This is a genomic window from Streptacidiphilus sp. MAP12-16 (assembly GCF_041262165.1).
Lineage (GTDB): Bacteria > Actinomycetota > Actinomycetes > Streptomycetales > Streptomycetaceae > Streptacidiphilus.
Genome location: NZ_JBGCBY010000031.1, coordinates 56,352 through 100,204 on the forward strand (window position 1 = coordinate 56,352; position 43,853 = coordinate 100,204).

General features: G+C 69.7%; 41 protein-coding genes and 1 pseudogene. 15 read left to right on the plus strand and 27 right to left on the minus strand.

The window, feature by feature from the left end; genetic code table 11:
* Window positions 1-2: 2 nt before the first annotated feature.
* Complete coding sequence (locus tag ABIA33_RS31330; RefSeq protein WP_370086065.1) at window positions 3-569, minus strand: TetR/AcrR family transcriptional regulator; 567 nt, start codon at window positions 567-569, stop codon at window positions 3-5.
* A gap of 90 nt (window positions 570-659) precedes the next feature.
* On the opposite strand from ABIA33_RS31330, the gene ABIA33_RS31335 reads away from it, so the two are divergent.
* Window positions 660-1,613 carry a zinc-binding alcohol dehydrogenase family protein gene (locus ABIA33_RS31335; RefSeq protein ID WP_370086066.1) on the plus strand — a complete coding sequence of 318 codons (954 nt, stop codon included), beginning with the start codon at window positions 660-662 and terminating at the stop codon, window positions 1,611-1,613.
* 22 nt (window positions 1,614-1,635) lie between these two features.
* On the opposite strand, the gene ABIA33_RS31340 is transcribed toward ABIA33_RS31335, so the two are convergent.
* The 8 genes from ABIA33_RS31340 to ABIA33_RS31375 all read right to left on the minus strand — a co-directional run bounded on the left by ABIA33_RS31340 (window position 1,636) and on the right by ABIA33_RS31375 (window position 9,446).
* Window positions 1,636-2,106 carry an SRPBCC family protein gene (locus ABIA33_RS31340; protein WP_370086067.1) on the minus strand — a complete coding sequence of 157 codons (471 nt, stop codon included), beginning with the start codon at window positions 2,104-2,106 and terminating at the stop codon, window positions 1,636-1,638.
* A gap of 3 nt (window positions 2,107-2,109) precedes the next feature.
* Complete coding sequence (locus ABIA33_RS31345; protein ID WP_370086068.1) at window positions 2,110-2,466, minus strand: ArsR/SmtB family transcription factor; 357 nt, start codon at window positions 2,464-2,466, stop codon at window positions 2,110-2,112.
* An 88-nt stretch (window positions 2,467-2,554) separates the two neighbouring features.
* Window positions 2,555-3,379 carry a polysaccharide deacetylase family protein gene (locus ABIA33_RS31350; RefSeq protein ID WP_370086069.1) on the minus strand — a complete coding sequence of 275 codons (825 nt, stop codon included), beginning with the start codon at window positions 3,377-3,379 and terminating at the stop codon, window positions 2,555-2,557.
* A gap of 37 nt (window positions 3,380-3,416) precedes the next feature.
* Complete coding sequence (locus ABIA33_RS31355; protein WP_370086070.1) at window positions 3,417-4,787, minus strand: lipopolysaccharide biosynthesis protein; 1,371 nt, start codon at window positions 4,785-4,787, stop codon at window positions 3,417-3,419.
* Between the two features lie 7 nt (window positions 4,788-4,794).
* Window positions 4,795-5,745, minus strand: coding sequence for a hypothetical protein (locus ABIA33_RS31360; protein WP_370086071.1), 951 nt, complete (start codon window positions 5,743-5,745; stop codon window positions 4,795-4,797).
* Window positions 5,738-7,066, minus strand: a complete 1,329-nt coding sequence (locus tag ABIA33_RS31365) for a glycosyltransferase family 2 protein (RefSeq protein WP_370086072.1) — start codon at window positions 7,064-7,066, stop codon at window positions 5,738-5,740. Before ABIA33_RS31365 ends, ABIA33_RS31360 begins: the two co-directional genes overlap by 8 nt.
* Entirely contained in the window at window positions 7,063-7,878 is an 816-nt protein-coding gene (locus tag ABIA33_RS31370) for a glycosyltransferase family 2 protein (RefSeq protein ID WP_370086073.1), read from the minus strand. Before ABIA33_RS31370 ends, ABIA33_RS31365 begins: the two co-directional genes overlap by 4 nt.
* 311 nt (window positions 7,879-8,189) lie before the next feature.
* Complete coding sequence (locus tag ABIA33_RS31375; protein WP_370086074.1) at window positions 8,190-9,446, minus strand: FAD-dependent oxidoreductase; 1,257 nt, start codon at window positions 9,444-9,446, stop codon at window positions 8,190-8,192.
* Between the two features lie 222 nt (window positions 9,447-9,668).
* Here ABIA33_RS31375 and ABIA33_RS31380 point away from each other — a divergent pair, with 222 nt between their 5' ends.
* The 3 genes from ABIA33_RS31380 (at window position 9,669) to ABIA33_RS31390 (ending at window position 12,428) form a co-directional block, all read left to right on the plus strand.
* Complete coding sequence (locus ABIA33_RS31380; protein ID WP_370086075.1) at window positions 9,669-10,940, plus strand: ATP-grasp domain-containing protein; 1,272 nt, start codon at window positions 9,669-9,671, stop codon at window positions 10,938-10,940.
* Window positions 10,941-11,049: 109 nt separating this feature from the next.
* The gene (locus ABIA33_RS31385; RefSeq protein ID WP_370086076.1) at window positions 11,050-11,442 is read left to right on the plus strand and encodes a PadR family transcriptional regulator; all 393 of its coding nucleotides are present in this window, start codon (window positions 11,050-11,052) and stop codon (window positions 11,440-11,442) included.
* Window positions 11,439-12,428, plus strand: a complete 990-nt coding sequence (locus tag ABIA33_RS31390) for a hypothetical protein (protein ID WP_370086077.1) — start codon at window positions 11,439-11,441, stop codon at window positions 12,426-12,428. The genes ABIA33_RS31385 and ABIA33_RS31390 overlap by 4 nt, the downstream gene beginning before the upstream one ends.
* A 215-nt stretch (window positions 12,429-12,643) precedes the next feature.
* Here the strand turns inward: ABIA33_RS31390 and ABIA33_RS31395 are convergent, their stop codons facing one another.
* The 5 genes from ABIA33_RS31395 to ABIA33_RS31415 form a co-directional block, all read right to left on the minus strand.
* Window positions 12,644-15,181, minus strand: coding sequence for a collagenase (locus tag ABIA33_RS31395; protein WP_370086078.1), 2,538 nt, complete (start codon window positions 15,179-15,181; stop codon window positions 12,644-12,646).
* 181 nt (window positions 15,182-15,362) lie between these two features.
* Window positions 15,363-16,322 (minus strand): LysR substrate-binding domain-containing protein, encoded by a 960-nt coding sequence (locus ABIA33_RS31400; RefSeq protein ID WP_370086079.1) that lies wholly within the window; start codon window positions 16,320-16,322, stop codon window positions 15,363-15,365.
* A 152-nt stretch (window positions 16,323-16,474) separates the two neighbouring features.
* The gene (locus ABIA33_RS31405; protein WP_370086080.1) at window positions 16,475-17,938 is read right to left on the minus strand and encodes an MFS transporter; all 1,464 of its coding nucleotides are present in this window, start codon (window positions 17,936-17,938) and stop codon (window positions 16,475-16,477) included.
* Complete coding sequence (locus ABIA33_RS31410; RefSeq protein ID WP_370086081.1) at window positions 17,935-18,405, minus strand: MarR family winged helix-turn-helix transcriptional regulator; 471 nt, start codon at window positions 18,403-18,405, stop codon at window positions 17,935-17,937. The genes ABIA33_RS31405 and ABIA33_RS31410 overlap by 4 nt, the downstream gene beginning before the upstream one ends.
* Window positions 18,406-18,496: 91 nt before the next feature.
* Window positions 18,497-18,619, minus strand: a complete 123-nt coding sequence (locus ABIA33_RS31415; RefSeq protein ID WP_370086082.1) for a hypothetical protein — start codon at window positions 18,617-18,619, stop codon at window positions 18,497-18,499.
* A gap of 455 nt (window positions 18,620-19,074) precedes the next feature.
* Between ABIA33_RS31415 and ABIA33_RS31420 the strand changes: the two genes are divergently transcribed.
* A complete protein-coding gene (locus ABIA33_RS31420; protein WP_370086083.1) occupies window positions 19,075-20,262 on the plus strand; it encodes a hypothetical protein in 1,188 nt (395 codons plus the stop codon).
* A 95-nt stretch (window positions 20,263-20,357) separates the two neighbouring features.
* Here the strand turns inward: ABIA33_RS31420 and adhP are convergent, their stop codons facing one another.
* From adhP to ABIA33_RS31435, 3 genes are all read right to left on the minus strand, one after another.
* On the minus strand, window positions 20,358-21,371 hold the full coding sequence (gene adhP, locus ABIA33_RS31425) for an alcohol dehydrogenase AdhP (protein ID WP_370086084.1): 1,014 nt from the start codon (window positions 21,369-21,371) through the stop codon (window positions 20,358-20,360).
* Between the two features lie 280 nt (window positions 21,372-21,651).
* Window positions 21,652-22,530, minus strand: a complete 879-nt coding sequence (locus ABIA33_RS31430; protein ID WP_370086085.1) for a universal stress protein — start codon at window positions 22,528-22,530, stop codon at window positions 21,652-21,654.
* A 121-nt stretch (window positions 22,531-22,651) separates the two neighbouring features.
* On the minus strand, window positions 22,652-23,269 hold the full coding sequence (locus ABIA33_RS31435; RefSeq protein WP_370086086.1) for a hypothetical protein: 618 nt from the start codon (window positions 23,267-23,269) through the stop codon (window positions 22,652-22,654).
* Between the two features lie 212 nt (window positions 23,270-23,481).
* On the opposite strand from ABIA33_RS31435, the gene ABIA33_RS31440 reads away from it, so the two are divergent.
* Window positions 23,482-23,607 (plus strand): universal stress protein, encoded by a 126-nt coding sequence (locus ABIA33_RS31440; RefSeq protein WP_370086087.1) that lies wholly within the window; start codon window positions 23,482-23,484, stop codon window positions 23,605-23,607.
* Window positions 23,608-23,813: 206 nt separating this feature from the next.
* On the opposite strand, the gene gap is transcribed toward ABIA33_RS31440, so the two are convergent.
* Entirely contained in the window at window positions 23,814-24,839 is a 1,026-nt protein-coding gene (gene gap / locus ABIA33_RS31445) for a type I glyceraldehyde-3-phosphate dehydrogenase (protein ID WP_370086088.1), read from the minus strand.
* Between the two features lie 277 nt (window positions 24,840-25,116).
* Here gap and pflB point away from each other — a divergent pair, with 277 nt between their 5' ends.
* Together pflB and pflA are read left to right on the plus strand one after the other, a co-directional pair.
* Window positions 25,117-27,390, plus strand: a complete 2,274-nt coding sequence (gene pflB, locus ABIA33_RS31450) for a formate C-acetyltransferase (RefSeq protein WP_370086089.1) — start codon at window positions 25,117-25,119, stop codon at window positions 27,388-27,390.
* A gap of 65 nt (window positions 27,391-27,455) precedes the next feature.
* On the plus strand, window positions 27,456-28,181 hold the full coding sequence (pflA, locus tag ABIA33_RS31455) for a pyruvate formate-lyase-activating protein (protein ID WP_370086108.1): 726 nt from the start codon (window positions 27,456-27,458) through the stop codon (window positions 28,179-28,181).
* A gap of 739 nt (window positions 28,182-28,920) precedes the next feature.
* Here pflA and ABIA33_RS31460 read toward each other — a convergent pair.
* Entirely contained in the window at window positions 28,921-29,502 is a 582-nt protein-coding gene (locus ABIA33_RS31460; RefSeq protein WP_370086090.1) for a MarR family winged helix-turn-helix transcriptional regulator, read from the minus strand.
* A 133-nt stretch (window positions 29,503-29,635) separates the two neighbouring features.
* On the minus strand, window positions 29,636-31,165 hold the full coding sequence (locus ABIA33_RS31465; RefSeq protein ID WP_370086091.1) for an MFS transporter: 1,530 nt from the start codon (window positions 31,163-31,165) through the stop codon (window positions 29,636-29,638).
* 841 nt (window positions 31,166-32,006) lie between these two features.
* On the opposite strand from ABIA33_RS31465, the gene ABIA33_RS31470 reads away from it, so the two are divergent.
* Window positions 32,007-32,201: a hypothetical protein gene (locus tag ABIA33_RS31470; protein WP_370086092.1), complete on the plus strand. Its 195-nt coding sequence runs from the start codon at window positions 32,007-32,009 to the stop codon at window positions 32,199-32,201.
* A 249-nt stretch (window positions 32,202-32,450) separates the two neighbouring features.
* Here ABIA33_RS31470 and ABIA33_RS31475 read toward each other — a convergent pair whose 3' ends face one another.
* Entirely contained in the window at window positions 32,451-32,666 is a 216-nt protein-coding gene (locus ABIA33_RS31475; protein WP_370086093.1) for a hypothetical protein, read from the minus strand.
* Window positions 32,667-32,869: 203 nt separating this feature from the next.
* Between ABIA33_RS31475 and ABIA33_RS31480 the strand changes: the two genes are divergently transcribed.
* Complete coding sequence (locus tag ABIA33_RS31480) at window positions 32,870-33,016, plus strand: hypothetical protein (RefSeq protein WP_370086094.1); 147 nt, start codon at window positions 32,870-32,872, stop codon at window positions 33,014-33,016.
* Between the two features lie 8 nt (window positions 33,017-33,024).
* Here ABIA33_RS31480 and ABIA33_RS31485 read toward each other — a convergent pair whose 3' ends face one another.
* The 5 genes from ABIA33_RS31485 to ABIA33_RS31505 form a co-directional block, all read right to left on the minus strand.
* The gene (locus tag ABIA33_RS31485) at window positions 33,025-34,224 is read right to left on the minus strand and encodes a glycosyltransferase (protein WP_370086095.1); all 1,200 of its coding nucleotides are present in this window, start codon (window positions 34,222-34,224) and stop codon (window positions 33,025-33,027) included.
* 194 nt (window positions 34,225-34,418) lie between these two features.
* Complete coding sequence (locus ABIA33_RS31490) at window positions 34,419-35,996, minus strand: IS1182 family transposase (RefSeq protein ID WP_370086096.1); 1,578 nt, start codon at window positions 35,994-35,996, stop codon at window positions 34,419-34,421.
* Between the two features lie 62 nt (window positions 35,997-36,058).
* Entirely contained in the window at window positions 36,059-37,108 is a 1,050-nt protein-coding gene (locus ABIA33_RS31495; RefSeq protein ID WP_370086097.1) for an aldo/keto reductase, read from the minus strand.
* 392 nt (window positions 37,109-37,500) lie between these two features.
* Window positions 37,501-38,316: an alpha/beta fold hydrolase gene (locus ABIA33_RS31500; protein WP_370086098.1), complete on the minus strand. Its 816-nt coding sequence runs from the start codon at window positions 38,314-38,316 to the stop codon at window positions 37,501-37,503.
* A 164-nt stretch (window positions 38,317-38,480) separates the two neighbouring features.
* Window positions 38,481-39,146 (minus strand): DUF4097 family beta strand repeat-containing protein, encoded by a 666-nt coding sequence (locus ABIA33_RS31505; protein ID WP_370086099.1) that lies wholly within the window; start codon window positions 39,144-39,146, stop codon window positions 38,481-38,483.
* A gap of 227 nt (window positions 39,147-39,373) precedes the next feature.
* Here ABIA33_RS31505 and ABIA33_RS31510 point away from each other — a divergent pair, with 227 nt between their 5' ends.
* Window positions 39,374-40,126: a helix-turn-helix domain-containing protein gene (locus tag ABIA33_RS31510; protein ID WP_370086100.1), complete on the plus strand. Its 753-nt coding sequence runs from the start codon at window positions 39,374-39,376 to the stop codon at window positions 40,124-40,126.
* Between the two features lie 838 nt (window positions 40,127-40,964).
* Window positions 40,965-41,432 (plus strand): DUF1003 domain-containing protein, encoded by a 468-nt coding sequence (locus tag ABIA33_RS31515; RefSeq protein ID WP_370086101.1) that lies wholly within the window; start codon window positions 40,965-40,967, stop codon window positions 41,430-41,432.
* A gap of 278 nt (window positions 41,433-41,710) precedes the next feature.
* Here ABIA33_RS31515 and ABIA33_RS31520 read toward each other — a convergent pair whose 3' ends face one another.
* Window positions 41,711-41,917: a hypothetical protein gene (locus ABIA33_RS31520; protein WP_370086109.1), complete on the minus strand. Its 207-nt coding sequence runs from the start codon at window positions 41,915-41,917 to the stop codon at window positions 41,711-41,713.
* On the opposite strand from ABIA33_RS31520, the pseudogene ABIA33_RS31525 reads away from it, so the two are divergent.
* The 3 genes and pseudogenes from ABIA33_RS31525 to ABIA33_RS31535 all read left to right on the plus strand — a co-directional run.
* Window positions 41,888-42,253, plus strand: a pseudogene (locus ABIA33_RS31525) (response regulator transcription factor); the annotation flags it as partial. The gene ABIA33_RS31520 and the pseudogene ABIA33_RS31525 overlap by 30 nt on opposite strands.
* A gap of 67 nt (window positions 42,254-42,320) precedes the next feature.
* Window positions 42,321-43,355 (plus strand): serine hydrolase domain-containing protein, encoded by a 1,035-nt coding sequence (locus tag ABIA33_RS31530; RefSeq protein ID WP_370086102.1) that lies wholly within the window; start codon window positions 42,321-42,323, stop codon window positions 43,353-43,355.
* Window positions 43,356-43,458: 103 nt separating this feature from the next.
* A partial coding sequence (locus ABIA33_RS31535) for an RICIN domain-containing protein (RefSeq protein WP_370086103.1) occupies window positions 43,459-43,853 on the plus strand: 395 nt, incomplete at its 3' end.

Sequence of the window (43,853 nt, forward strand, 5' to 3'; positions counted from 1 at the left end):
GGCTAGCCGTTCGTGCGGTCCAGCCGTTCGAGCAGTTGCCAGAGGACGCGTCGGCCGGTCGGGTCCCGCTTGCCGAAGGTCAGTTCCACCAGCGAGAGTTCGGCCGACATGGCGACCACCAGCCGCGCGGCGGGTTGCGCCTCCGGCCAGCCCATCGCCCGTAGGTCCGGCTCGGCCTGCGCCGCGAAAACCGCAGTACGTGCCGCCACTTCGCCGGAGACAGCGGGGTCGTTGCGCGCCTCCAGGAGCAACGCCTTGACCCCGTTGTACTGCAGACAGACGTCGAGATACGCGTCCATGCCGCGCCGAAGGCGGGCTCGGCCCGGCGGGGCGCTGCCCATCGCCGCGTTGACGGCCTCGGTCACCAGGTCGTGGAACCGCTGGTGCAGGGCGCTCAGGAAGGCGCCGCGGTCGGGAAAGTGCACATAGAACGTCCCCTTCGCCACGCCTGCCGCGGCCACGACGCGGTTCACGCTCATGCCCGTGAGCCCGTGGTGCTCGGCGATCTCCAGGCCGGCGTCCAAGAGCGTCTTGCGGGTTTCCAGGGCCGCAGCCGCGCGAGCAGTCATGGTCCAAGAGTAGGGCCGCCGGCACTGGTGACCGGACCGCCGTCGCTGCTAGAGTGACCGACCAGTCGGTCACTGAAATGGGAGGTTGCGATGCGCGCAGCGGTAGTGGAAGAACTGGGGCAGGCTCCGAGGGTCACCGAGCGAGCGGACCCGCAGCGGACCGCGGGCACCACGCTCGTCCGGATCACGGCAGCGTCGATCAATCCGGTCGACCTGCACATCTCCTCGGGCGGGCACCCGGCCGGCACACCGCCCGTGCCGCACATACCGGGAGTCGAGGGGGTCGGGACGGTCGTCGAGAGCGACTCCCTGGCCGTCGGCACGCGAGTGCGGGTCTCGGTGCCCGGAGGCTTCGTCGACGGCACCCTCGCCGAATACGTGTCGGCTCCCGACGCGACCTGCGTGCCGCTTCCGGACGCCCTGGGCGACGACCTGGCGGCGGCGATCGGCATCGTCGGAATCAGCGCCCTCGTCGCACTCCGCGAGGAGGCCGGGCTGCGCCCCGGCGACTCGGTGCTCGTCCTCGGCGCGACCGGCGGTCTCGGCCAGGCCCTGGTCCACCTCGCCCGCGCGTTGGGCGCCGGGCGCGTCATCGCCGCAGGCCGCAACCCGCAGCGGCTCGAAACCCTCGCGGAACACGCCGACACCCTGCTGCTCGACAGCGACCCGGCCGAGTTCGCCGCACGGCTGGCCAAGGCCGGAGGCCCCGTCGACGTCGTCGCGGACCTGCTCTGGGGACCGTACGCGTCCTGCGCGCTCCCCTCGCTGCTGCCCGACGGACGGTACGTCAACCTCGGCCAGACCGCGGGCGCCGAGGCCGGCATCGGTGCGGCGCTGCTGCGCCACGGCCACCTGAAGGTGACCGGGTTCAGCGGCGCCTCGCTCCCACCGGCCCGAGCGACGGCCGCCTACCGGGAGGTGGCCGAGTTCGCCGCCCAGGGCAGGCTGGAGCTCGCGATCGACTCCTACCCGCTCGCCGAAGTCGGGACCGCCTGGGCCGCCCAGGCGGCCTCACCCGGCGCCAAGATCACACTCCGACCCTGACCCCACGGACGCCCGGGTCCGCTCAGGAACTCTTGCCCCCCAACTCGACGGCGAGTCGGTCCAGTTCGTCGCGCGTTCCCTCCTCACGCCAGTCGGCCCGGTCGAAGCCGTCCAGGTAGGCACCGTGGTCGGTGATCGTCAAGCGCGTGCCGCTCCCCGCGGCGTCGAACTGGATGCTGACCAGGTTGACGGAGATGCGGTTCTGGTCCGCGTGCATGTGATTGGTGAGCACGATTCGCTCGTCGGGCACGATGTCCTGGAAGAAGGCCTCATAGGTGTAGCGAGGGCCGCCCTCCTTGAGGGTGAAGGTGTTGCGCTCCGAGCCCCCGACTCGGAAGTCGACCTCCATAGTCGCGGCGCCCGGGTCCTCGACGCCGGCGAACCAGCGGTTCTTGGCCACCGGATCACCCCAGGCGGCGAAGACGCGCGCCGGCGGGGCGTCGTAGAGGCGCTCGATGACGAACGTGGCGTGGGTGACGGATCGATCGGTCACTTCCTACTCCTTCTCTTCGGAATCTTCGGAATCTTGGGAATCTTCGGCGAGGAGGTCGCCGAGCCGGTCCAGACGCCTCTCCCAGGTCGTCCGCTGGCCACCGATCCAGGCCTCGGCCGCGCGCAGCACGCCCGGCTGGATGTGGCAGGTACGGACGCGTCCGACCTTCTCGGACCGCACCAGCCCACTGGCCTCCAGGACTTGGAGGTGCTGGACCACCGCGGGCAAGGACATCGGCAGCGGCTTGGCGAGCTCACTGACCGAGGCCGGCCCGCGGATCAGTCGTTCGACCATGGCCCGACGGGTGGGGTCGGCCAGGGCTTGGAAGACCCGATCGAGGCGGACTTCATGGTTAAGCATGTGCCTAAGTATATGGCCCTGGCCCGGCAATAGACAAGCAGTTGCTTAAGTATCAGGTCTCAGCTCGCGCTCGCCGGCCACCCGGGCCTCAGCCCGCGAACGTGGGGCCGTGGAGGAGGTGGCGGGCGCGTCGGTAGTAGCGCCAGGCGATGGTCCGGGGGGCGTCCGGGTAGGGGGCGACGGGTGCGCCCAGGCCGTCGAGCCAGGAGGCCAGTTCGGCCGTGGTGTCGGTGTGGCGGAGCATGATGCGGGCGATTCGGTAGGGCTCGTCGCCGGTGGAGCTGAGGGCGTTGCGCACCGCCATCGCCGAGGTGTAGCCGGCCTCCCGTACGAGCTTGCGCACGCGCGGGCTGTTGTAGCCATGGGGGTAGGCGAAGGCCGGCACCGACTGGCCGAGCAGGTCCTCCAGCAGCGCCTTGGGCGTCGACAGCTCCTCGCGGACCAAGGCCCTGGAGAGGGTGTCCAGCTGCGGGTGGGTGACCGTGTGGGCGCCGATCTCGAGTCCGTGGGCGGCCAGTTCGCCGACCTGGTCGAGCGTCATCATGTCCGCCGCGGGCAGCAGGCAGCCGCCCCCGCCGCCGATGGCACCGGTGGTGAGGTAGGCGGTGGCGGCGAGGCCGCGCTCGGCGAGGGCCGGGGCAGTGAAGGCGCAGAGGTCGGCGAAGCCGTCGTCGACCGTGATCACGATCGGGCGCTCGGGCAGTGGTCCACGATCCTCCAGCGCGTCGGCCAGCTGGGTCGCGGTGATCGCGGTGCGCCCGCTGTCCAGGATCGCGTCCAGCTGCGCGGTGAACTCCTTCGGCCGCACCGTGAAGGGCGCGATCCACGACGGCGGATCGTCCGTCACCGCGTGGTAGAGCAGTACCGGAATCCGAGCGGCCGCCGGTACGCGTGCGTCGTCGTCCCTGTTCACCGCTTCATTCTCCTTTTGTCCTGTGCGCCATGCCTGGTCATCGCTGCGCGCCGTCCCCGCTGGTCGCGAGTTCACGCTCGTCTCCCGGTCCTGCGTCGTCCGCCGTCCGGCCCGGCAGCCAGGTCGACCGGAACAGCAACAGCCCGGACGCGACCAGCAGTTGCGCTCCGAGCCAGGCCGCGCCCATCCCGGCCAGGCCGATCCTCGGGACCAGCAGCGCGCTGAGCCCGAACACCGCGACGCTCAGGCACCCGTACAGCAGCACGAACGACCACAGCCGGCGGCGCACCCGGTAGGTGGCCAGCGCGGTGGCGGTGACCAGATTGGGCAACGCCGACAGCGCGAGCAGCCGGAGCAGGGTGGTGGCGTGTTCGGGGTAGTCCTCACCGAACAGGCGCAGCACCACCGGCGCGAGGAGCAGCAGTGCGGCGACGGCCGCCAGCAGCAGAGCCCCGGTGTTGCGCAGCACCGTTCGCACGGCCTGCCCGAGTCGCCGGGGATCGCCCGCCGACTCGACCACCAGCGAAGAACCCATGTTGCTGCTGACCACGTAGAGCATGGTGGTGATGACCCAGCTGATCGAGAAGAAGGCGCTGTCCCTGGGTCCCATCGTGTTGAGGATCAGCACCTGCGGCAGGGTCGACATGGCCAGCCAGAGCAGCCCGCCCAGGTAGGTGAGCGCGGTGTAGCGGACGACCCCGGCGGTGGGCTCGGGACCACCGCCGGGGAGCTGGTTCCCGGTCAGGTCCGCTGCGAGGCGGCCGATCTCCCGTTCCCGCCTTGGCACCGCGAAGCCGTAGAGGAAGGTGTTGGTGAAGAGCAGGGAGAGGCCCAGCGCGAGGGTCCAGGAGATGAGGATCCCGTAGGGGGCCGCGGCCAGGCTGAGCAGCAGTACGGCGGCCAGCTTGGCGAGCGAGAACAGGGAGTTCTCGGCCAGCACCCAGCCCGGACGGCGCAGCCCGGTCAGCGCCCCGTCCTGGAGCACGAAGACGGCGTAGCTCACTGTCGCCAGGACGAACACGGCGCCGAGCAGCGGGGTGTGCAGGAAGTCCAGTCCCGGCGAGAGCCAGGGGACCAGCAGGACGAAGCCGATCGAGGTGACCAGGGACGTGCAGATGCCGGTCAGATAGGCGAGGCTGATGATGCGTCGGGTGTTTTTTCCCGCGGAGGGGGTGAACCGCACCAGCACGTCGGCGAGGTTGAGCTGCGACACCCCAGCGAGGAACATCATCATGGAGACCGCGGAGTAGTTGCGCCCCACGGTGGCCACGTCGTAGCGCAGGCCGGCGAGGGACCAGTAGGCCGCGCCGAGTCCCGAGGTGGCCACCGAGGCGAGGGTGAGCAGCGCGCCGTTGCGCAGCAGCGGGTCGCCGAGGACCCACCGCTGGCGCAGTTGACGGATGCTCACGACGCGTTCACCCTCCGGAGATCGCCCGTTGCCGCGCCCACTGCGAGGCGGGCAGGATCACCGCCGCGTGGCCGCGCAGCCGCGGCGGCGGGTGTTCGTCCTCGTCGAGAGCGGCGTACACGGGGACGATCCGTTCGGCGGCGAAGCCCGCGTCCCTGAGCCGCGAGGCGACAGAGGCCAGCTCGGCGCCGGTGCGCGGCGGCGCGGCGACGAGCAGCACCAGGCCGCCGACCCGCCGGACGGCCTCGGGCAGGCCGCTCTCCTCCGGCAGCAGCGGTCCTCCCGGCCGGGTGGTGCGGGTGACGACATGGCGGTATTCCAGCCGTCCGAGCGCGGCTGAGAACAGCGGAGCGAGGTAGGCACCGGAGGTTCGCAGGCCCAGGACGAGCAACGGCCGGTCCCGGTCCGGGCGTTGCAGCGAGAAGCGCTGGGCGAGGGCGACGACGTCGTCGGGCCGCAGGTCGAGGTCCCCGAAGACCGCCGGGGAGCGCAGCAGCGCGTTGGAGTACAGCCGGGCGGCCTGGCCCCGGAGCCCCAGTCGCAGGCCCTCGACGGCGCTGCGCACGCTGAGCAGGATGGCCGCGGCCTCCTGCTCGGTGCTGTCGATGACGGCCTCGGCGAGGACGACGGCGAGGTCGCGGAGCAGCACGTGCCAGCCGGCGAGGCCCATCCGGCCTCGTACCGCGGTCGCGGCGGTGACCAGGAGCCGGGGTCCGGCCGCGGTTCCCTGGAGCCGGTCGGCGACGATCTGCGAGGCGCCGGCCGCGTACAGGAACGCCTGCAGCGGCTGCCCGCCGTCGGCGGCGGCGACGAGTCGGCGCAGTACGACGTGGAGCTGGTCGGCCACGTGAATCGTCGCGTGGTCCTCCGGAGCTCGGTCGTTCGCGCGGCCGGGTACGTGGCTGAGTACCTGGCTGAGTAGGTGGCTGGATCCGTGGTTGCGCGCCTGTTCAGGCATGGGAGCGGACCTCCCGAGTGGGTGTGGGGCCGTTGATGCGGGCTTCCGCCCGGACCAGGCGGCGGCTGCGGAGGTAGCCGTACGGCCCGTAGAGCAGGCCGCGGCGCTGGAGCCGGGAGAGACGGGCGGACCAGGACGGGCGGGTCTCGGCGCCGGTGCTCGCCAGGGCGTGGCGCACACCGCGCGGCAGCCGGCGCAGCAGCGCCGGCAGCATCCGTGGCTCGTGCAGCAGGGCCGCGGCGAGATACGCACCGAGCCCGGCCCCGTAGCCGAACGCCTGCCCGTCCAGGTCCTCGGGGCGGTCGCGATGGTGGTGCCAGACCAACGCCTCCGGCTGGTACACCAGGTCGTGTCCGTGCACGACGACGCGGAAGAAGGAGAGCAGGTCGTCGCCGCCCCTCGCCGGAGTGCCGGTGCCGATGGCGGGGTCGAATCCGCCGAGCCCGCGCAGCACGTCCGTGCGGAAGGCCATGTTGGCGCCGGAGCCGAGGCGACCTGCGGTGAACGGGAACAGCGGCTGGTCGGCCGGCGGCCGGTCGAGGCGGTAGCGACGACCGTGGAACCCCTTGCTGAAACCGCCGTGGGTCTCCAACAGCACCTGGGTGCGGGTGTGCAGCCGGGCCGGCAGGATCAGTCCGGTGACGCAGCCGACCCTGGCGTCGACGAAGCCGGAGACGAGGGCGTCCAGCCAGCCGGGGTCGACGACGACGTCGTCGTCGGTGAAGGCGACGATCTCGCCCAGGGTCTCGGCCAGGCCCCGGTTGTGGGCCGCGGCCAGTCCGCGCAGCGGCTCGCGGATGTAGCGCACCCGGTCCCCGAAGCACTCTCTGACCAGGTCTCTGGTCGCCTCGGTCACCGGGGCGTTGTCCACCACCACGACGTCGAAGCGCGGGTAGCGCAGCCCCTCGAGGGACTCCAGGCAGCGGGCGAGCAACTGCGGCCGTTCGCGGGTGGCCACGACGACGGTGACCAGCGGGAATGTGCCGGGTAAGGCCGAGGTCGCGCGGGGTCCCGGCAGGCCGAGGTCCAACTCCCGGTGCGCGGCGGCGGCGAGGAGCGCGGTCAGCCTGCCCGCGCTGCTCGGATGCGGGTCGTCACCGCTGTCACTGGCGTCACTGGCGTCACCGACGTCGCCGTGCACCGCCTGGACCAGACCGGCCGGACGGCCGCCGCTGCGGACCAGGGCGAGCACCGGCCCCGACCGCAGCGGACCGTTTCCGCCGATCCGCCGCAGCACGGGCGGCGAGCCGTCACCGGGCAGGTCGAGATCGACGACCTCGAAGGGCGCCCGGGTCGGGTCGAGCAGCAGTTCCTCGCTCACCGCAGTGCCTCCACCGGCTGGAAGCGCGGGTCGGAGACCCCGCGACCGTGGTGCTCGCGCAGCAGGGTCCTGAGCACACGCTGCCCGTCGTAGAAGGTGCGCAGATTGGACTGCCCGGTACGGCGCGGGAGTTCCAGCGTGGGCACCTCGGCGACCCGCAGCCCGGCGAGAAGCGCCCGCACCGTCATCTCGGTCTCGATCTCGAATCCGGAGGACTGCAGGTCGAGGCGGTCGAGGACGTTGCGGTTGAACGCCACGAAGCCGTAGCAGAGATCGGTCAGCGTGCTCTGGTACATCACGTTGACCAGAGCCAGCAGGGCACGGTTGCCCATCCGGCGCAGCGCGGTGATGTCCAGTGAGCCGCCGCCGCCCATGAACCGCGACCCCTTGACGAAGTCGTAGCCGCTCTCCAGGAAGTGGACGTAGCGCGGGATCTCACGGGGCGACATGGAGCCGTCCGCGTCGATCATCACGATGTACTCGCCCTTGGCGGCGAGGAATCCGGTGCGCAGCGCGTTGCCCTTTCCCGCCCCCTGCTGCGGCACCACGCGCAGCGACGGCAGGCTGGCCCGTGCCAGCTCCAGCGTGGCGTCGGTGGACTCGCCGTCGACCAGGATCACCTCGTCGACGCAGTCGGGAATCCGGCTCAGGACCCAACTGATGTTGGCGGCCTCGTTCCGAGCCGGGACGATCAGGCTGACCGTGCGGCTGGAACTCGAAGTTGGAGCGGGAGTTGGCGAAGAAGCCGCACTGGAGACCGAGTTGGAGGCTGAACTGGATTCGGTCCTGGAATCGATCCTGGAGACGCTCATAAGAACACCTGTGCTCCCCCCACGGCGAAGTGCCGCGGCACTCGACTTTCATGGATGTGCACGACCGGCTGCGGGCCCCCGCCCTACCGGACCATCCCCGTCACCCTGCACAAGACGGTACCTTCCGACCGAGGCGGGCGTAAGGAGTTCCACACGAATCCAGACGCAATTCGGTAACGCTCCGGAAATAACCGCCGTCGCACCATCTTTACGCCGCATTTCGATCACCCACACAAACGGAAGCACTGATTGCCGTTTGTTGCCCGGGGGGCGCCTGGTGGTGCCTGGCGGCCCCCGAGCGGGTGGAGGGATCAGCGGGACCCGTCGGCCGCTCCGGCCGCCAGCCGGGACGCCGCGAAGCCGGTCCCCGCGACGAAGCGCATCAGCGGGCCGAAGGTGGGAGCGGCGGCAAGGCCGGTGAAGCTGAGGCCGGGCACGCTGGACCGGAACCACGGGTCCAGTTCCGGCGAGCCGCTGCCGGGGACCCGGCGCACCCGGTGCCGCAGGTCCGGCTCGAGCCAGTCGAGCCGGTCGACGTCGACCCGGTAGCCGGTCGCGGCGAGGACGTGGTCCACCACCAGGGTCCGGTTGAACGGGCCGGCCGCGGCCGAGCGGGTGGCCGCGGCCACCGGCGAGTCCAGGCTGAGGACGACCTCTCCCCCGCTCAGTTCCACGGCCTTGATCCGGCGTCCGGTCGCGATCGGCACCTGGCCGTCCACCCGGTCCTTGAGCCACCAGGCCCCCGAGGGCCCGAGCACCCGCCGCATAAGCCACAGCCGGGTGGCCGGAGGCAGCCGCCGCACCTGTCCGGGGAGCCGGCTCACCGTCACGTGCGACCAGCCCTCGCCCAGCGGGGAGTCCGGCTTCACGGCCCGCAGCGGGCGCGGCCGTGCGGCCGGCGGCGGGCTCCCCCAGAGCACACGCGGGCCGCGGACCAGCACGGTCACCAAGGCGCCCGACTCCGCCAGCAGCGCCGCGCTCTCCAGCGCCGACTGCCCGGCGCCCACCACGGCGACCCGGCGACCCGCGAAGGCGGCGAATCCCGCGTGCTGCGAGCTGTGCGACAAGGGACCGTCGGGGTCGGGCCCCTTCTCCACCAGTTCCAGCAGCCGCTGCGGCACATGGGCCGCGCCCACGAGCCCGCTGGCGACGACGACCCCTGCGGCGTCGAACTCCTCGCCGCCCTCCAACGTGACCCGGAACCGGGAATCCTGGCCCGCCGCCTCGACCCGGACCACCCGCTCGGGCTCCACCTCGGGCAGCAGGCGGCGCTGGAACCACTCGCCGTACCGGACGAACAACTCCACCGGGATCGGGTGCAGCTGGTCGAGCGGCTCCACGCCCTCGATCCGGCAGAAGTCCGCGAGTGTGCTGCCCGGCCGGGGGGCGGAGAGGTCGGACGCTTCGGGCGTCGACTTCAGGTACATCCCCGACGGCATCCGGGAGTGCCAGCTGTCCATCACCCCGCCGAACACCCTGACCGGAACCCCACGATCAACCAGGTGCGCCGCCGTGGCCAACCCGTACGGCCCGGCTCCGACCACGACAAACGTCGATTTGCTGCTCACAGTGCAATTCCCCCCTGCGGGACTCCTTTGTCACTCCCTGACGAATCCACCCCTGACAAAGGTCGTCGGTCCATGGTGCTACGAACACCCATCCCCTGCCAACGCCCCGGCAGCGTCATGATTCAGGCATCATGACCAGTAAGGGGTGACTGTTCTGTGCCCGGGGGGACTCATGGGACGGAGGGGGCCATGGGCGGCTCCTTTGTGCATGACATTTTCGATATGCGAACACCTGTTTTGATCGTGAAGATCGGACACTATCCGTTGCACCACGGCACGGTGGGGGCGATCCGCAGCCTGGGACGCTGCGGAATCCCCGTGTACGCGATCACCGAGGACCGGGTCACCCCGGCGGCGCTCTCCCGTTTCCTGCGCCATCGCTTCGTCTGGCCCACCACCGGTGCGGAGAGCACCGACCGCCTGATCGACGGGCTCCTCCGGATCACCGAGGAGGTCACCGCCAGGGAGGGCCGCAGCCCGATCGCCCTCCCCACCGACGACGAGGCCGCCATCCTGCTCGCCGAGCAGGCAGGCGCGCTGGACGGACGGCTGCGCATGCCCGCCCTGGCCCCCGGACTCGCCCGAGAGCTCTCCGGAAAGCAGTCACTGCACAAACTCTGCATCGAGCACCAGGTGCCCTCGCCACGCTCCCGGCTTCCCGTCTCCCTCGATGAACTCGACAGTGCTGCAAAGGAACTGACGTTCCCTCTGGTCGCGAAGAACGCCGATTCGTACCACCGGCTGAGCCGGCCCGCAGTGGGCTCCACGACGCTGCTCCCGGACCGGACCGCCCTGGACGAGCTGACCCGCGAGTGGGGCTCCAGCATGCCCCGGGTGCTGCTGCAGGAGGCCATCCCCAGCGCGACCTCCGAGGACTGGATCTGCCACCTCTACTGCAGCGCGGACCGTACCCGGGACCTGGTCTGCACCGGGGTCAAAGTCCGCTCCTGGCCGCCGCGCGGGGGCGTCACCGCCCACGCCTACAGCGTCGCCAACGCCCGACTCGCCGAGCTCAGCGCCCGGTTCTGCCGCACCGTCGGCTTCCGCGGCATCTGCGACCTGGACTGGCGCTACGACCGCCGGGACGGCGAGTACAAGCTGCTGGACTTCAACCCCCGGCTGGGTGCCCAGTTCCGGCTGTTCCGGACCGACCGGGGCATCGACATGGTCCGCGCTCTGCACCTGGACCTCACCGGGCGTACCACGCCCTACGGCAGGCCGGTGAACGGCCGCCGCTTCACTGTGGAGATCCTGGACGCCCCGGCGCGGATCGCCGCCGGTCGCGGCCGACGCTCCGCGCAGATCCCCACCGGGGCATCGGCCCCGCCGCGTCGGGCGGCGGTGGGCGAACTGGCCTGGCTGGCCGTCGACGACCCACTGCCCGCCCTCGCCGCCGCCGTCCGCTCCACCGCCCCCGCCGCACAGCGGTTACGGCAAGCGCTGGGAACGCTGCTACCGGCCCGGCCGGTACCACCGCCCCGACGGCCCGGCTGAAGAAGCGGGCGGGGGGCCGATCCGGTCGTCGCGGCGAAGCTGCCCCAAGGTTCTTCACATACTTCGACAGTCGATATATGGTCGGGGTGTGAGCAGACGACGGAGCGTGATGAGTGAGGCTACGTACTTCATCCTCGCCGCGTTGCTGGATGGGCCGTTGCACGGCTACGCGGTCATCAAGCGGGCGCAGGAACAGTCCGGGGGGCGGGTCAATCTCGCCGTCGGCACCCTCTACGGGGCGCTGGATCGGATGACGGACGAGGGACTGATCGAGGTGGACCGCGAGGAGGTCGTCGCGGGCCGGTCACGGCGCTACTTCCAGGTCACGGACTCCGGGCGCGGCGCCGTTCAGGAGGAGGCCGGGCGCCTCGCTGCCGCTGCGGCCGTGGTGACGGAGCGGACAGTGACGCAGCGGACAGTGACGCAGCGGACAGGTACGCCGAAGCGCGCGGCGCGCGGCACGAGACCGGCCGTGGCCGGAGGGGGAGCGGTGATCGCATGACCGGCAACCGGCCGCAGGGAAAGAGCTGGGTGGAGCGGTGGTACCGGGTGATGCTGCTCGGGTATCCCGCGCAGTACCGGGAGCGCCACGGTGGCGAACTGCTCGGCACACTGCTGGAGAGCGACCCGTCGCGGCGGCTGCCCTCGCTGCGCGAGTCGGCGAGCCTGCTGGACGCCGGGATGCTGACCCGCCTCCGCAGCCGGCTGGCCAAGGCCCCGGCGTGGGCCGACGGCCTGCAACTCGGCCTGTTCCTGCTGGCGCTCACCCGGGCCGGGTCGCTGATGGGCGGCCTGTTGACTGCCCATCAGCGACCGCAGCTGCCGATCCTGCTGGCCACGTTGCCGGTCGTCGTCGCAGTACTGCTCGGCCGCATGCGCATCGCGGCAGTGGCGGCGGCCGTGGCGGCGACACTGACGACCTATCAGGCGCTGCTGGTGCCCGGGCACGGTACGGCGTATGTGGCCGGGGTCTTCTCCTCCAGACTGGTCGAGGTGCCGTCGGCCATGAACTTCTGGCTGAGCGTGGGCCCCTCGCAGTTCTGGGTGATCGCGCTGGGTTCGGCGGTCCTCGCCATGCACGGGCGGGGCCGCGGGCCGCTACCCCGGCGGTCGTGGTGGTGGCTGACGCTCCCTCTGCTGGAGGCCGCGTTCACCTCCTATGGCTGGACTCTGCTGCCCACCCTGGGTCCGCCGAACCATCAGGCCCCCACCGTCCCAGGCTCGTTCGTCGTGCTGTCGATGCTGCCGCTGATCGTGACGATCGGGTTCCTGCTGCTCGCGCTGCGGGCAACGCTGGCGACCGGCGATGCGCGCTGGACGATCGCGACCGGTGTCTACCTGATCCCCGTCGGCGTCTATGCAGCCGCGCTCGTGTCCGCTCAGCCGAGCGCCATCGTGACGCTCGACTACCAGCTACCGATCGTGCTTCTGGCGGCCACAGTTGCCATGGTGCTGCTACGCAGAGCCCCGCGCCGAGCCGCGAACTGAGTGCCGCCCGTCAGACCAACGGTGTGATCCGGATTGTCCCGTGTCAGCAATCTTGCGACGAGGAGGTCGAGTCCGGCCTCCTGCTCGCCGATTGCCCAGCCGTCCCGCCGAGTTGCGAGAGCAGAGTAGGGAGGGGCGGCGACGGGGCCTCTCCTCCCTACTCTTCAGCACTGCGATGCCGCGTTGCGACAACGGTTACTGGGTTCAGTGGTGCGTCAATACGACGTGGAGACGGTCACGCCGCTGAACCCGGTTGCCGCGTAGAGGCTGATGTACCGGTATCCGGCGGTGGTGTTGGTGACGGTGATGCTCTCGGTGTTCCCGGCGTGGGTCGAGCGCGCCGTGTAGCTGGTGTTCGTCGCCCAGGTGCTGGGGTTGAAGTAGAGGTCGGCGTTGCCCGTACCGCCGTTGGTGGTGACGGTGAGGGTGCTGGTGCCGGCCGGCAGGTAGATCCACAGGTAGTCGTAGTTGCCCGTCGAGGCCGACTGGTTGGCGCGCGAGCAGTTCCGGTCCATGGCCGCGACGTTCGTCGACGTGCAGGCCGGCAGGGTGCCGCTGCCGCTCACGGTGACGGACTTCCTGACCATGGAGGTGAGGCCCTTGGCATCGGTGACGGTCAGGGAGACCGTGTAGGTGCCCGAGTGGGCGTAGGTCTTCGAAGGGTTCGTGGCGGTGGAGCTGGTGCCGTCACCGAAGTTCCACGACCGCGCCGTGATGGAGCTGCCGGTGTCGGTGGACTGGTCGGTCAGTCTCACCGCCAGGCCGGAGACGGCCGCGTTGAAGCTCGCGGTCGGCCCTCCGCTGATCGCACAGGCGCCGGTGGCGCAGGCGTCGAGCCAGCTGTTGAAGTCGGCGTCGTAGCCGGTGCCGATGCTGTTGTAGAGGGCGTAGGCGCCTTGGTAGTCGCCGACCCGCATCTTGGCCAGCATGTTGTAGACGTCGGTCGGGTGCTTCTCGACCATGTACCGCACCGCGAGGTAGCCCCAGGGGTACGTCCTGACCACGTCGGAGTTGTCGTACGTGCTCTGGAACAGGGTGCTCAGCGCATAGCGGTGGGTGCCCGCTTCCGAGACGGCCTGGGTGTCGGAGACGCCGCGGTAGCTGTAGGACACGAACTCGGCCTGGCCCTCGATCCACCAGATGTCCGGGTACGAGATCTGCGTGGTGAAGTCGCCTTTCATGTCGTAGGCGGACTGGAGAAGGTGCGTGAACTCGTGGTTGAGGTTCCAGACGCGCGCCACGAAGCCGTTGTCGGTGGCCCACTGGTACATGACGGAGACGGGCTGGTTGTTGGGGTCGGTGATGTTCCCCGTCAGGGTCTCGCCGCCGTTGTTGGTGGAGTTGCCGAAGATCACCCAGGAGTAGGTCTGGTAGTCGAGCGAGGAGCCGAAGATGGCGAACTTGACATTCGTCACGTACTGGCCGGGGATCGGGCCGTTGTCCTTCACCAGGTTGTGGTAGTACGGGATCTGGTTGTGCAGGCTCGCGCAGACGGCTTTCAGGTCGGCCGGGCTCAGCGCCTGCGCCAGAATCGTGATCGTCGAGCCGCAGGCGTATGTGGTCGGCAGCGATGCCGCGGTGACCTGGGCGGTCAGGTTGCACACACCGTAGTACGAGCACTGCGAGCTGTCGTACGAGCTGGACTGGGATGCGACGTGGACCCACATGCCGGCCGTCGGGCCGGTGATGTGCGAGGCCCGGAGGAGCCCCTTGACCAGCGGTCGTATCTTGGCCTGGAGCGCGGGGTGCTCCAGGAGGCGGGCCAGGTCGTTGCCGGCGTTGGAGTCCAGGACGTCGTTGGTGCCGCCCAGCAGGCTCAGGTGGTTCAGCGCGAAGGCGTTGAGGGTGTCGGCGATGCTCGGGTCGGCGGTGACCGCGGAGACGAAGTCCGGATTCCAGTTCCCGTTCCACAAGGGGGTGTAGACGGCGTTGGCAGCGCTGTCCATGCTCCAGTAGGCGTCGTAGGAGCTGTTGTAGGCGTTGAGCACACGCTTGTAGAGGTTCAGGTACCGGCCCTGCACACCGGCGTTGTCCGTGAGGATGATGACCTCGTTGAGGATGTAGCCGTTGTCCGAGTTGACGTCCAGGAAGTGCGGGCCGGCCGCGAAGGTGTCGATGCCGGTCTCGATGGCGTTCATCAGGGTCGCGGAGTAGGCGGGGATGTTGTTGGTGGAGTTGCTCTGCAGGTAGAGGCCGGCCCGCAGGAACAGGACGAGCTGCCACAGGTTGGTGGAGTTGTTACCGGGGTAGGCCCTCGCCCCGCCCTGGAAGGCCTTGGCGACGGCGGACATGTGCGACTCGCTGAACACGCCCTGCGCGCCGGTGCCGCTGATGGCGAACAGGCTGAATATGCAGGGGTCGGGCGTGGACGCCCGGATGTAGGCGACCAGAGCCGATCCCGAACGGCCGGCGAAGTCGGCCGGGGTACAGGACTGTGCGGCCGCCCCTGCCACAACTCCCGGCCGCACCGCGGCCGACGCTGTCCTCGGCATCGGCAGGCTGCTCGGACGGTGTTGGGCGGCGGGGATCGGCGTGGTTCGCACGTCAGCCTGATCTGAGACTGCGGTGTTGGTCAGGCCGACCGGTTCCGGTCGAGTCGCAGCGCTCGACGAGGCGGCGGACTTGGCGGCGGACTTGGCGGCGGTGGTCGGCGCGGGTGCGGCCATGGCGGGCGTGGTCAGCAGACAGGCCGCCGTGGCGATGGCCGCCAGGGCGGCGGCCAGGACTCTGGGCATGGCTGATCGGTGGCGCATCACTGCTCCTCGAATGTGTGGGGCGCCTCGGGAACGGCCGGCCAGTGAGGCGTGATATGTAACATCGCACTGTTGTCGGAGGACGGACAATGCTTTCGGGGACACAACATCCGGCGAACAGCCCACAACACTCGGCCGAACAGAGCCCGGATGGATCAGCCCCTGGGGCAGGTCGCGGCCCTCAGAAACGGGTAGCCCGGTAGGTCCGCGACGCCCACGTCTGGAAATGCGGTGAGCGTGCGATGAGATCGCGGTACGACACGGTTGCGGAGTTGAACAGCACCTCTGTGATCGCGGTGCTGAGACGCTCCCGTCGCCAGGCCAGCAGATAGCGGGTCCACAGCGGCGCGCCAGTCAGGGGTTTGACGAGCACGCCGGCGATCGGCCGGGTCGTCGCCTGTACGAGGGAGACTCCGAGCCCCTCGGCGATCATGCTCTGGAGCTGAAACCGGTCCCCGAGGAACTCGTGGACCGTCGCCGGTACGAACCCCGCCGCCTGACATGCCGCATAGAACACCCCGGGCCAGCCCGCGCCGTCGTCCGGGGTCAGGAACCAGGCCTCCTCGGCCAGTTCGGCCAGGGGAACCTCCAGGTGGTGCCGGAGCCGGTGATGCGCGGGGAGGGCAACGAAGCACGGCTCGGTCACCAGCCCTCGATGCGCGACGACGGCGGAGTGCCGCAACTCCAGTCCGGGGTAGTCGACGCCGATAGCAGCGTCGAGGTCGTCGTTCTCCAACAGTTCGACGATGTCGGAGGACGCGTAGACGCTGCTCACCTTGAGCGCCAGGTCGGGCAGACAACTCCGGACCCGGGCGACCATGCCGGGCAGGATCGGCGAGTTGGTTGCCGCCAGACGGATGAGCCGAGGAGGCTTCGAAGCGCTCGCCGGCTGGCGGGAGCCGATCACGGCAGCGCGGGCCAGGACATCACGCGCCTGGGTCAGCACCTCGATGCCGTACTGGGTCGGTTCCACACCCGAAGCGGTTCGATCGAACAAGGGCAAGCCGAAGTGGCGCTCGAGCCGCCGGAGTTGGGCACTCATCGCCTGCTGCGAGAACCCCAGGGCCCCCGCGGCGGCGCCGACACTTCCGGCGTCGGCGATCGCGCAGAGGACTCGTAGGTGTCGAAGCTCCAGATCCATCCGCACTCCTCGCATCGGTGCGCTGTCCGAACAGCTCCGGGTGCATGTTATTCAAGACCTGACGGGCAAGTACTGGTCGCGGTTTGGGGTTTCGGGTTTCACGGGCGCCGTGAACTGCGGCTCGCCATGCGCGTCCTCAAGGCAGCGGCCGGTCAATTCCGGTTCTCGGAGGTGTCGGGAGTGTCGGGAGTGTCGGCCTGCCGATTCGTGTCGCGGTTCATCAGGCGGCGGTCGAGGACGGTCAGCAGGAGGACCGCGAGGCCCGCCGCGACCAGCACGATGCCGAGGGTGTGCAGACCGTGGTCGCTGACCCCGTGGCGGAAGACGATGCTGCCGATCACGGCGGAGGTGATGGTTCCGAGGTATCCGAAGGTCCGGAACAGTCCGGAGGCGGTGCCGATCTGGTCGGGCGGTGCCGCGAGGTAGAGGGCGGTCTGGTTGCCGACCGTGGTGGCGGCGGACGTGACGCCGAAGATCAGGGAGACCAGCACGATGGCGATCGCCGGGCTGTGCGAGGTGAGCAGCATGATGCCGACCGAGCCGAGCAGCATGGTCACCGCCGAGGCGATCAGCGGTCCGCGCACCAGGTTGCGGCTGGCGAGCGGGCGCGAGAGCAGCGCGGAGACGGCGCCCATCGGTAGGAGCAGCAGCCCCGCCCCCACAGTGGAAATCCCGTGTGCGGCTTCCATCCACTGGGTCATGCCGTACATCACGGAGTAGACGCCGAGAAGGGTGAGGGCCTGGCGCAGGTAGGTCCGGGCGAGGGCGCCATTGGCGGCGAGGCCGCGGAAGTCGAAGAACGGCGCGGTCTTCCGTAGCTCCCACACGACCGTGGGCAGGGCGGTCAGGACGAAGACGGCGAGGGCGATCCACTCGACGTGGGGAAGGCTCATCAGGAAGACGACCAGCGCGGTCATCGACCCGGCGAAGCCGAGGATGCCGGCCAGGTCGATCCGATCGGCGACCTTACGGAAACCGCTGTGTCCGCGGTCGGGCGCGGGGTCCTTGGGCAGCCAGCGCAGAGCCATCGCCATGGCTATCGCACTGACCGGAATGTTGATCAGGAAGGCCCAGCGCCAGCCCACGGCGCCCACCAGCAGTCCGCCGATCGGAGGGCCGACGGCGACTGTGGCCATGCCCGCGATCGCGATGCCGCCGAGCACCCCGCCCGGCGGCGCGTCCAGGCCGGCCTCCTCGGCGTGGCGCCGGATCAGCACCATCGCGCAGGGGAAGGCGGCCGAGGTGCCGATGCCGACCAGGACCCGGGCGACGGTCAGCATCGCCAGGTTCTGGCCGAGGCCGCCGACCAGGCCACCGAGCAGCACCAGCACGATGCCGGACAGGAAGATCCGGCGCGGGCCGAGCACCTCCGCGAGCTTGCCCGCTGTGGGCTGCGCGACGGCGCTGGCCAGGTAGAGCGAGGAGACCAGCACGGCGGTGGCGCCCACCGAGACCTGCAGTGCGGCGGCGATGGGCACCAGGGCGGTCGCGATGATGGAGCTGTTGATCGGGTTGAGGGTGGAGCCCACGTAGAGCGGGGTGGTGAAGGTCCACGCGAAGGGCCTGCGTGCGAGACCGTTCGTCGCAGAGTCGGCCTGTGCGGCGGCGGTTCTCACAGGGTGCCGTCGCTGAGGTCGGCCGCAGCCAGGCGCTCCAGCAGCTCGATGGCCTTCTCTACGTCCTGCTGCTCGTCCGGGGCGACGACCTGGTCGATGGCCCGCGCCAGGAAGGAGGCGCGTCCCGCGAGCAGATTGTCGACGAGTTCGGCCGCGGACGGGTCGGCGCTCATCAGTTTCTTGCGGCCGTCCTGCGGATCGGGCTCGCTGTGGACCAGCCCGGCGGCCTTGAGCACCGCCAGGCTCTGCGCGATGGATTGCCCGCTGACGTGCTCCAGCGCGGCGAGCCGGGCCGCGGTGACCGGGCCCTCCTGTACCACGCTTGCCAGTACGCCGAGTTGCGTGGCGGTCAGGCCGGTCGCATGCTGCCCCGATTCCGTGCGCAGGCGTGCGCGCAGCCGTTTGATCGCGTCGTTGAGGCGCTGCGCGGTCGCAGTGGACTGCTGCGGCCCGGGATTCGTGCTCATGGCCTCAGCCTAAAACTCCACAAGGAACTTTGCCAAGTTGCTTGTGGAGTTTTAGGCTGTCCGGGCTGGGTCGCAGGGCTCAGGCTGTGGTTCAGGACGGCGTCGAGAGCGTGCGGCGTTCGGGGTCGGGCGCCAGATAGGTGGCGAAGAAGCCGGTCAGCTTCTCGACGACCGGCGGGACGTACGCCTCCTTGTCGTAGAGGTCGTTGTGCATCGCGCCCTCGATCCAGGCCGACTCCTTCGGGTCGGCGTGCGTCCTCCTCGCTGGTGGGGAAGAGCGGGAAGCGCAGGACACCCGCACCGTGGGCCTCGGCGGTGCGCGCTGCCGCGGCGTCGTCCAGCATGCCCTGGAGGACGGCGGGGTCCTGGGTGCCGTCCGCGCCGAGCCGGAACTGCCGCCGGTGGCCGTGGCGGTGAGGGCGTACCCGCTGGCCCCGGGGGTCGGGTCCGCCCGAGGGCTGAGGAACAGAAGTCGGCGAGGATGTCGCTGAGGCGGGGTCGACGACTCGGTGGCCGCGTGGGCACCTGCGCCGTCGACGCCGAAGAGCAGGCAGGGGACGCCCGCGCGGTTGGACAGCGTGCCTGGACGGGCTTGGACGGGCTTGGATGAACCGGTCCACACTACCTATGCTCGTTGGCTGTCAAAGTCTGCTGGGGGAGCTAAACGCCATGCCTGATTCCCTTTCCGAGGATCCCTCGCTCGCGCCAACGCGGGGTGCCACCCATCGCCCCGACCCGGCCTCGCTGCAATCCCCGGGACAGTTCGTTGAGGCACTACGCGCCATCAAAGCCGTAAGCGGACTCTCCTTACGGGAACTGCAGCGTCACACCGGATTGCCGCGAAGCACCATCGCCCACACTTTGGACGCCGCCCGTACGCAACTGCCGCCTCTGGCACGTTCCATAGCCATCCTTCGGGCCTGCCGCGTCAGCGAGGACCACATACCCTCGTGGGATGAGGCATGGACCAGAATCCAGCGCACCACGATCGAGGAGCAGGGCGGCCAGTCCCCTGCCCCGGCGCAGACCCTCAAAGACTACGAATCCGAGAACACGGTCACAGTCCCACAGGAGCCCGACCCGACCTGCATGCGACCGCACGCCAGTCGCTCGCCGCGGCGCTACCGTGTCCTCAGCCATCTGGTCGCACTGATGGCCGGCGCCGCGATCGGAGCCGGAACGGTGCTCGCCACCTACGAGACGACAGTCACGGTCGCCGACCCGGCAGCGGGCGCGCCCGGCTACGTCGCCCGCATCGCCTCGGCGACCGGGACCGCCTACACGACGTCGACGAAACTGCCGGTCAGGCACGCGGTCGCCGCCGGCGACACCCTCGTGGTGCCGATGATGCTCACCAACACCCACACCGGGACGATCAGCGCGACCGACAGCCAGGGAAACACCTACACCATCGCAGCGGACCAGACCGACGACGCCGGCGACCGCACCCTGATTCTCACCGCGACCGCAGTCAAGGCACTGTCGACCTCGGACACGATCACCATCGGCTATCCGTCCACCGGCGAGCAGCACCTGGCCGTGGACGAGTTGACCAACGTCAAGGCAGTCGACCAGCACGCCGCCGCGACCGGCGCCGCGGGCACCGCTTTCAACTCCGGATCAACGCCGACCACCACCGCCAACCCCGAGATGGTGTTCGGAGTCGCGGGCGTCCAGGGCGGCACAGCGGCAACCTGGTCAAGCGGATTCACCGCCCTGCCAACACTGTTCGTCTCCCACGATCAGCTGGCCACCGGCTACAGGACGGTCACCGCCACTGGCACCTACGCCGCCGCCGGCACCTGCGACCATCAGTGGATGGCCACAGCCGTCACCTTCGCACCCTCCGCACCATGACCGCGAAGCCGTCAGTCACACCGAAGGCCGGGAGCCCCCGCCTGCCCGCTCTGTCCCTGCTTGCAGAGCCGACACCGACCCGAAACAGGTCGTGTTCAGCGCAGATCGAAGACCAGACGGGCAGACACCTTTCCCGCGAGTACCTCCTCAAAGCAGGCGTTCACGTCTTCCAATCGGCGGCTCTCGCGGATCACCCGGGTGCGACCCAGCGCGTGCAACTGGAACACCTCAGCCAGGTCCTGGCGCGTACCGACGATGGAGCCGACCACGCTGGTGCCGTTGAGCACGGTGTCGAAAACCGGGAGTTCGAGCTTCCCGTCCGCAGGCAGGGCGACCAGCACCAGGGTGCCGCCGCGGCGTAGCGCGGCGTAGGCGGCCTGGAAGGAGGCGTTGCTGACGGCGAGGGAGATGGCGGCGTCGGCGCCGCCGAGCTTCTGCGCCTCGGCGGCCACGTCCTGGATGCGGGCGTCGATGACGTGGTCGGCGCCGAGTTCGCGGGCCAGGGCGAGTTTCTCGTCGGTGACGTCGACTGCGATGGTCTCGGCGCCGGCGATCCGGGCGTACTGGAGGGCGAGGTGGCCGAGGCCGCCGACGCCGGAGATCAGGACGCGGGTGCCGGGGCGGGCTCCGGAGACCTTGACAGCCTTGTAGGTGGTGACTCCCGCGCAGGCCAGCGGTGCGGCGTCGAGCGGGTTCAGGCCCTCGGGCACCGGGACGACGTAGTCGCCGTGGGCCAGGGAGTATTCGGCGTAGCCGCCATCGACGGAGTAGCCGCTGTTCTGCTGCTGGAGGCACAGGGTCTCCCAGCCGGTGACGCAGTGGTCGCAGCGTCCGCATGCTTCGGCCAGCCAGGGAATGGCGACCCGGTCGCCGACCCGGACGTGCCGTACCTGGCTACCGACGGCGTCGATGATGCCGACGCCTTCGTGGCCGGGGACGAACGGCGGGGTGGGTTTGACGGGCCAGTCGCCGTGCGCGGCATGGATATCGGTGTGGCACAGGCCGCAGGCTTCGATGTGCACGCGGACCTGGTGCGGGGCGGGCGTCGGCAGCGGGCGGTCCTCGATGGCCAGCGGGGCTGTGAAGTCCTGGACGACGGCGGCCTTCATGGGTTCTCTCCCTGGTGGACGGGTACGGACGTGGGCTTGGTTGAGGGGGCTCGTGGTGTTTCGAACTCATCCCAGCAGTGCCCGGCGCGCGCGGTGAGGGCCGAGTGGCCCTCGACCTTGGGGCCGCAGAGCCTCGGGAGATGCGCCGACCGGCACCCGGGCAGGCCGGCAGGGAGTTGCATTGCTCTCGGGCTGCGCCGGCATTCAACACGGCCTGCGCGGCCTGGCCCCGCCGCACGGTGCGGCTCAGGGACTGCCGACGGCACTGGCCGCCTCACTGTCAGGGGTGGGGGACGACGGCGATGGGGCTGTGGGCGTGATGCAGGACCCGCTGGGTCACCGGGCCCAGCGGCATTGCGAACCGGCGTTGGTGGCGCTCGGCACCGACGACCACCAGGCAGGCTCCGGCCGAGGCGTCGACCAGCGCCGCATCCGCCTCGTCGAGCGTGACTTCCGTGATCACCTGAACGTCCGGGAACTCCTTGCGGCCTGCGGCCAGCACCTCGGCCAGGTCCTCGTTCTCCTCGCGGGTGCGGGTGATCTTCTCGACCGGTGGCACGGCGAAGATCCCGGGGTATGCCTGCGGGTACAGCCAGGTGCGGATCACCCGCAGCGGCACGCTGCGCCTGGATGCTTCGGCGAATGCGAACGTGACCGGGGCCGCCGCTTCGCCGGGGGCGGCGCCCAGCACGACCGCGCCATGGCCAGGAGCGGAGGCCTGCGGGGGGCCGGCCAGGACGACCACCGGGCAGTCGGCGTGGGCCGCCAGACCCTGGCTGACCGAACCCAGCAGTGTGGAGGCGAGGCGGTTGCGTCCGCGGGTGCCGACGACCAGTAGGTCTGCGTGTTCGGAGGTGCGCACCAGCCCGGGCACCGCCCCGTCGGTCAGTAGTTCGCTGCTGACCTCGATGCTGCTGTACCGCTCGCGGACGCGGCCCTCGGCTCGATGCAGCTGCTGCCGTGCGGCCTGCAGGAGCTGTTCGGCGATGTCGCCGCGATCCCCGGGCGGGAGTTGGTAGGGGGCAAGGCTCCAGGCGTGAGCAATGTGCAGCGGCGCAGTGCGCAGGGCGGCCTGGTCGGCCGCCCAGTCCAGCACCTGGTCGTTGTCCGGTGTGGCGTCGATACCCACGACGACACTGCGTACGGGTGATGCGGTCATGATTCGGCTCCTCGATCGTGAAGGCTTGAGGTGAATGTGTGGGAGGCGGGTGTCGCTTCGGGTGTGCGGGCGGCCCGGCTGCGCAGGCGCCGCGCGGTTCCGTGCTGCTGTTCGGGCCCGCCTAGGAGCGATGGGACCAGGCCGGCTCGAAGAGCCGCCAGTCCTGCTCCCAGTGGGCGACATCGGTGCGGTCGACCCAGCCGCGCACCACACGGTGGATTGCCAGCAGGACTGCGACGGAGCCGGCCGCGAGCAAGAGAGCGAGGTAGGCCGCTGAGGTCGCGGAGTCGCCGGCGGTGACTGGTGGGGCGCTGATCTGGTCGGCGGTGTCCACCCAGAGCGGGACCCGCGCGCCGACGGTGGCGTTGTCCGGCACGGTGACGCTCGCCCCGTGGCTGGCGCCGGAGAGTTCGCTCCAGCGGACCTGGGCGGTGACTCCCGCGTAGGCGGAGGCCGCCGGGGGCGTGGCGGGTGCGGTCAGGACCAGGGCCTGGACTGAGTGCAGGTGCGCGTCGCGACGCAGCTCATTGGCTCGGTCCTGGCGGTACTGGTGCAGGGCGAAGAACGCGGACAGGCCCACGGCCGCCAGCAGGCCGAGCACCAGTCCCACGCGCAGCCTGCTGCGGAGGCTGTCGCTGTAGCGCCACAGCGGGTTGCGTCGCAGGGCCAGAGCTGTGCCAAGACGTGATTGCCACCGCGCGGGAAAGGGCGGGGTCGGGGTCGCCGCAGGTGTCGCCATCGCCATTCGCCTCCTTGGGTCACGGCGCCGCTCGCCGTCGCACTCATCGTGCTGCCAGCGCGGTGCACACAAGCAGGGACCAGTTGTCTCTCGCCGTAGGGCCACTGGTCCCCAGTGCTCGGGGCCACGACGACTCCGCGCGCCGCCCGAGGTACACCGACGAGTCTTGGAACCAACCAGCCGTTCCGGCACCCCTTTCGGAGGAGTCCACCATGCGGCAGCCTGTCCTCGCCGGCGTCGACGGATCACCGCAGAGCATCCATGCCGCCCACTGGGCCGCCGACGAGGCAGCACGCCGCGGTGCGCCGCTGCTCTGCTCCAAGCCGGGCCTTGGCTGACCGCACAAAGGGCCAGTGACGCCCCGCACGGCTGCGATCAGAGCACCGCCCTGCGCCTGCTCGCCCATACCCAGGACAAGGTCCACCGCCGCCACCCCGAACTGCCCGTCGAAACCGGCCTGGTGCAGGGCCAGGTCATCGACGCCCTGGTGTCCGTCGCCGACGACGGACAACCGCGGCCTTCGGTGTCCAGCAATGGGTGGCGGTCAGTGCGGGTCGAGGCGGGTGGCAACGTACTCGGTCAGGTCCAGGAGGCGGTTGGTGTAGCCCCATTCGTTGTCGTACCAGCCGAAGACCTTGACGAGCCGTCCGTGGACCTGGGTCAGGGGGGCGTCCAGGATGCAGGAGGCCGGGTCTCCGATGATGTCGCGGGACACCAGCGGGGCGTCACTGACCCGCAGGATGCCGCGCAGCGGTCCCTGGGCGGCGCGGCGGAAGGCCTCATTGATCTCCTCTACTGTGGCCGGCTCGCGCAGCAGGAGGGTGAGGTCGGTCAGGGAGCCGTCCTCGACGGGGACTCGGACGGCGATGCCGTCGAGGACGCCGTCCAGGGCGGGCAGGACCTGGCCCACGGCGCGAGCGGCTCCGGTGCTCGTGGGGATGATGTTGACCGCTGCGGTGCGGCCGCGGCGGGGGTCCTTGTGCGGGCCGTCCAGGACGACCTGGTCGTTGGTGTAGGAGTGAATGGTGGTCATCAGGCCGTCGGTGATGCCGAAGGCGTCGTTGAGGACCTCGACCATGGGGGCCACGCAGTTGGTGGTGCACGAGGCATTGGACACCACGTGGTGCAGGTCGGGGTCGTAGGTGCGCTCGTTGACTCCCATGACCACCGTGGCATCGACGTCCTTGCCCGGCACCGACAGCAGGACCTTGCGCGCACCGACTTTGAGGTGAAGTCCGGCGGTCTCGCGGGTGCGGAAGCGCCCGGTGGCCTCGATCACCACGTCCACTCCCTGTGCACCCCAGTTCAGAGCGGCGGGGTCGCCTTCGGCGGACACCGCGATGCGCCGGTCGTCCACGGTGATCGAGTCGGCGTCGTGGGTGATGGTGCGCCGCAGCCGCCCGTAGGTGGAGTCAAACTCCAACAGGTGTGCCAGAGTCGCGGCGTCGGTGACGTCGTTGATCGCCACGACCTGCACAGGTGTGCTGCCGGTCTCTGCACGCTCCAGCACGCAGCGCAGGTAGTCGCGCCCGATCCGCCCGAAGCCGTTGATGCCCACTCGCACGCTCATCGCCATGCTCCTTCACCAGGTTGCCCGGAATTGTGATGCCCCCACGCTGCTCCACCCCACCGGTCGACGACAGGGCGCACCGGTCCGAGGCGGCGGGCCGAAGGTCCCTGAACGGCGAGCGCCGAATCTGTCGGCCGTGCGCGCCGCCCTGGGGCCGCGTGTCTGCGACCCGACCGTCCCTGCTGCTGGGCCCGACCGGCCCTGTGCGCCGCCCTGCGGCTGGGATGACGCTGGTGGGTAATGGGGCATCGCCCCGGTGAATCCCGCGGAGGCACAGATGACGACCCCGGCACCAGCACTGACTACTCCCCCGGTCCCTGCTCCGGCGGCGGCGTGGCGGGGTTTCGCCGGCGGCGGCTGGCACGGGTGGATCGACGTGCGCGACTTCATCCAGGCCAACTTCACCCCCTACCAGGGCGACGGCACGTTCCTGGCCGGACCCACCCAGCGCACGCTGGCGGTCTGGCAGCAGGTCAGCGCACTGCTGCCCGAGGAGCGCCGCAGGGGCATCCACGACGTCGACGCGGCCACCCCGTCCACGATCACGTCGCACGCGCCCGGCTACATCGATCGGGACCGGGAGTTGATCGTCGGCCTGCAGACCGACGCCCCGCTCAAGCGCGCCATCATGCCCAATGGCGGGCTGCGGATGGTCGAGAACGGCCTGCGCGCCTACGGCTACCAGCCCGACCCGCAGGTCTCGAAGGTCTTCACCAGCTACCGCAAGACCCACAACGCGGGAGTCTTCGACGCCTACACCCCCGCGATGCGCGCCGCCCGCAAGGCCGGGATCATCACCGGACTGCCCGACGCCTACGGGCGCGGCCGGATCATCGGCGACTACCGGCGCGTGGCCCTGTACGGGGTGGACCGCCTGATCGAGGCCAAGCAGGCGGAACGGGCCGAACAGCACGCACTGCCGTCGAGCGAGCCGGTGATCCGCGACCGTGAGGAACTCGCCGAGCAGATCCGGGCCTTGGGCGAGCTCACGGAAATGGCCGCCGGCTATGGCTGTGACGTCTCGCGCCCGGCCGCCACCGCCCAGGAGGCCGTGCAGTGGCTCTACCTGGGTTACCTGGCCGCGATCAAGGAACAGAACGGCGCAGCGATGTCGCTCGGGCGCACCTCCACCTTCCTGGACGTCTACCTCCAACGGGACCTGGAACTGGGCCTGTTCGACGAGTCACGCGCGCAGGAGCTGATCGACGACTTCGTCATCAAGCTGCGCATGGTGCGGTTCCTGCGCACCCCGGAGTACGACGAACTGTTCTCCGGCGACCCGACCTGGGTGACCGAGTCCATCGGCGGCATCGGCCTGGACGGTCGCCCGCTGGTCACCCGCACCTCGTTCCGGTTCCTGCAGACCCTCTACAACCTGGGCCCCGCGCCCGAACCCAACCTGACCGTGCTGTGGTCGCCGCTGCTGCCGGAGGGCTTCAAGCGGTTCTGCGCGCAGGTCTCCATCGACACCAGCGCCATCCAGTACGAGTCCGACGACCTGATGCGCCCGCGCACCGGCGACGACACCGCCATCGCCTGCTGCGTCTCGGCGATGGCCGTGGGCAGGCAGATGCAGTTCTTCGGCGCGCGGGTCAACCTCGCCAAAGCCCTGCTGTACGCCATCAACGGCGGCCGCGACGAGGTCACCGGCGAGCAGGTCGGCCCCGAACTCACGCCCTTGACCGGCGAGTACCTGAACCCGGCGGAGCTCGACGCCGCCTACGACCGGATGCTGGACTGGCTCGCCTCCACCTACGTCAATGCCCTGAACGTGATCCACTACATGCACGACAAGTACGCCTACGAGCGCCTCGAGATGGCCCTGCACGACCACCCCGTCGAGCGCATGATGGCCTGCGGCATCGCCGGCCTGTCGGTCGCCGCCGACAGCCTGTCCGCGGTGAAGTACGCCCGGGTCAAGGTGATCCGCGACGCCTCCGACCTGGCAGTCGACTATCAGGTCGAAGGCGAGTACCCCGCCTACGGCAACAACGACGACCGCGCGGACACCATCGCCGTAGACCTGGTGCGCTCCTTCATGGCCAAGATCCGCCACCACCCCACCTACCGCGGAGCGATCCACACCCAGTCGGTACTCACCATCACCTCCAATGTCGTCTACGGCCACCACACCGGCAACACCCCCGACGGCCGCCGTGCCGGAGCCCCGTTCGCCCCCGGCGCCAACCCGATGAACGGCCGCGACCACCACGGCATGGCAGCCTCCGCCCTGTCGGTCGCGAAGATCCCCTACGACCAGGCCCGCGACGGCATCTCCCTGACCAACACGGTCACCCCCGCAGGGCTCGGCCGGAACCCCGAGGAGCGCGTGGGCAATCTGGTCGGCCTGCTGGACGCCTTCACCACCTGCGGCGGCTTCCACATGAACGTCAACGTCCTGGACCGCGCCACCCTCGAAGACGCCATGGACCACCCGGAGAAGTACCCCGAGCTGACGATCCGGGTCTCCGGATACGCCGTCAACTTCGTCCGGCTCACCGCCGAACAGCAGCGCGACGTGATCAGCCGCACCTTCCACGGATCGCTGTGAACACCGCCACCGGCCGCCCCTCGCCGGACCAGGCCCAGTCGGCCCGATCCGGGGTCGAGGACGCGCTGACCGGCCGGGTGCACTCCTGGGACCTCTCCACCGGGGTGGACGGCCCCGGCACCCGCTTCGTGCTCTTCCTCAGTGGCTGCCCGCTGCGCTGCCAGTACTGCCAGAACCCCGACACCTGGCACATGCGCGACGGCCGCCCCACCACCGTCGATGAGGTCATGGCCGAGATCGAAGCCTGCGGCGCGTTCCTCAAGGCATCCGGTGGGGGTGTGACGATCAGCGGCGGCGAACCCCTGCTCCAGCACGCCTTTACCGCCGAGGTGCTGCACCGCTGCAAGGCGCTCGGCCTGCACACCGCCCTGGACACCTCCGGCTTCCTGGGTGACCGGGCCGACCAGGCCCTGCTGGCGGACACCGACCTGGTCCTTCTGGACATCAAGGCGTTCGACGCCCGCGTCTACGAACGGCTGACCGGCGGGCGCTTGGCGCCCACCCTCAGCTTCGCCTGTCGCCTCGACGCCCTCACGGTCCGAACCTGGATCCGCTACGTCCTGGTGCCCGGCTGGACCGACGACCGGGCCGCCGTCGACGGCCTCGCCGAGTTCGTCGCCGGACTGGGCAGCGTCGAGCGGGTGGACGTACTGCCCTTCCATAAACTCGGCGCCGCCAAGTACGACGCCCTCGGCCTGCGCTTCCCACTGCGCGACACCCCGGTGCCCGACGCCGCGCTGGTGGACCGGGTTCGCGAGCAGTTCCGCGCGCAGGGACTGACCGCCGACTGACCTCCCGCCCCGCTACCGGGTGCCCAGTGCTCGTCCCACGCCCACGGACGGAACGCTGAACGCACACCCCGGATGGGAAGCCCGCCCGGGCCCCTGCCGTTGTGATCCGAAGGAGAAGGCCTATCTGACCACCCCAGCTCACATGTCAGTCAGCCGACCGTGATCATTGGGCGCGGACACGAGTGGCGCAGCGCGAGGAACGGCACTGTGGGTGGCGGGGGATGAACACCACCGCTCCCATCCGCTGGGCGGACGCCAGCCGTCTGCCCGCAGCCGGGCCAGTAGACTCGCGACACCTCCGGGGCCCGTACGCGAGCGGGTGCCGATGTCACGGGAGGACCCAGGCCACAGTGAGCACCCTCGAGCGGAACGATGCGCCGATCTTCGCCCAACTTGTTCGAGAGCGCGGCGACATACCCGCCGAAGCGCGAAGAGTCGCCGAGGAGGCGCTGCATCGGGCCGCCAACGCGGTGGACTTCCGCCTCCCTTGGAGAGCCGGTCTCTCCCGGTGAGGGCCATCGGGGCAGCGCTGTACGGCAGAACCGACCAGGACGTCGCCGACCGCTTCGACGTCAGCATCCAGTTCGCCGCCTGGCGCATGAACGCCACTTCCTCTCGATCGACCTGGTCCGTCGGGACCGGGACGACGACGTGGAGTTCATGACCCTGATGTGGTTCGATGCGCTCTCCTCAGTAGCGTGAGGCTAAACTCAACAGGACCCGATTGAACAGCAGGGGGCTAGCAGGGGCTGCTGTTGTCGCTGTCGCGCAGGCCGCCGACTGCTCGTCTGAGCAGGTCACGGAATGCCTTTCGCTCGTGGTTGTCGAGTGCGCTGAGGAGTTCGTCCTCTACTTCGCGGACGCGTCCGGTGAGCTCGGTCATCGTTTGCGTGCCGCTTGGGGTGGCGACGATCTTGCGCTGGCGCCGGTCGGCAGGATTGAGCTGACGCTCGACCAGGCCGGCGGAGACAAGGTCGTCGATCAGGTAGGTCATCACCGTGCGGTCAATGCCTAGCTGGCTGGCCAACACCAACTGGCTTGGATGATTGCCTCGGATCACGGCACAGAGGGTGTGGTATCCACGCGGGCCATGGGGGACGGTGTCGAGGATTGCAGCGACTGCACCCAGGTAGGCGCGTCCGAGGGTGAGCACCGCCGGGCCCAGCTCATCTGAAGCGCGGTCACCCGACTCGGGCCCTGGTGTATTGCAGACGACAGCGTCGGCGCTGTCGCTCATGGCCTTCTCGATGTTGTCTTCGCCGGTCCATGCGTGGTCGCGGGCCAAGGCAACGTTGCGCGCGGTATCGGCAGTATCGGGCACGGCAGTTCTCTTCCATGTGCAAAGGGATTCAGGGGCGGGCTCCACCCTCGGCCCGAGCGATGCGTCGCCTGCCACACGGGCAGGCGACGTATCGGGTGAAGGAAGGCTTGGCGGTCCAGGACTGGGTCCGCTGTCAGCCGATGTGGACGGAGGCTGGGTCGGGGGTGTGGTGCTGCTTGCCGGCGTTGATGGCGAGTGCGGTGACGGCCAGGCCGGCGAGGAACATGGCGGCGGCGGCGATGAAGGCGGCGGTGTAGCCGTGGGTGAGTGCGCCGCCGGCCTTGGCCACGAGGGAGAAGTCCTTGCTGGCCAGGGCGCGGTAGTAGGCGTTGGCGGCGTCCGGGAGCTTGTTGTTGGCTGCCGAGGTGGAGATGCTGGCGAGGACGGCGAGGCCGAGCGCGCCGCCGATCTGCTGTGCGGTGTTGAGGAGGGCGGAGGCGACTCCGGTGTCGTGGTGCTGGACGTGGTGAACGGCGCCGAGGGTCATGGGGACGAAGCTGGCGCCGAGGCCGAGGGCGGTGACGAACATCGCGGGCGCCAAGTGGGTGGTGTAGGAGGAGTTCGGCGTGAGGGTGGAGAACCAGAGCATGCCGGCGGCTGCCACCAGTAGGCCTGGCCCGGCGATAAGCCGTGGTGCGAGGTGGGTGACCAGCTTGGAGCTGACTCCTGCGGCCAGGGCCATGCCGCAGTTGAAGGGCAGGTAGGCGAAGCCGGTCCTGACGGGGGTGTAGCCGAGGATGAGCTGCATGTAGAGGGTGAGGAAGTAGAAGGTGGCGAACATGCCCGAGCCGATGAGCAGCATGGTGATGTAACTGCCGGAGCGGGTGCGGTCCTTGAACAGGCGCAGCGGCATCATCGGGTGCTCGACCCGGGTCTGGTAGAGGAGGAAGGCGGCCAGCAGTGCGGCGGCGGTCGCGAAGGAGGTGAGGGTCAGGCCGTCGGTCCAGCCACGGTCGCCGCCGCGGGTGATGCCGTAGACGAGGGCGATCAGGCCGCCGCTACCGGTGATGGCGCCGGGGATGTCCAGGCGTCCGGGGTGGCGTTGGGCCTCGGTGAGGGTCGTGGTGCCGGCCAGGACGGCAAGGCCGATGGGGATGTTGACGAAGAACACCCAGCGCCAGTCAAGGTAGTCGGTCAGGACGCCGCCGAGCAGTAGGCCGACGGTGGCACCGACGCCGCCCATGGCGGCGTACACGCCCATCGCGGTGTTGCGCGGCTTGCCCGCGGGGAAGGTCGTGGTGATCAGCGCGAGGGCGCTGGGAGCGGCGAGCGCGGCGCCGACGCCTTGCAGGATCCGGGCGGCGATCAGCAGGCCCTCGTTCGGCGCGAGGCCACCGAGCAGGGAGGCGAGGGTGAACACCGCGATGCCGATGCGGAACATGCGCCTGCGTCCGAAGAGGTCGCCGGCGCGGCCGCCGAGCAGCAGCAGGCCGCCGAACGCCAGTGCGTAGGAGTTGACCACCCAGGCCAGGTTCGGGGTGGAGACGTGGAGATGGATCTGGATGCTCGGCAGGGCGATATTGGTGATCGTGGCGTCCAGGACCACCATAAGCTGCGCCGCGGCGATCACGAACAGGGCCAGACCCAGGTGGCGGCCGCCCGGCGGCTCCGATGATGCGCCAGCCCGCGCAGGGGCAGCCGTAATTGCACTGTCAGTCGACACGAAAGAACTCCGTTGTGTGGGCGTGAATTCTTGCCCGAACTCGTGCGACAGATATCGAAAGTCGGCTCCCTGCTCCGGAAAACAGGAGCGCACTCCTGTCACTATTTCGAAGCGGTCGCCGAGCAAACGGAGGGAACTGTGCCGATGCGGCATGCAGTGTGCATTCGGGCTGTGAACAACCCTAGCATTCGCTTCTCGCGGGCTGTCGCCATTCCCGGGTGTGGCGATTCTCGCCCTTGACAGAGCCGCCCGATGTGTGAGCAATCAGCACGGGATATTCGATCCAGCGAATTCAGCTTGCATTTTCCGCCGAAGCGTGAGCAATGAGGCCAGGGCTTGAGCTGCACAGCCCTGGACCGCCGTGCCCGTCGACGAAGCGCACCGAACCAGCGGCTCGGGGGCGAATGCATGGGCTGCGGTCCACGACACCAGCCAACTGCCCGCGCAGGGCCGGCTCGAGACCTGGCCTTCGCACGCGGGGTATCAGGTTTGAAGCCAGCGGGGGCGGATCTCGTCCATGCCGAGGAGGTCCAGAAGCGCTACTTGTACCCCGGTGATCAGGATCGTGGGTGGGCTCTTGGCCGTGCCGGGGGCCATGCGCATGGGAGGTGAGCGTGGTCGGGATCAGGTTGACGGTCGGAAGCCGCGCACGTCGACCAGCGCAATCAGCCTGCTGCGTAGTGGCTCCGAGATCCCGGCACACTGCGCCTCGCGCTTCGCCCCGGCGGTGACGGCCTCGTCCGACTCCGGGGCCGGCGGGGACTGAACGGGGCCATGCCCCGCCGCGTGTGGCCCGTACCCGGCACAGCGCAGCGGGTTCCGCGTCGGCGTCAGATGAGGAATGGGTGCCTGTGGCTGGCTGCTGGGTGTGTTCGGCTTCGAGCTGGGCGAGCAGCTGCTGCAGGCCGGGCCGGGCCGCAGGGCTTCGGACGCCGCCTCGGGCGGCTGGCCTCGGCTGCGGTTGCGGTGCCCCGGGGCGCAGGCGGTGCGGACTGGGCGGGGCGCTGCGCGGCGCCGGGCCTTCCAGGCGGCGTAGAGCTCCCTTGCCCCAGGCGAGGGCCTGGCGAGCCAGGACCGGGCATCGGCTTCTGATGTTCCGGGTGCACCGGCTCCACCAGCAGCGCACCGGCCGCGGCTTGCGGTGCGCACCGCAAGCACCCGAACCTCACCGCATCCGCGCACCGCCCGCACCGGGGCGGTCGCAGGCGCGCCCCAGTGCGCCGGGTGCGGTCAGCGGACCACTCCGGGGCGCACCGGAGCGGGGTTGGTGCGCACCTGCTGCTGCTCAGTGCTGTCGGCCGGGCGCGACGCGCGGGGCCTCCGCATTCGCGCGCTCCCGTTCGCGCGCGGAGGCCACGAACGGGCGGAACCGGTCCTCCAGCTCCCACTGTGCGGCGGTCATCCGCGCGCGGAGCTCGATCTCCGCGCGGCTGTTCGCCTTCTGCGCCGCCCGCTCCACCCGGTCGGCCCGCCCCTCCAGCCGGTCCGCGTGCCCAGCCAACTGCTGGCGGTCAGGGCCACGACGCTCGCGGCCAGCCCCGCACCCGCTCGGTCGGTGCCGCGCAACGGTTCCCGGCCGGTTCAGCGGCATCTCACCCCACTTCAGACCCCGACGCCACCGGCTCACCGCCACCGGCCACCGCACCGCACCGCACCGCACCGCACCGCACCGCACCGCACCGCACCGCACCGCACCGCACCGAGATGATCATCCGCTTCGCCATCTGGGACCAGATCACCGACACCACCGGCCTGCCGCCGCAGCCTGAACCAGACACCACGACCGGCGGCCAGACACGTCCCGAACCGGACCCGCACCCCCGAAGCCTGACTCAACCTGACAACACCTGACAACGCCCTCAGAAGGGTTCGGCCAGGGCCACTTCGGCCGCATCGCGGTGGACGCGGTCGATCAGCGCGGAGTAGGAGACGATCATGCGGGTGCGGCTGAAGCGTTCGCGACTGCGCGCGAGGGCGGGGGCGAACTCGGCGCGGCGGCCGGCGGCTTCGCTCCAGGCACGGGCGATCGTCTCGGGATCGGGCGGTGTGGTGATGCCGTGCCCGGCCACCATCGCCGCGCAATCGCCTACGTCGGTGGCCACCGGTACGGCACCGCACATCATGCCTTCGATCAGGCACAGCGGGGCCGCCTCCCCGGTGGCGGAGGTCAGCGAGACCACGTCGGCGGCCGCGTAGACAACCTCCATGTCGCAGCGCACCCCGAGCAGGGATACCCGGTCGGTGAGCCGGGGCTCGTCGGCGAAGGCGGCCGCGAGGTCCGCACGCAGGCCAGGGTTGGCCGTGGTCATGCCGGCGCCGCACATCAGGATGTGTCCGCCGGGCTCCTGGCGAAGGTAGCTACGGGCGGCGCTGAGGAACAGCGGCACGTTCTTCATGGCGGCGTAGCGGGCCGCGAAGACGATCACCGGTGCAGTCGACGGGATCCGCAGTGACGCACGCAGTGCGGCATGCCGGACCGGGTCGGGCCGGAACCGCAGCAGATCCACGCCGTTTGGAATGACGTGCAGGAGGCCGGCGGGGATCCCGGCGGCCTGGTAGGCGGCCTTGGTGGAGGCGGCGCAGCAGACGGCGGCCGCGATTCGGCCCTCGGCGACGGCGGTCTTCAGGTCGTCCAGGGCGGCGCCCTGGTTTTCCGGGTCGGATCGGTGCAGGCAGACGACCACCGGCCGGTGCGGCGGGCCGGCCTGGTTGAGTAGGCCGATCGGCTGTTCCTTCAGAGACAGGATGACGTCGGCGTCCGCAGTCAGTCCGGTGGTGACGGCCAGCTCGGGTGATGTGAAGGCGCCAGGTCCGGCGGTGCCGGGCGGGCGGCGGCCCAGCGAGGTGACCGGTACCCCCGCGGCGCTCAGGGAGCGGTAGCAGGCGTCGTCCTCCATCCGCTGGTAGGTGGCCTCCCGCCGCATGTCCCCGTGGATGCTCAGCACCCGATGGCGTTGGCCGCCCTCGTGCAGGCCTATGACGGCGTCCGTGTGCAGCATCCGGGCTCCGCCCGAGAAGAAGCCCTCGTAGATCGACAGCACTCGCAGCCTGTCCCTCACGCGCACCTCACCAATCGCTGTATTCCAGCACGAGCCCGGTCCCAGTGATCCGCCGGCTGTCGCTATCAGCGCGCATGCGGTTTACGACCTTGTGAAGGGGGCGTTGCGAGCCGATTAATGACCGGCTAGAACGCTCCTGAAAATCTTGGTGTGAGACCGAATTCTGAGCTGGACAAGGTTGCCCCCTGTCGCCCCTATAGGACGGCGGGGGCCAGGGTCCAGGCACCGGTGGTGGTGCGGGTGAGTCCGAGGTTGGTCAGGCGGCGGAGGTTGAGGGCGGCGGCGCGGTGGTGGAGCCAGGTGTCGTTCTTGATGACGCCTCGATAGGGCACGCGGCAGTTGCCCTTGGCGACGAGCCAGGCGATGGCGCGTTCCACCGGTGGTCGCCAGCGGCGGTACTCGGCTTTCCAGTCGGGGTCGGCGACGGCTTGGTCGCGGGCGGCTCTGAGCAGGTCGTACTTGGCGTGGACAGTGAAGGTGCGTCCGGTTTTGGAGCGGGTGCAGCGGTCCCTGAGCGGGCAGTCGGCGCAGAGTTTCTTGAACTGGGCCTGGCGTGCGCCGTTCGCCAGGGGTCGGCCGAGCGGGACGGTGTGTGCGGCGGGGCAGGTGACCTGGCCCTGTTCGGTGTCGACGGTGAACTGGTCTGAGGTGAACCCGCCGGGGACGGCTGCTCTGAGCGGCAGTGGCTTGAGGACCGGGTCGTGGCCCTGGGCCTGGAGGTGTTCGCGCAGTTCGCCGGTGCCGTAGGCGGCGTCGCCGAGGACGGTGACCGGCAGGACCTCCTGGGCGAGGAGGTCGCGGGCGACGGCAGCCTCGTGGTTGCCGGCCCCGCTGCCCGCGGCGACATCAGTGAACAGACCAGTCTCGGGTTCGAAGGCCACGTGCGCGCGGAAGCCCTCCTGGTGGCGCGACCTGTTCTTGTGGATGTGCCGTACTTCAGGGTCGACCGTGGACACGGTGCGGTCGTGCGCGGTGCCCTGGGTGATCTGCCAGCGCCCGTCGCGGCCATCACTTCCGTCGACGGGTTCCACGTCCTGCCCGGCGGCCAGCGCCAGCAAACCGACCGCGTTCGCCGCCGTCTCGCCCAGTTCCTGTTCGGGCAGCCGCCCAAGCAGGTTCAGGACGTCAGTGACCAGGGCGTCAACCAGGTCGGCGCGGGCCTGCACATCGTTCCACGCGATCCTCGGCTTGCCCGGGTCGGTGTAGTCGTGGGCGGTGCACCACCGGTCGGCCACCGTCTGCGCGCCGAGGACCTCGCGGATGACCCGGCGGATCGCGGCCACCAACTGGGTGACCGTGTCCTGAGTGGCGACCGCGTCGTCGAGCACGGTGGAGTCCAGTGCCCGGCGCTGCCGGCCCTTGAGGACACCGGTAGCCGCCACGACCTCCCTGACCTTGGTGAACAGCCGGTTCGGATCACCGGAGCGCTGCAGCCGACGGCGGAAGTAGGTCAGCAGCGAGGAATCGAACGCGGTGTCGTGCAAACCGAGTCCGCACGCAGCCTTCCACCGCAGGTCGCAGCGCAGTTCCTGCACCGTCTCGAAGTCGGACAGCCCGTGCAGGCTCTGCAGCACCACCGTCGCCGCCAGGACCTGCGGCGGCATCGACGGACGCCCGTTGCCCGAGGGGTACATGTCCGCGAACATCGACTTCGGGAACAGCACTTCGCGGTGCTCGGCCAGGAACGCGAACACGCTCCCGACCGGGACCAGCTCCCGGCAGGTCTCCCAGACGTCCTCGCCGACGCTGTCCCCGCCCCATTCCCCCTGCATGCACAGCAGGCTGGCCCCGCGTCAGCACATACGAGGCCAGAACCCGAGATTTCGGTGATCTTCTAGACGGCGGGGCGGTCCGCCGGGGCCCGCCGGCGGCCCGCGGTGTCGTCGAGCGCGGGCGCCCGCCAGGCACCGTCCGGGTGGTAGAGGTTGACTCCCGGCGGCACGATCTCGTCGATCCGGTCGAGTACGGCGTCGTCCAGCACGAGCGAGGCACCCTTGAGGAGGTGCTCCAGTTGCTCCCCGGTACGCGGTCCGATGATCACCGAGGTGACGGCTGGGTGTGCGAGGGGGAAGGCTATCGCCAGCTCGGGCAGGGTGCAGCCGATCTCGGTAGCGAGCTCGGTGAACTGCTCGACAGCGGCGAGCTTGGCCGCGTTCCCGGGGATAGCCGGGTCGAAGCGGGCGGGGGTGAGCCTGGCCCGTCCGGTGGAGAGGTCGATGGGGCGGCCCTGCCGGTACTTACCGGTCAGGAAGCCGGAGGCGAGCGGGCTCCAGGTCAGCACACCCATCCCGTAGCGCCGACAGACGGGCAGCACCGAGGACTCGATGCCGCGGACGATCAGCGAGTAGGGCGGCTGCTCGGTCCGGAACCGCGGCAGCGCGCGCCGTTCGGCGACGTGGTGGGCCTCGACGATCTCCTCGGCCGGGAAGGTCGAGCAGCCGAAGGCGCGGATCTTGCCTTCGCGCACCAGGTCGCCCAGGACCGAGAGCGTCTCCTCGACGTCGGTCGTTTGGTCGGGGCGGTGCACCTGGTAGAGGTCGATCCAGTCGGTCTGCAGCCTCCGCAGGCTATCCTCGACCGCCCTAACGATCCAACGCCGCGAATTGCCGCTCCGGTTGCGTCCCTCCCCCATCTGGAAGTGGACCTTGCTGGCGAGCACCACGTTCTCACGGCGGCCCCGGAGCGCCTTGCCAACGATCTCCTCTGACTCGCCTGCGGAATACATGTCTGCGGTGTCCACGAAGTTGATGCCCTCGTCGAGGGCCGTGTGGACAATGCGGACGCAGTCGTCGTGGTCGGTGTTTCCGACAGCGCCGAACATCATCGTGCCCAGGCAGTACGTACTGACCTCGATGCCGGTTCCGCCGAGGTTGCGATAACGCATGGCCGTACTCCCTTGCTGGTGACTCCCCTGTGCAGCGCACTATAGGAGTTGGAGTGCACTCGAGATCAAGCCCGCGCGGTCGATCCCGTGATGTCGGTGGCACGACCACGCGCGTGGGGTAGTTGAGCTCCGGTCAGGTCACCGGACGCGGCGAGCGGAGGCACAGAACGCCGGCCCAGATCTTCAGCACCCTCCTAGAGCCAAATACCGGCCCCGTGGCCCGCACCAGCGGCCCGAGGGGCGGGAAACCTGCGGGAGGCCGGGGCGCGGGCCGGGAGACTGGAGTCGGCCGCCCCCGGAATGGGCATCGAGTCCTGGAAGCGGACGGCGGTCCCGACCGTGATCGGAAGGCTTTCCGCCCCGGTGCGGTGGAAGTGCGGTGGCTCGTGTCTTCAGCGTCGGCCGCGGTCGAGGGCTGCGATCTGGCGTACGGCCTGGGCGATGGCTGGGGAGTCCTTCTTGAGGATCGCGCCGTGGTTGCTGGCGACCTTCGCGCTGATTTCGATGTTCGGGTTGCGGGCGGTCACCGCGTCGAGGCTGGTGCGTATCTGTTCCTGCTCACCGCTGCGGCTTCCGAGGGATGTCCCTGAGGCAACCACGTACCGCACCGGGACGGTGATGTTGTCCAGCACGGGGCCCAGTTCGCGCTCGCGGGAGAGCCTGCCGAGTTCGATGTTGCTGTTCGCCTGCTGTTCGGCGGTCATCCGCGGGGTGATCCCGGTCGGGCGCAGGAGCGGGGTGAACCAGCTCATCCGCCGGAAGAGCTTGCGGATCCGCTGTTCCATGGCGTCGTCGAGCCAGTCGTAGGGGTATGCGCCGTCGACCAGGACGGCGCCCAGGGTGCGGTCCGGGTTCCGGCTGGCCCAGTGTGCCGCGATGAACGCTCCGTAGGACCAGCCCACGACCAGTGCCCGGTCCACGCCCCTGGCGGCCAGGACGGCGTCGACGTCGCGGACGGCTGTTTCGAAGGAGTAGTCCGCGGAGCGCTTCGATTTCCTGCCGCGGGCTCGCTCGTCGTAGGTGATGTGCCGCCAGCCGGTGCCCAGTTCGGCGATGGCCCGCCGCCAGTACCCCTGGGTGGCGAACTGGCCGTTGAGGTAGACCACGGGGATGCCGGGGCCGCCGGTGTCGGTGACGGCCAGGGCGGTGTCGTCGACCGGCACCATGCCGGCCCACTTCGCGTCGGCCCCGGATGTGTTCTTCGTCATGGGTTCCCCCTTGGTCACGTTGGGTGTCTTGTACGGTTTCGACTTCTCCAGGCGCTGCATGTGGATCGCGGGCCCCTGGTGGACGGGCGGCCGGGTCGTCTGCGACGAGCGATGGGGATCTCGATCGCGGTGGGCCCGGCCGGACAGTCCTGGTCCTGCTGCCTTTAGAGGCTGCGGGCGGTGATGTCGCCCTGGCCGGTGGTGGCGCGGATGTCGAGTTCGGTGGTGCCGTCGTTCTTGAGGGCGTTGCTGACGCGGCCGTGGCCGGTGCCGGCGTCCAGGGAGGCGGAGGTGCCGGGGGTGGCGCCGACCGTGATGTCGCCCATCTGGGTGCGGAGCACGACCGTACCGCGCACGGCCTCGGTGATCCGGATGGCGCCGCGGGCGGTGGTGATCTGTGCGGGGCCGTGCAGGCGGCCGACCTCGATGTCGCCGTCGACCGCGGTCAGGCGCACGCTCGCGGCCTCGTCGATCTTGATGTGGCGGTAGGCGCCTTCGAAGACGATGTCGCCCAGGCGGCCGACGCCGCGCAGTTCGCAGCTGGCGGTGTGGGCCTCGATGCGGGAGCCGGCGGGCAGTTGGACGGTGACCTCCAGGGATCCGGAGGGGCCGAAGTACTGGTTCTTGGGGTCGGCGGTGTGGATCCGCAGGACGCCGTCGGCGAATTCGACGGTGGTCTTCTCTGCCGCCTTCACGTCGCGGCCCTTGGAGGGGTCGGCGGGCAGGATCTCGACGGTGGTGTCGGCGCGGTCGGCGGCGATGACCTGGATGCGCCCGGCGGCGATGTCCAGGACGGCGCAGATCGCGGCGGGGGTGGCGAACTTCTGCATGATGCTCTCCTTGCGGTGCTCCTTGTTTCTGACAACGGAAACGCTACGTTGCGTTCGTGTATCACGCAACATACTCGTTGCGTTTAATCTGTATTTGTGCAGGCCAAAGTCCAGATTTCGTTGCAACGAGTCAAAATCTAACGCAATGACAGATACTCCGATCGTTGCATTGGATTGAGAGTGAACGCTATGCTGGCGGCACCAGGGAAGCACGAAGGGAGATCGCGGTGCCGGGAGGCAGACTCACCCAGGCCGAACGCCAGCAGATCGCGCTGGGGCTGGCCGACGACCTCGCCTACGCGGAGATCGCCCGACGCCTCGACCGTCCCACTTCGACGATCACGCGTGAGGTGGATCGCAACGGCGGCCCCACCGCCTACCGCGCCGACCTGGCCCACCGCGCCACCGAACGCCGCGCCCACCGGCGCAAGGCCGCACCTCGCGGGCAGGGGGCGCCGGCGCTGGGCCACGGGCGCGACGACGAGGCTGTGCGCGAGTACGAGGAGGCGTTCACCACCCTGATGATGGGACAGGGCCTGCCCAAGATGACGGCCCGGGTACTGACCTGCCTCTTCATCGCCGACGCGGGCAGCCTCACCGCGTCCGAACTCGCCGCGCACCTCCAGGTCAGCCCGGCGTCCGTCTCCAAGGCCATCGCGTTCCTCGAAAGCCAGGGCCTCATCCGCCGGGAACGCGACGAACGCCGCCGCGAGCGCTACTTCGTCGACGAAGACGTCTGGTACCAGTCGACGATCGCCGGTGCCCGCGGCATCGCCCAGGTCGCCCAGACCGCACGGCAGGGCGTCAGCGTCCTGGGCCGCGACACCCTGGCCGCCGCCCGCCTGGAGAACATCGCCCGCTTCAGCGACTTCATCAGCGAGAGCATGCTCCGCGCCGCGGAGCAGGCCCGCGAAGTCCTCCACACCAAACCCGAAACGACCCCAAACGACACCGCCCAACCAAGCCCGGACCACGGATAGCCGGCCGTCTCGATCACGGCCAGAGCCTGGCAGGCCGTCAGGTGGCCACGGAGGCGACGATCATGATCGCGCGCAGCACGGTGCCCTGGTACAGGATCCGTGTTCTGTATCGTCCTGGTAGTCGCGGAGCAGGTCGACGCCCAGTTCGGTGCGCGCGGTCGAGGTCGGCGGACAGAACAGCCAAGGCGCGGTCCAGACCGTGGATGGCGTCTTCGTCGCCCTCATGGACCAAGTCGGTTCTGTGCTGCCGTTGTTGTTCGTTCGTAAGTGGCCCTCGGCACGCGTCGGCCGGGCCCGAGGAGTCGAACCCGTCGGAGCCGTAGCACTCCTGGCGGCCCGGCCCGGAACCAGTAGCAAACAGGGCCGGGTGCCTCTTCTCCCCAACCGCGGAGGGCCCCGCTGGCCGGGCGCGGGCCTCCCTCGTCTACGGCAGGGGCTGGACGGGTGGAATCAGCCCCGGCCCCCCGTGTCCTCCGGCCCCCGCCACCAGAGTCGTGCCTACTGGTCGTGGCGCCGGGCGGCTGTACGAGGGCTCGGTCGGCGTCTCTGGGCGTACGTCCCCCGTGGGCCCCGCCTGAGCGGGATCCCATCCACCCCCCGACGGCTCCCGCTCACTCCCCATCGGACCGGCACGCCCCCTGTACTGGCCCATTGCGTCAGGCGACCTGTCGGACCCAATCCGAACCGGTTGCGGTGCTGCGCGCCGTCAGTTGTGACGGTCCCCACCACAACTGGTCCGACAACGGCGCATGACGCACGAACTCAGCACTATCGCTCAGGGTGCATCCGGGGGCCCTCCCGCCGTCACCCACGCACTCGCCTGGCACAATGCCCCGCCATGAGCACTCAGCTGATATCCGACGCCACCGAGACCGCCAGCAGGACCATGCACCGATGGCACGGTCACCCCGGCGTGCGCAGCGACAAGCAACTCACCCTGGGCGAGCGCGCCGCAGACAAGATGCGCAACGGAATGGGCTCGTGGGCGTTCGTCCTTGGCTCGCTGGTCTTCCTGGCCGTCTGGATGGGCTTCAACGGCAAACACGGCTTCGACGCGTACCCGTTCATCCTGCTCAACCTGGTGCTGTCCTGCCTGGCGGCCATGCAGGGCGCGATCCTGCTGATCGCCGCGAAGCGCAGCGACCAGATCTCCAGCGAGCTGGCCGAGCACGACTTCGAGACCAACTGCCGCTCAGAAGAACTACTGAAGCAACTGATGGTGAACTTCGAGGCCCTGAGCGCACAGCACAACGAAATGCACCAGGAACTGGCCAAGGTCAACGCACAGCTCGAAGCCAAGGTGTAGACGCGCTGTTGCTCAGACGGACGCGGTTGCGACTCCGGCCGGCGGAGTCGCAAACCGGACCGCCAGCCCGAGCGCCCTGCCCAAGGCGGCAGGGACACCAGGTCAGGCCAACAGAACGGGCGCCCGGTCGAGAGCCCTTATATCTGTTTGCCCCGAACCAACGCTGGGCGGGGACAGCCGGTCGCAGGCGGGGGACGCTGGCTTCCCGGCCGGTGTCGGGCAGGAAAGCAGAGCGGAGAGTGCGATGGCTGGCAGGGCAGGTGATCGGCGAATCCATGTCACCGCTGAGGGTAGTAGTAGTAGACCTCTGTGGTCTTGGGCGGACCCACCTCCGGGAAACCGGCCTCCTTGAGCGCTGGCAGCATCCTCGACATAAACGCGTCCAGCGCGCCGGATGAGTTCCACAGGTCCACGATGCGCAGACCTGCTTCCGTGATAGTTGCCGTGTGGAACAGCAGCCCTCCGACGGCGAGGAAGCCGTCCACTTGGCTGCGACCGCCGGGCCCGAGGTGATCCTGATGGACATCCGAATGCCCGGCACCGACGGGATCACCGCCACCCGGCGCATCCTGGCCGCCGCCGACCCGCCTTTCGCCCCCACCATCACCCGCCGCCTGATCGAGGCCTACACCCCGCGCCCCGAACCAGCCACCGCTCCCCCACCCGAGATGGCCATCCTGACCACCCGCGAATGCGAGGTCCTGCGCCTGGTCGCCACCGGCCTGTCCAACACCGAGATCCTCGTCCTCAGCACCGCCACCATCAAAACCCACCTCAACCGAACCATGAACAAACTCGCCCTCTCCAGCCGCGCCCAATAAGGGACTATGCGAGCCGCGGTTCGTCGCAGTCCGTGAGGCCCTTGCGGCCTCGCTCGGCAAGGACGACGTGGGCGCCTCGGTCGCTGTCTACCTCGACGGCGAGCCGGTGGTCGACGTCTGGGGCGGGTACGCCGATGCGGACCGCTCGGTCAGCTGGGAGCGCGACACCCTCGCCGGTGTGAACTCGACGACCAAGAACATGACCGCCCTGTGCGCGCTCATCCTGGCCGACCGAGGCCAGCTCGATCTGTCCGCGCCGGTCGCCGCCTACTGGCCCGAGTTCGCTGCGGCCGGCAAGGAGGACGTGCTGGTACGGCACGTGCTGTCCCATACCGCGGGGCTGCCGGACCTGTCCGGGCTGACGGCGGTCGAGGACCTCTACGACTGGGACAACGTAACGGCAGGACTGGCCGCGCAGGCACCCGAATGGGAACCCGGGACGGCCGCCGGCTACCACGCGCTCACCTTCGGGTTCCTCATCGGTGAGATCGTCCGCCGCATCACCGGCCACAGCCTCGGCGAGTTCTTCGCCGAAGAGGTGGCCAAGCCGCTGGGCGCGGACTTCCACATCGGGCTCTCCAGCGAGCATGACCACCGCGTCGCACCGCTCATCCCGCCGCCGTCACTGACCGACGAGTACGCCGCCAGCGCACCGCCCGGAACGGACGGCGTACTCCGGGAGATCACCGGTGCCGCAATCAGGGTCAAGGACGCCAACTCAGTGGCCTGGCGCCGTGCGCAGATCCCTGCGGTAAACGGCTTCGGCAACGCTCGCTCTGTCGCCCTTGTCCAGTCGGTACTGGCAACCCAGGGTTCGGCCAGCGGCGTTCGACTGCTGTCCCCCCAGGGTTGCGAGCCCGCGTGGCAGGAGGTGTTCCGCGGTGAGGACCGCATCCTGGGGACGCCGATGTGCTGGACCGTGGGCTTCGGCAAGTTCGGCAACACCTTCGGCTGGGGCGGCTGGGGCGGCTCGCTGGTCGCCAGCGATCCCGGCTCACGCATGACGGTGGCCTATGTCATGAACCAGATGATCGACCGGGACCGGCAGGAGGACAACCGCGGCCTGGAGATTGTCATGGCCGCCTACAGCGGACTGCACTGACAGGCAACGGGGCGGTCTGGGCCCGCACAGGCCGTTCCTCTGTCCGGCACAGAAGCAAGACGTCGACACACACGAAGAATCAACTGTAGGGGAGAGCATCACCATGAAATCGTTCAAGCGGCTGAGTTCATGGCTCGCCGGGGCCGCGCTGGTGGGCCTCGGCCTGGCTGTGGCGCCGGCCGCCGCAGCCAATGCGGCTGTCACGCCGACGGCGGTTGCCGCGCCGGGAGGTGCGACGCCGAACAGCATCGGCGCGGCAGTCGAGTTCAGGAACGTCAACAGTGGGGGGTGCGTCGACGTGTTCGGCAGCGCGCTTCAGCACGGTGCGTTTGTCGGGGAGTTCAGCTGCCACAACGGTGCCAACCAGAACTGGCTGATCGAGCCGGTCAGCTCCGCGCCCGGGTTCGTCGCCCTGCGCAACGTCAACAGCAACATGTGCCTGGACCTGCACGTCGGCGACATCTCGAACGTGCACGACGGCACCACGATCCAGCAGTG

Bases quoted from the DNA above. Each gene is read 5' to 3' on its own strand.
- ABIA33_RS31330 (WP_370086065.1), bottom strand. From the start codon at position 569: ATGACTGCTCGCGCGGCTGCGGCCCTGGAAACCCGCAAGACGCTCTTG.
- ABIA33_RS31335 (WP_370086066.1), top strand. From the start codon at position 660: ATGCGCGCAGCGGTAGTGGAAGAACTGGGGCAGGCTCCGAGGGTCACC.
- ABIA33_RS31345 (WP_370086068.1), bottom strand. From the start codon at position 2,466: ATGCTTAACCATGAAGTCCGCCTCGATCGGGTCTTCCAAGCCCTGGCC.
- ABIA33_RS31360 (WP_370086071.1), bottom strand. From the start codon at position 5,745: ATGCCTGAACAGGCGCGCAACCACGGATCCAGCCACCTACTCAGCCAG.
- ABIA33_RS31370 (WP_370086073.1), bottom strand. From the start codon at position 7,878: ATGAGCGTCTCCAGGATCGATTCCAGGACCGAATCCAGTTCAGCCTCC.
- ABIA33_RS31380 (WP_370086075.1), top strand. From the start codon at position 9,669: ATGCGAACACCTGTTTTGATCGTGAAGATCGGACACTATCCGTTGCAC.
- ABIA33_RS31385 (WP_370086076.1), top strand. From the start codon at position 11,050: ATGAGTGAGGCTACGTACTTCATCCTCGCCGCGTTGCTGGATGGGCCG.
- ABIA33_RS31390 (WP_370086077.1), top strand. From the start codon at position 11,439: ATGACCGGCAACCGGCCGCAGGGAAAGAGCTGGGTGGAGCGGTGGTAC.
- ABIA33_RS31395 (WP_370086078.1), bottom strand. From the start codon at position 15,181: ATGCGCCACCGATCAGCCATGCCCAGAGTCCTGGCCGCCGCCCTGGCG.
- ABIA33_RS31400 (WP_370086079.1), bottom strand. From the start codon at position 16,322: ATGGATCTGGAGCTTCGACACCTACGAGTCCTCTGCGCGATCGCCGAC.
- ABIA33_RS31410 (WP_370086081.1), bottom strand. From the start codon at position 18,405: ATGAGCACGAATCCCGGGCCGCAGCAGTCCACTGCGACCGCGCAGCGC.
- ABIA33_RS31415 (WP_370086082.1), bottom strand. From the start codon at position 18,619: ATGCACAACGACCTCTACGACAAGGAGGCGTACGTCCCGCCGGTCGTC.
- ABIA33_RS31420 (WP_370086083.1), top strand. From the start codon at position 19,075: ATGCCTGATTCCCTTTCCGAGGATCCCTCGCTCGCGCCAACGCGGGGT.
- adhP (WP_370086084.1), bottom strand. From the start codon at position 21,371: ATGAAGGCCGCCGTCGTCCAGGACTTCACAGCCCCGCTGGCCATCGAG.
- ABIA33_RS31430 (WP_370086085.1), bottom strand. From the start codon at position 22,530: ATGACCGCATCACCCGTACGCAGTGTCGTCGTGGGTATCGACGCCACA.
- ABIA33_RS31435 (WP_370086086.1), bottom strand. From the start codon at position 23,269: ATGGCGACACCTGCGGCGACCCCGACCCCGCCCTTTCCCGCGCGGTGG.
- ABIA33_RS31440 (WP_370086087.1), top strand. From the start codon at position 23,482: ATGCGGCAGCCTGTCCTCGCCGGCGTCGACGGATCACCGCAGAGCATC.
- gap (WP_370086088.1), bottom strand. From the start codon at position 24,839: ATGAGCGTGCGAGTGGGCATCAACGGCTTCGGGCGGATCGGGCGCGAC.
- pflB (WP_370086089.1), top strand. From the start codon at position 25,117: ATGACGACCCCGGCACCAGCACTGACTACTCCCCCGGTCCCTGCTCCG.
- ABIA33_RS31470 (WP_370086092.1), top strand. From the start codon at position 32,007: ATGGGTGCCTGTGGCTGGCTGCTGGGTGTGTTCGGCTTCGAGCTGGGC.
- ABIA33_RS31480 (WP_370086094.1), top strand. From the start codon at position 32,870: ATGATCATCCGCTTCGCCATCTGGGACCAGATCACCGACACCACCGGC.
- ABIA33_RS31490 (WP_370086096.1), bottom strand. From the start codon at position 35,996: ATGCAGGGGGAATGGGGCGGGGACAGCGTCGGCGAGGACGTCTGGGAG.
- ABIA33_RS31495 (WP_370086097.1), bottom strand. From the start codon at position 37,108: ATGCGTTATCGCAACCTCGGCGGAACCGGCATCGAGGTCAGTACGTAC.
- ABIA33_RS31500 (WP_370086098.1), bottom strand. From the start codon at position 38,316: ATGACGAAGAACACATCCGGGGCCGACGCGAAGTGGGCCGGCATGGTG.
- ABIA33_RS31505 (WP_370086099.1), bottom strand. From the start codon at position 39,146: ATGCAGAAGTTCGCCACCCCCGCCGCGATCTGCGCCGTCCTGGACATC.
- ABIA33_RS31515 (WP_370086101.1), top strand. From the start codon at position 40,965: ATGAGCACTCAGCTGATATCCGACGCCACCGAGACCGCCAGCAGGACC.